The following is a 56898-nucleotide window of genomic DNA, read 5'->3' as shown; positions in this document are numbered from 1 at the left end:
GGCGCTGGAGGTCGCCCGTGCGCTCGTTGAGCGCCGTGCGGGCCTGGTCCAGCTGGGCCACCAGGGCCACGTCCTGTCCCGTGTCCCCGGCCGGGGCCGCCCCCTCCTCGGAGGAGGAGGCGGCCTTCGGCTCGGCGTCATCGGAGGTGGCGCCGGAAGGGACGTCGGGCTGCTGCTCGTCGAAGCCCGGGGTCTCCTCCGTCACGCGGCACCGTCCTTCCGGTCCTCGTCGACGATCTCGGCGTCGACGACGTCGTCGTCTGCCTTGGCGTCACCGGCACCGGCCGCGCCGGCTCCGGCGGAGGCGCCGTCGGCCTGCGCGGCGTTCGCGTCGGCGTACATGGCCGAGCCGAGCTTCTGCGAGACGGCCGCGACCTTCTCGGTGGCGGTGCGGATCTCGGCCGAGTCCTCGCCCTTGAGCTTCTCCTTCAGCTCGGTGACGGCTTCCTCGACCTCGGTCTTGATCTCGCCCGGGACCTTGTCCTCGTTGTCCTTGAGGAACTTCTCGGTCTGGTAGACGAGCTGCTCGCCCTGGTTGCGGGACTCGGCGGCCTCGCGGCGCTTGTGGTCCTCCTCCGCGTACTGCTCGGCCTCCTGGCGCATGCGGTCGACCTCGTCCTTCGGCAGCGAGGAGCCGCCGGTGACGGTCATCTTCTGCTCCTTGCCGGTGCCGAGGTCCTTCGCCGTGACGTGCATGATGCCGTTGGCGTCGATGTCGAAGGACACCTCGATCTGCGGGACACCGCGGGGCGCCGGGGGCAGACCGGTCAGCTCGAACATCCCGAGCTTCTTGTTGTACGCCGCGATCTCGCGCTCGCCCTGGTAGACCTGGATCTGCACGGAGGGCTGGTTGTCCTCGGCGGTGGTGAAGATCTCGGACCGCTTGGTCGGGATCGTCGTGTTCCGCTCGATGAGCTTGGTCATGATGCCGCCCTTGGTCTCGATACCGAGGGACAGCGGGGTGACGTCGAGGAGCAGGACGTCCTTGACCTCGCCCTTGAGGACACCGGCCTGCAGGGCGGCGCCGATGGCGACGACCTCGTCCGGGTTGACGCCCTTGTTGGCGTCCTTGCCACCGGTCAGGTCCTTGACCAGCTCGGCGACCGCGGGCATACGCGTGGAGCCACCGACGAGAACGACGTGGTCGATCTCGGAGAGGTTGATCCCGGCGTCCTTGATGACGTTGTGGAACGGCGTCTTGCAGCGCTCCAGCAGGTCCGCGGTCAGCTGCTGGAACTGGGCGCGGGTGAGCTTCTCGTCGAGGTGCAGGGGGCCCTCGGCGGAGGCGGTGATGTAGGGCAGGTTGATCGAGGTCTCGGTGGACGAGGACAGCTCGATCTTCGCCTTCTCGGCGGCCTCGCGCAGACGCTGCAGGGCCATCTTGTCCTTGCCCAGGTCCACGCCGTGGCCGGACTGGAACTGCTGGACCAGGTAGTCGACGATGCGCTGGTCCCAGTCGTCACCACCGAGGTGGTTGTCACCGTTGGTGGCCTTCACCTCGACGACGCCGTCGCCGATCTCCAGCAGCGAGACGTCGAACGTACCGCCACCGAGGTCGAAGACCAGGATGGTCTGGTCGTCCTTGTCGAGGCCGTACGCCAGAGCGGCCGCGGTGGGCTCGTTGACGATGCGCAGGACGTTGAGGCCCGCGATCTCGCCGGCCTCCTTGGTGGCCTGGCGCTCGGAGTCGTTGAAGTACGCCGGGACGGTGATGACCGCGTCGGTCACCTTCTCGCCCAGGTAGGACTCGGCGTCCCGCTTCAGCTTCTGGAGCACGAAGGCGCTGATCTGCTGCGGGTTGAAGGGCTTCCCGTCGAGCTCGATCTTCCAGTCCGTGCCCATGTGGCGCTTGACGGAGCGGATGGTCCGGTCCACGTTCGTGACCGCCTGGCGCTTGGCCACCTCTCCGACGAGCACTTCACCGTTCTTGGCGAAGGCGACGACGGACGGCGTGGTCCTGGCGCCCTCGGCGTTGGTGATGACGGTGGGCTCGCCGCCCTCCAGAACGCTGACGACGGAGTTAGTCGTGCCCAGGTCGATGCCGACCGCACGTGCCATGGTTGATTCCTCCAGCTGACTTGAGTGGAACGGACTCAAGTGTGCACGACCGCCCCCGACCGGTCAACAGAGGTGAGTCGACCGGACTCAACTCTTATCCGTTCCTTACACGCAACGGGGCTCTGACCTGCGGCGACATCTCACGCCGCGGAGCCTTGGGCCCTCGGGAGGGGTACACCGAGACGCGTGACACAGCGAAAACGACGACGAGCGCCGCCCCCGCCACCCACCACAGCGCGTCGTCGCCGACCCAGCCGGCGTGCGCGAGTACCCCGACGGCCACCCCGGACAACGCCGCGGCACCCAGCAGCAGACTCGCCCCCGGCGCGGTCAGTCCGAGCCGCCGCAGCCGGTGCGCGAGATGGTCGGGACCGCCGCGCAGAACAGGCCGCCCGGCCAGCCGCCGCGACAGCAGCACCAGTCCGGCGTCGCCGCACACCAGGGCGGTCAGCGCGAACAGCACCCCCGCGCTCTCCCCGATCCCGGACCCGGCCCGCGCATAGACGGCCCCCAGGGCGATCACGAACCCCGCGGGCATGGCCCCGCACGCCCCGAGGCCGACCCGGGCCGGATGCCAGTTGTGCATGAGGAACCCGGTCAGCGCGGCGGCCAGCACGCTCATGAGTACGGCGATCCCGTCCATCACCTCGACCGCGGCGCAGACCCCCACCCCGAAGGCGGTCACGACCCCCACGGTCCCGGCGAGCCCGTCGGCGTGATCGACCCCCCGGAACCCGAGGGCCATCCCCGCGACCCACACGACGGCCAGCAGCCCGGTCCCCACCCCCGTCTCCCCGTACGGCACGACGCACGCCGCCGCCGCGGCCGTACCGGCGAAGAGCACCCGCCGCCGCAGCCGCCACACGTCGTCGACCAGCCCGAGCAGGGCCACCACGCCCCCGGCGACGAGCAGTTCGCGCACCTCGCCCCCGGTCGGCACGCCCTCCACCCAGCCGTAGCCGCACACCACCACCCCGGTGACCACCACGACGGCCACACCACCGGACAGCGGCACCTCACGCTGCCGCCGCCGGTCCACCAGCCGCGACCACCGGGCGGGCGCCCGGAGGAGGGCCGCGAGCAGGGCGGTGAGCAGAAGGGCGATGGCGGCGGCACTGATCCCGTAGAGCACGGATCCAAAATAGGGGTTATTGGGGTGATTAGACCGGAATAACACGATCATCCTGGGAGCCTCGGCCCGCCGCCTCCCACTCGGCCCGCCGCCGCCTCCCGCCCGACCGCCGCCTCCCGCTCGACGCGCCGCTCCGAGGCGCCGCCCCACTCAGGCAACCCTCAGCGACGCAGATCACCGCCGGGCTGGCTACAGTGCGACAGAGGATAGGGGTAGTCTCAAACGGACTGCATAAGTTACCGCTTAGTAATTTCGGGAACCCTGAAGACCAGCGGGTCTTCCCGACGAAACCCCTCGCAGGCCCGAGGAGCCCCCATGCAACTCGCCGCGATCATCGTGTCGCTGGTTCTGACCGTGGTCGGCGTCGCGCTGCTCGCACGCGCGATCGGCCAGTTCGTCCGGTACTTCAAGCTGGGCCAGCCGGTCCCGGCCGGTACCAGGACCGACAACCCCTACCAGCGCAGCGTGACCCTGGTGAAGGAGTTCCTCGGGCACACGCGCATGAACCGGTGGGGCATCGTCGGTGTCGCCCACTGGTTCGTCGCCGTCGGCTTCCTGACCCTCCCGCCGACCCTCGCCCAGGCCTTCGGCCAGCTCTTCAAGGCCGACTGGGTGCTGCCGGTCATCGGCACCTTCCTGCCGTTCGAGCTGTACATCGAGTTCATCGGCGTGATGACGATCCTGGGCATCGCGGTGCTCATCGCGATCCGCCTGCTGAACCTGCCCAGCCGCCCCGGCCGCAAGTCCCGCTTCGCCGGTTCCAAGGCCGGCCAGGCGTACTTCGTCGAGTACGTCATCCTCACCATCGGCCTGGCGATCTACGTGCTGCGGGGCCTGGAGGGCGCGCTCCACCACGTGGAGGGGTATGAGGCGTCGTACTTCGCGTCGTACCCGCTGGTGCTGGCCTTCAAGGGCCTGAGCGTGAGCGCGCTCCAGAACCTGGTCTACTTCGTCGCGATGATCAAGATCGGCACGTCGTTCGTGTGGATGATCGTCGTCTCGCTCAACACCAACATGGGTGTCGCCTGGCACCGCTTCCTCGCGTTCCCGAACATCTGGTTCAAGCGCGAGGCGAGCGGCGGCACGGCCCTCGGTGCCCTGCAGCCGATGACGTCCGGCGGCAAGCCGATCGACTTCACCGACCCCGGCGACGACGACGTCTTCGGCGTCTCCCAGGTCGAGCAGTACTCGTGGAAGGGCCTGCTGGACTTCTCCACCTGCACCGAGTGCGGCCGCTGCCAGTCGCAGTGCCCCGCCTGGAACACGGGCAAGCCCCTCTCCCCCAAGCTGCTGATCATGTCCCTGCGGGACCACGCGCACGCCAAGGCGCCGTACCTGCTGGCCGGCGGCGGCAAGACCATGGAGGGCGAGGAGAAGGCGTCCGAGGAGCAGCTCGCCGATGTGCCCGCCGCGGCGCTCGCGGAGGCCGAGCGCCCGCTGATCGGCACCGCCGAGGAGAACGGCGTCATCGACCCGGACGTCCTGTGGTCCTGCACCACCTGCGGCGCCTGTGTCGAGCAGTGCCCGGTGGACATCGAGCACGTCGACCACATCGTCGACATGCGCCGCTACCAGGTGATGATCGAGAGCTCGTTCCCGTCCGAGGCGGGCACGATGCTCAAGAACCTGGAGAAGAAGGGCAACCCCTGGGGCCTGGCGAAGAAGCAGCGCCTGGAGTGGCTGAAGGAGCTCGACTTCGAGGTCCCGGTCGTCGGCAAGGACATCGAGGACCTGTCCGAGGTCGAGTACCTGTACTGGGTCGGCTGCGCGGGCGCCCTCGAGGACCGCGCCAAGAAGACCACCAAGGCCTTCGCCGAGCTGCTGAACATGGCGGGCGTCAAGTTCGCCATCATGGGCGGCGACGAGAAGTGCACGGGTGACTCCGCCCGCCGCCTGGGCAACGAGCCGCTGTTCCAGGAACTCGGCATGGAGAACGTCATGTCCCTCAACGCCGCCTTCGGCGAGGAGATGGACGACGAGGGCAAGGTGACGCCCGAGTCGGCGAAGCCCAAGTCCGCGAAGAAGATCGTCGCGACCTGCCCGCACTGCCTCAACACGCTCGGCAACGAGTACCCGCAGCTCGGCGGCGACTACGAGGTCATCCACCACACCCAGCTGCTCCAGCACCTCGTCGACGAGGGCAAGCTGGTCCCGGTCACGCCGGTCGAGGGCATCATCACCTACCACGACCCGTGCTACCTGGGCCGCCACAACAAGATCTACACGCCCCCGCGCGAGATCATCGCCAGCGTCCCGGGCATCCGCAACGAGGAGATGCACCGCCACAAGGAGCGGGGCTTCTGCTGCGGCGCCGGTGGCGCCCGGATGTGGATGGAAGAGCGCATCGGCAAGCGCATCAACAACGAGCGCGTCGACGAGGCCCTGTCGGTCAACCCCGACATCGTCTCCACGGCCTGCCCGTTCTGCCTCGTCATGCTCACGGACTCGGTCAACGGCAAGAAGAACGACGGCAAGGCCAAGGAGTCCATCACCGTGGTGGACGTGGCCCAGCTCCTGCTGGACTCCGTCAAGACCCCGGTCCCGGCGGAGAGCGCCGACGGCGACGACGATGACGAGGACGGCGGCGAGCCGCCGGCGGGCACGTCGGACTCGGAGAACGCGCCGGAGCCGGAGCCGGTGAAGTAGCGCGTCGTCACGGCTGTCTCCGACGCCCCCTGCCCCCGAACGGGCAGGGGGCGTCGTTGTTCTACGGCCGTTGTTCTACGGCCGTTGTTCTACGGCTGGGGCCCCGTGACACGGGCATCCGCAGCGGCGCTGGAGCAGGATGCCGAGCGCGGTCGGCAGCGGCAGGTCGTGGGTCTGGCGGCAGTCGGCGTGCAGGTCCTGGTAGCCGGGGCGAGCGGCGAGGGTGCACTCGGGTGATGCGGGCGATCGGTCTGCGGTGGCGGGCCTCACGGACTGAACCGATCCGAGGAACCGTCGGCCCTCCGCCCACGGCTCTCGGCGACCCGGAGGATGTCGCGCAGGGCCTCGGTCAGGCGCTCGGCGAGGAAACGGAGCTGCGTCTCCGTGGCGGTCGGGAGCATGTCGTCCGCGTGGGCGAGCAGTTGACCGCCCATGTCGAGCTGGACCTCTTCCGCGATGTCGGCCCTGCGGGACACGGGCCCTCCATCGTCATCGGTGATCACGAAGCACGGCTTGGCTTCCGGGCTGGTCCAGGGCAGGAGGCGGAGGGTGCGGCGTGAACTTGCCCTCATCAGGCCGCCTCCACGCTGTGGGGCCAGTAGGGCCCGGCCGTAGGAAACTCCACCGTGGCCAGAGCTGATTCGCTGCGCTGCCGTCGCTGTTGCTGCTGCTCGTGAGCGACGAGATACGGGCGTACGGCCAGGGTGGAGGATCCGTCGATGAGGGCGTCGGCGCGGTAGGGGCTGCGGTGGGTGGGCAGGGAGAGGAGCCACAGTGGCGGAGCAGCGGTCGCGGGTTGCGGTTCGCGTAACGAGTGGCGGTACGCCCGGCGGGGCTTGCGCGCGAGGCCCGCCCAGGCAACGAGACGACGAAGCAGGTCGGTCATGCCATCGGTTCCGATCAGGTTCGACGGACTACCGGAGTTGCGCAACGATCAGGACCTTATCGCCTTTCACGAAATACGGCAAGGCAGACAGGATGGACCTTCGAGTCGGCCACCCTGAACCCCTGGCCACTGAGTCGCTTACCGTGTAAAGCGGCAAGGTCGGACACGCCAGTCGCGGGAGGACATCGTGAGCGCGAGTAGGTGGACCAGCACGTCGATGCCGTACCTGAAGCCGCGCCCGCAGGGCCGGGGCGATGCCTGGAGCGCGGACGCGGCCGCCCAGGGCCGACGTGGATCCCAGCGCATCGTCCACGCGGGGGAGGTCCATGCGCCGTCTGAGGTTGCGAGGCAGTTCGGGGTTCCCGACGGGGAACTGGTCGTCGTACGACGCCGCCTGATCCTCCTGGACGACGAGCCGAACGAACTGACCGACACCTACTACCCCGTCGCCATCGCCCGGGGCACCCCGCTGGCCGGAACTGCCAAGATCCGCGGCGGGGCCGTCACCCTGCTCGCCGAGCTGGGCCATGTCGGCGCGCTGGTGAGGGAGGACGTGACGGCCGGCCTGCCCGAGGAAGAGGAGCAGCGGGCCCTGCGGCTCGCGCCGGCTGAGCCAGTCCTGCGCCTCACCAGGCTCACCCTGGACCGTGACGACCAGCCGCTCCAGGTGGATCGCATGGTGATGCCCGCCCAGCGCCAGCAGTTGCGCTACGAGATCAGGATCGGATGAACCGCGGTGCCCAAGGCCGAATCGGAAGCCCACGACCGCCGCTCGCTGCACGAACGGATCGCGGCCGACCTGCGCGACGACATCATGAGCGGCGAGTTGCCGCCGGACGCGAACCTGCCCTCCACCGCCCAACTCCGAACCCGCTTCGGCGCGTCCAACGCCACAGTCCAGAAGGCCCTGCAACTCCTCAAGGACGAACGTCTGGTGGTGGGGCGCGCAGGCGCGGCGGTGACAGTCCGTGAGCACCGGCAGCGCACGATCCGACCTGCCGCCTCCCTCGCACAGGCCTCAGCAGACGAGACCCACCCATGGCTCACCGAGGCAGCCAAGCACGGCACAGAAGCCCGGATCGCGCTCCTCGACGTGACGGAGACGAGCCCGCCGGCGGATATCCGAACCGCTCTGGGGCTCTCCGACGAGGGCACGGCGGTTCTCCGCAGCCAGCTCCTACTGATCGACGAGGAACCGGCCGAACTCGTCAAGTCCTACTACCCGTTGCACATCGCCGACGGCACACCGCTGATGGAACGGAGCCGGCTCAGAGGCGGAACCCCCACCCTCCTGAGGCAACTCGGGCATACACCCCACCACTGCGTGGACCGTGTCTCGGCCCGAGTCCCCACACAGGAACAGTTCGAAGCCCTGCGCCTTCCCGGCAGTCTGCCCGTTCTGTGCACGCTGAGGGTCGTATACGCGGCCGACGGAGGTCCGATCGAGGCGACGTCCATGGTGAAGGCGGGGCATCTTTACGAGTTGCAGTACGAGTTCGTGCCGCAGTGACACCGCGTCACCCGCCGAACGGCAGCGGATCCGGAGAAGGTGGCGCAGCGGCAGATCGAACGGAGCGGTCGAACTGCTTGACCGCTGCCGTGGCCCAGTCGATGTCTCCGCACAGCCGAGCGTTTACCGGGCGCCCCCAGTCGATGTAGCGTCCACTCCGGCGACAGGAAGTGCCCGAAGAGGCGCGCGGAGCTTGGAAGGAGAGGCGGCTGTGTGGGTTGCGATGTCGCTGCTGGCTGGTCTCACCGTCCTCGGGTTCGGTACCCGCGAGGCCATGTTCCAGCACCGCCTCCGACGTGAGGGGATCCGCGTCAGGGGCCTGGTGGTCCGCCACCGCGTGGAGAGTTCCGCGAAGGACGGCACTTTCTACTTCGCGGTGGTCGAATTCGTCGATGCGCAGGGTGGTCGGCACACGATCGAGTCCAGGTCGTCCGGAGTCAAAGGTCTGCCCGTGGGCGGTGGGGTCCCGGTGCGCTACCTTCCCGGCGGCCCGGAGGATGCGCGAATCGACCTCACCGGCAGGCGGATCGGGGAGATCGGGTCTCTCTTCGCGGTCGGCGCGCTCTTCACGGCCATCGGGATCTGGATGCTCGCCACCGGCCGTTGAGCCGCTTCCCGATCCCAGCGGAGACGCGGGCGAAGGTGTCCCACGCGCCGCCTCACCGAGTACGACTCGGTGTCGCGACGAAAGACACCGAACAGGAAATTGAATCATTCGATCACAATCGATCGACGGGAATTCCTGTCGAGACGCCTCCGCCAGATCTCCCGATGACAACATTGTTATGTGTTTTCACAGCGGCCCCGTGGGAATGAAGAACGCGTTGAATCGGCCACTCTGCAGGCCGGTTCGCGCGTACGAGGGTGGGGACCGGAGAGCGCGAGTCTTCTTGTCCCCTGCCCGCATCCGGTCTGAGGGGGAGGGCTGGGTTGAGCCATTCACCGTCCGTCGGCGCGTTCGTGCCCAAGGTCGTCGCAGCCATCGACTTCGGAACACATGGCTCCGGATTCGCCTGGGCGACTGTTTCGAATCTGCAGAACGTGATCAACAACCGCTACATCGTCTATCAGGACTTCGTGCCCCACGGTGGCAGCAGTTCCTATCCGAAGGATCTGACGGCCGTCCTGGTGGATCAGTACGGAACGGCCGTGGAGTTCGGATTCGAGGCCCGCAAACGCTGGCAGACCGAACTCAGCCGGGGAAATCCGAGCCGTCTCGGATACGCCACCAGGTTCAAGATGGCGTTGCGGTCCGACGCCCCGCGGGTCGACGTACCGCGCTTCCTCGGCAGCCTTGCCGGGGCCGACCGCCAGACGGTACGGAGGTTGATCGCGGACTGTCTCGGCAAGCTGTACCGGACAGCCCTAAAGGAGATAGAGGCGACCAGCTACCGCGGTATCGGATTCACGGAGAAAGACATCCGCTGGTGCATCACGGTACCCGCGATCTGGACGGACTCCGAGAAACGGGCGATGCGTGACGCCGCGGCACAGGCCGGCATGCCCGCCGACGCGGAACGGCTGCTGCTCGTCAGCGAGCCGGAGGCCGCGGCCGTCTACTGCGCGCTCACCCCCGGCACCCTGCTCGGACCGACGCGGCCCGAAGGCCGTCTCGACGTCGCGACGGCCGGCAGCCGCTTCATGGTGGTCGACTGCGGTGGCGGCACCGTCGACATCACCAGCTACCAGATCCGCCCGGAAGGCGTCGGTTCCAACCGGCTGGCCGAGATCGGCATCGCCGACGGCGGCCCGCTGGGATCGGCCTACATCAACCAGCACTTCGTCGAGCAGGTGCTCGCCGACCGCTTCGGCGTCGAGCAGTTGAAGGAACTGACGGTCTCCCACCCGCGGGAGATCGCCATGCTGGAGGACCGCTGGGAGGAGCAGAAGCTCGGCCTGCACTCCGAGACGGATCCCGACGGCACACCGACCCTCACCAGTTCCTGCGACATCGAAGTACCCGGCCGACTCTGGGAGGCGCTCACGGAGTCCACCAGGGATCGGCTCACGGAGCTGGCCTTCGACGACCCCTATCACCTCGTCCTGACTCCACAGGAGGTCACCGCACTCCACGACTCGGTGGTCGAGCCGGTTCTGGACACGATCGAACGGCAGTGCCGGACCGTCCTCGACGGCGGCCCCGTCAAGGGCGTGGAACAGATCCTCGTCGTCGGCGGATTCGCCCGCTCCACCTATCTGCGGGACCGGATCGCCCACCGGTTCGGCGGCGAGATCAAGGTGGTGATCCCGCAGGATCCCGCGGTCGCCGTCCTCGGCGGGGCCGTGCACTTCGCCTACGACCCGTCCGTCATCTGGGGACGCCGCTCGAAGTACACCTACGGCTTCGGCTGTGCCATGCCCTTCCGTGACGGGGTGGACCCCGTGGACAAGCGCTTCACCGACGATGAAGGGGACGTGATGTGCAAAGGGCGATTCGGCGTCATGGTGCGGCGCGGCGACCTGGTCACCGTCGACCGGGTCGTCGAGGCCAACCTCGGGGTGACGGAACGCGACGCCCGCATCCTCAACATCCCTTTGCTCGCGACCTTCAGCGACGACCCGCAGTTCACCGATGAGGAGGGCTGTGAACGTGTGGGGACGGTCACCGCGGATGTGTCCGGCTCCGTGAACCTGCCGTCGTCCAGACGCAGGCTCGACATCTACTACGCGTTCGGCGGCTCGGAGATCGCCGTGGAGACCCGCGACCGGGTCAGTGGCGCGCGCCGCAAGGCCACGATCACGTTCACGGAACTGTACGGACGGCACGGCAAGGCAGGTGGGTGATTCATGGACCGGAGCACATACGGCTTCGACTCCGAAGACCAAGAGCACGACGAGTTCATGGAATCGGACAACACGCGCGGGTGGGGAGCGGGCAGGAAGGAAAGGAACAAGCGCGACACCGCTGCCTGGTGCCTGTGGCTGCGCGAGCAGGTCGCCGAGGACATCAAGCGGCAGTCCGCGACCCTTACCACGCGGACGGAAGCAAGGACGGAAGCCCTGCAGCGCAGCGTGGACAGCCTCGGCAAGCGGCTCGACGCGGTGGCACGCAACGTCGACTTGCTTCTGGACGCCCTGCGCGACCAGGGAGTGCGCGACGCGATCGACGCGGGCCGCGCCACCTCCGACGTCCATCGCCGGCACCTCGAACTCGCCCAGACGTACCGGACGCTGGTGACGCAGGCCCTGCGCGACCTGGGACGCCTGCTGTGCCCCAAGGTCGGGGACGAAGGACGCACGGAGCTGGCGCGGCGTCGTGCCCAGGCCGTCGCGCACCTCGTCGCGCTCCTGTTCCAGCCGCTCGACCAGCCGATGTCCAGCACTCAGGAAGAGATCGTCGACCGGCTGCGCGCGTTCGGCCTGGCGACCGAAGGAACGCAGGTCCGGGGGCAGTTCGCCGCCGTGTTCCGGAGGGCGGCGGAACTGCGCGAGGGCGTGGCGGGTCTTGCCCTCAGCGCCGAACTCGACTTCGCCGTCGACCTGACGGCCCTGCCGGCGGACCACTACCAGCCCTGGGAAGAGCAGCAGGCCGACGACGCCCAACCGGAGTTCCTGATCGCTCCCGCGTACGTCGTGGGCGGCGACCGGCCCCAGAGCCTCAGCCGGCCGATCGTCTTCGTGACCTCGACGGGCCGCCCGTGAACCGGCCGTTGAACCCGCGCGAAGTCGCCCGAGGCGTCCCGCTGGTGGACGACCGGCTGCTGCTCGAACTGCTCAACGATCTGCACACCGCGGACGACCTCGTGCGGGCCACGGTGCGCCAGGGGTTCTTCGCCAGACTGCTGGGCCAGGTCACCGGGCGCCGGCGCAGACAGGACCTCGCCGTCACCGGCGCCCTGGTCGGCGCTCAACGCGACACCCTGGCCTGGCTGTCCAGCCTCACCGCACGGCTCGCGGTCACCGACCTGGTCGTCGCCGAGGTCACCGACGAGGTGGCCCGGGTCCGCGAGGACGTGAAGGAACTCGACAGCCGCCTGCGATGGGCCGAGGGCGATATCCGCGAGCTCGCCCTCGTGCTGGCGGAACTCGCCGAACAGACCGGGCGTGGGCTGGCCGAGCACGACGAGCGGCTGCGCAAGGTCGAGAGCAGGCTCGCCATCGACGACGCGGTTCGACGCTGGCGCCACCCCCGCCCCGATCCTGGACTGGGCCGCCTCTTCGGAGCCGTACTCCTGGCCCGGGAGGTCGCCGCCGGCCCCGCCGGAGAGTTCTCCGACACCGAACGCGGCGCCCAGGTCGAGCAGGAGCTGGTCGACCGCATGCTTCAGGACCCGCCGACACCGTGGTTCGACGGCGTCAGATCCGTGACCGGCCTGCTGGCCGAGGCCACCCGCCGGTTACCCGGCGACGACCACCGGGCCATGCTGGCCGAACTGCTGGGAGAAGGGCTGCGGGAGGAGCTGACCGGTGCGCGCGGGCCGCTGAGCACCGCACTCAGCACAGCGGCGGCGACCACGGTGCGGGGCGCGGACCCCGACGCCGTGGCGAGAACGGCGCTGCGCGGCGCGGTCCGCAACGGCACCCGCTACGTCGCCGCCAGCCTGACCGCGGAGGAACTGCTGCGGCAACTGGTCGGAGAGCAGTTCGCGGAGGCGGCCGCGCGCCGCTCCCGGCTCCAGAAGGCGAGGAGCACCTCATGAGCGGCTCGGCGGACTTCACCGAACTGGGACGAAGGGCGCTGGAGGTGGCCCGGCGCCCGGTGACCGCGCACCCGGGCCCGGGGACCTCGCACCAGGACCCGTCCCCCGGTCCGGTCGGCCGATCCCGGGTGCCGGACACCCCGCACACCTCCGTGCGCATCGGGCTGGTGCTGGCCGGCGGCGGCGCGAAGGGCGCCTACGAACTCGGAGTTCTGGACTACATGGCGGAGCGGGGCGCCCGCGTGTCAGCGATCGCCGGCACCAGCATCGGTGCCCTCAACGGCGCCGTGCTGGCCAGCGGGGAGTCCTTCTTCCAGGGCGTCGAACGGCTGGCCACCTTCTGGGAACGCTTCTCCGTCCGCATGGGAGTCGCGCCGTCCGAGGCCCGAGGGCTGCCGCTGGACGAGGCCGGAGTCGCCATGGAGAGCACGGCACGCCAAGTACGGCGTCTGGGCCCGCGCCTGCGGGCTCTCAAGCAGCGGACCGCCCTGCTCGAAGAACTGATCGACGAGGCTGTGGACGCCGAACGCATCCGTGCCGGTCTGCCCCTGTGGGTCACCGCCTATCCCCTGACGGGCCACCATGCCGTGCCCCGGCGGCTGCGGCACCTGAGGGAGGTCGGACGGTGGATGGGCGGTGCCCGGGCCACCATCATCCGGCTCAATGACCTGGCCGCACCGCAGGTCCGCGAGGCGGTCCTGGCCAGCGCCGCGCTCCCGTTCGTCTTCCCGACCCGGGTGATCGACGGATGCGCCTACCTCGACGGCGGCCTGGGCCGCGGTGACCGCACCCCCGTGCGCGCGTTCGCCTCGGAAGAGCACTGCGACATCCTCGTCGTCCTGCACCTGCATCCCGACGCCCGGGTGGCGCCGGGCGCTGCGACCGGCCTCGTACGCGTCGACATCCGGCCGAGCCTCCCGGTCGTCCCGCCGGGCCCGCTCGGGCCGGTGACCGGTCTGCTGAACTTCTCGCCCGATCGCGTGGCCTCCCTGCGCGCCCTCGGCTATCGCGACGCGGCCGACCGCTTCGACGAGACCGAGCGGCTCCTGGGACGCCGAGGCGCCCTCGATGAGGGCGAGTCCGCGATGCTGTCCGCCCTGGAGCGGCTGAGGGGCGCGTCACCGACGCCGTGAAGCGCCCGTGCCGAGGAGCCGCCGAGCGCCGAAGGAGCCTCGTTGTCCGACCGCCTGCACGTGCTCACCGCCATCTACCAGTCCGACCGGGCCGACCGCTCCAGCACCCTCACCGTCAGCCTCGCCACCATGGGTGCCGCCGTCACCTACCTCGTGGGCACGATCGCCTTCTACGACAAACTCGATCTGCTGGGCTGGGCCATCAGCCTGCTGCCGTTCCCCCTGATATGCGTCCTGGCCTTCCAGGCCCAGATGGTCAATCTGGCCGCCGTCCGGGCCCGCTCCATCCTCACCCTGGAGAAGGCGCTCCTGGACGCGGTGGAACCTCCGAGCGGTCCCCACTTGGACCGCGCCGTCCTCGGCGTCACCGCCAGCGAACGGGCCTCCAACCCGCACACGGCCGCCCGCCGGCAGCGCGCCGCGACCTTCATCGCCTACCTGGGCGTCGGTCTCATCGACGTGCTCTACATCGTTCTGATGCTGGTCAAAGCCGCTCCGCACCTCTCGGCCTGGGTCGCCGTCCCCGCCATTCTGTACGGTGCGCTCCTCGTCCTCGTGGCCCTGGCCTGGCACCACAGCGTCACCAACCTCGACTTCCACGCGGTCGGCAGCCCCTGACCCACAACCGGTGCCCGGCCCGAGGCAGACCGTGCCGGCCGAGCGCGGCGCAGCCCTCCATCGGGTGACTCATAGAACACCCGCCCGGTGAACCCACGCATCCATATGGCTCATTCGTTCGAGTCGGACCCCTCGAACGAAGTACGCGCAATCGATTCTGCGATGCGTGATCAAAAACCTCAGCCGGGCCGCACTCGCGGCCGCACTCGTCGTCCTTGTTCTTCTGGCACCCACCCCGGCCCAGGCGCACGGCCGGGCCGCCGAACCGCGCACGCTCCCGATGGCGAACGCGGTCGGCGTCCTCCCCCTCGCGGATGAGGTGCGGGAGGGCTACCAGCGCACGAGCTTCCGGCACTGGAACGCGGGCCAGAACCCCACCGACGGCTGCAACACGCGCGCGGAGGTGCTCATCGCCGAGGCGGTCGACCCGCCCGAGGTCCTCGCCGGGTGCAGGCTCTCCGGAGGGCGCTGGTGGTCGTACTACGACGCCCGATGGGTGACCGAGGCCGGCTCCCTGGACATCGACCACATGGTGCCGCTCGCCGAGGCGTGGGATTCCGGGGCGTCGCAGTGGACCGCCCAGCGGCGTGAGGCGTACGCCAACGACCTCGGCGCGCTGACCTCCCTCATCGCCGTCACCGCGGCCTCCAACCGCAGCAAGGCCGACAAGGATCCCGCCGAGTGGCTGCCGCCCGCCGCCGGCGTCACGTGCCGGTACATCTCGGAGTGGGTCGGGACCAAGCTCCGCTGGGGACTCAGCGCCGACGCCGTCGAGTTCGAGGCACTCACCCGGCTCGCGCAGTCCTGCCCCGACACCAGCGTGACGTACGACCCCGCGCCGTAGGACAGAACCTGGTCCCGCCCCGGCGACCTGGCCTCGAGGCTACGGCCCTGCCGCGGGCGGGACATCCTCATGAGGTGCGGTGCGGGAATCTTCATGAGGCGCGGTGCGGGCATCCGGCGGCGTGACACCGCCCGGGGCGCCGAAGGCGGGGCCGGGCTGGGCCCCGTACGGCATGCCGTACGGCGGCGGGTACGAGGCGTACGGCGGGTAGGGCGGGTACGAGGCGTACGGCGGATGCGGAGCGGGCTCGGGCACCGGCGGGGCCAGGCGCTGCGGCTGGTGGCGTCGGGCGAGCCACAGTACGAGTGCCGCGTACAGCAGGGTCGTCGCCACGTCCGCGAGGGCGAGTGGCCAGGGCGAGTCGGCCGCTGTCTCGTCGGAGTTCAGCCCGTCGACGACCGCGGCGAGGGTGCCGAAGGCCACCAGGTTGTTCAGGACATGCAGCGCGACGGCTGCCTCCAGGCCACCGGTACGGATGGTCAGCCAGCCCGCCACCACACCGAAGACCAGCAGGCCGATGAAGCCCCACGTGGTGCCCCAGCCATGGGCGGCGGCGAACAGCACGGCCTGCGGGAGCACCGCGAACCAGGGAGTACGGACGAAGGCGCCGACCGCCTGCGTCAGCCAGCCCCGGAAGACGTACTCCTCGGCCGCGGCCTGCACCGGGACGAAGACGGCCAGCACGCCCAGGGAGGTGAGGAACGACCCCCAGCCCACCCACACCTCGGGCTCACCGGAGCCGCCCTCGCCCTCGTGCAGGAGGAACGCGGTCCCCGTCAGCACGGCCACGGGGAGCACCGCGGCCAGCAGACACCACCCCAGCCAGCGCCACCGCAGCCGTCCGGCGACCGACGACACGGTGCCGACCGGCCGCCGCCCGGGCCACAACACGGCCAGCAGAACCAGCGGCAGGGCGACCGCGATGGAGGTCAGCTCCATCGCCGTGTTGCCGAGCGGCCCCAAGTCCGGTCCGCCGTCGGGGAGATCGGGGGTGCCGGCCAACGCGCCGAAGACGTAGGAGACGGCGACCAGCAGGAGGACGAGTACGAGATAGGCGCCGAAGAACAGCAGAGTGCCGACCAGGGGCCGCCACCAGCGATGACGGCCCGTGAGGTGGCCCAGGCGGTGATAGGGGAGGCCGTCGGGACCCGGCGGTATGGCGGTCGTCATGATCGACAGCTTCCCAAACGGGGCGCGCCCCGGGCGTCCGCCCGCAGCAGGAGGCCTCGCTCGGTCTCAGGGTGGATGCTCCGGAACCACACACACTGTGACCTGGCACTTCTCGACCAAGTCCGCTCAGCCCAACAGCCGGTTCCTGACCGCGGCGAGGACCTCCGTGCGGCTGCGCGGGCCGTTGTCGGCTGCGATCAGGTGGTCGCCGATGCGCAGTGAGAAGGTGATCAGACAGCGGGCCTCGACATCGCCCTCGTCGGGACAGAAGGCCCCGAAGAGCTCACGCAGATAGTCCATGCGCCGGTTGTCGGCCCGGCGGAGGCAACGCGCCACAGCTTCGTCGCGCCGGGCCCAGTCGCGGATCGCGAGTTCGACCCCGGCGCTGGTCACATGCGTCTCGCCCGACCCCACGAAGTCGAAGAGACGCCCGAGCCGCTCGCGGGCGTCGCCCCCGTCGCGTTCGATCCGCTCGATGACGTCCTCGGTGACCCCGCGCTCCCAGGTGTCGAGCATCTCCTCCAGCAGGGCGGCGCGGTTACGGAAGTAGCCGTAGAAGCCGCCCTTGCTGACGCCGAGGGCTTGGGCGAGGACCTCGACCCGGACAGCCTCGGGGCCGCCGGCGGCGAGCGCCCGCAGCCCCTCCTCGATCCACTTGTCCCGCGGCGTACGGATCGCGCCCATACCGTGTCTCCCCCTCACCTGTCCCGGGCCAGTATACGGAGCCGTATAGATGGGTCTATGCTCGATCTATACGCCACCGTATAGACAAGGATCCGCCATGAGCGATCTGCGCCTCCCCTCGACGGACCACACGTCCCGCCCCTGGCGGATCCATGAGATCGCCGGCGACTTCCGGCTCGAGGATGTGTGGGCGCTGCCGACGCCGGGCGGCCCGGACGACCTGCACCATCTGGTCCGGCAGATGGCGGACGGCAAGGACGGTCCGGACGGCGGCAACCCCGTGGGCCGTTTCCTCTTCGCCGTGCGCTGGAAGCTCGGCGCGCTGCTCGGCTGGGACAAGCCGGACTCGGGCGTCGGCGGCAGGGTGGCGACGCTGCGCGACCGGCTGCCGGACGACCTGCGCGAGGGGCCGCGGGGGCCCGACCTCAGCGCGGCGCCCTTCACATCGGTCTTCCAGACACACGACGAGTGGGCCGCCGAGTACGCCAACAGGACCATGCACGGGGTGATGCACATCGGCTGGGTCTCCGACGGGAACGGCGGCTACCGCGGCCAGATGGCCGTCCTGGTGAAGCCCAACGGCCGCCTCGGCGCCCTGTACATGCTCGGCATCAAGCCTTTCCGGTACCTGGGGGTGTACCCGGCCCTGATGCGATCGATCGGCCGGGAGTGGCAGGAGAACACGGCACACCGAACGGCACGCTGACGCCCCCTCCCCGCGACCCGGACTCGGCCCAACCCCTGCTCCTCCACCGGCGGGGCTTGAACGAAGGCGCGAGGGATCGCGGTGAAGCCGCTCCACGCGCCACCCCGCAGCCCGGTCTCGAAGCGACGGGACCGCCATGAACCAGGCGCTGGGACATCGATCGCACCATCGATGCGTGCACAGAGTGAGGCCTGTCGGCGCCGGCCGCGCCCCCATCGCTTCCGCCTGGGCGAACCCTGGGTAACCGGCGACGGTGCGGAGATGTGGAGTGGGGGCGCACCAGGGGGCGCGCGAAATTCGCGAGTGCATCCGAGCGGACGCCGCTCCCTGCACTCACACCGTCCGGGAAATGTGAAGATCCCCTCTCCGCCTCCAGTAGCCCCAGCCACTTGTCGCACCTCATTGCGCCAGCAACAACAGGTCCGGCGAAGAGCCACTTGACCATGCATCACCCCTCAATGACCGGCACCCCCGGCACACTTCACAGATATCGAATCAGTAAAGGGGGTTCCGCCTAGCGAATTTTTGTTGAACCATGAAGGTCCACAGATGAGGGGGATTTGTGAAGATCGTTGGTTGCGCTTCGCGCACGTGCGGGCAAGGGGGCCCGGACAAGCCGGCGATGCGGTGATGGTGCCGTTCCCACACCGCTTCTCACGCAGTACCACGCCACGGCCGCCTGCTTCAGGAACAGGCGGCCGTACTTCAGGGGTGAGGAAACCACCATGCACATATGTGTGCTGGGGCAGGGCTATGTCGGCCTGCCCCTGGCCGTGAGGGCCGCCGAGGCCGGACATACCGTCACCGGGTACGAGCCCGACGAGCGGCGTTGCGGAGCGCTGGCCGCCGGGTCGTCGTACGTCGAGGACATCGGGTCCGACCGGCTTCAGGCGGTGCTCGCGTCGGGCGGCTACACCGCCAGCTCGGACCCGCAGGACCTCAAGGGGTTCGACGTCGCGGTCATCACCGTGCCCACGCCGCTGACCGACCGGGCCCCGGACCTGAGTTGCGTACGGGACGCCGGTCGGGTGCTCGCGCAGTGGATCGAGCCGGGCGCCACCGTCGTACTCGAGTCGACGACCCATCCCGGCACCACGCGTGACGTGCTCATACCTCTGCTGGAGGAGGGCTCCGGCCTCGTCGCCGGGCGCGACTTCCACGTCGGGTTCAGCCCCGAGCGCATCGACCCGGGCAATCCGGACTGGAGGCTGGAGAACACGCCGAAGATCGTCGCCGGGCTGACGGACGACTGTCTGCGGCAGGTGAAGGCCTTCTACGACTCGGTCACCGACGTCACCGTGCCGGCCTCCGGGCTGGAGGAGGCCGAGCTGGCCAAGGTGTTCGAGAACACCTATCGGCACGTCAACATCGCGCTGGTCAACGAGCTTTCGCGGATGGCCCACACGCTGGGTGTGGATGTGTGGCACACCCTGGAGCTGGCGGCGACCAAGCCCTTCGGCTTCACCAAGTTCCTGCCCGGCCCCGGCGTGGGCGGACACTGCCTGCCCATCGACCCGGTCTACCTCAGCCACCACGTCAAGGCCCGGCACGGCCAGACCTTCCGGCTCATCGAACTGGCCCAGGACATCAACGAGTCCCAGCCCGACTACGTCGTACGCCGACTCCAGGACTCCCTGAGCCGCCGCTTCCGCAGGAGCGTGAGCGGGGCGCGGATCCTCGCGCTGGGGGCGGCGTACAAGCCGGGCACGTCGGACGCCCGACAGTCGCCGGCCGTCGAGGTCACCGACCGGCTGCGGGCGATGGGCGCGGACGTCACCGTCGTGGACCCCTATCTGCCGGTGGCGGACGGGGGTTGCCGGGAGATTCCCTTCACCGCGGCGGACGGCGGCGCGCGTCTCTCCGACTACGACGCCGTCGTCCTGCTCACCCCGCACGGCGAGTTCGACCTCGCGCGACTCGCCGCCGAGGCCCCCTACGTCCTCGACACCCGTGGCGTCATGGCCGCCGCACCCCACATCGAACGGCTCTGACCAGAGCCACCCGGAAGACCACAGAGGAAAGAGAGAAAGACATGTACGGACAGAACGGTGTGGGCGCGGCGATCGGTACCGCCACCGGCGGAGCCGCCCTCGCGGCCACGGGCGGGACGGCTCTGGGGTGGATCGTGCTGGGGGCCATGCTCTTCGTGATCGGCGGTGTGGTGGTGTTCCGCACGGCCACCCGCGGCAAGCGAGTGACCGCTTGAGCACCTCGCACATCCGCGCGTCACGGGGCAGATTCACCGCGGTGACCGCCGTGGTGGTGGCGGCTCTGGCCGCTGCCACCGTGGTGGTGCACCTCCAGTCGAAGAGCCCGGTCCTGACGTTCTACTGGTGGCTGGGCATGCTGGTCATCGTGCTCTGCCTGGTCTCGTTCCTGAAGGGCCGGTCCTTCACCCACCTCCCGGTGGCACCGGGCCGGACGGTGGCGATCATCCCGGCCTTCGAGGAGCCCACGGAGAACCTGCACCGCACGGTGCGGTCCCTGCTGGCGCAGACCCACCCCGTCGACGAGATCCACGTCATCGACGACGGCTCGCGGCAGCACCCGGTGGAACCCTTCGACCACCCCCGGGTGTTCTGGCACCGGCAGGAGAACAAGGGCAAGCGCGGGGCCCAGGTCACCGTGCTCCGGCACCTTCAGGAGCAGGGCAGGCACTTCGAGTACGTGCTCACCATCGACTCGGACGGCGAGCCCTTCCCGGACGCGCTCGAACAGCAGCTGCGGGCCATGAGCAACCCGCGGATCCAGGCCACCACCGGCATGATCTACGTCCGCAACTTCGAGGAGACCTGGGTCTCCCGGGCCGCGGACATCGACATCGGCACCTCGTGCGTGATGATGCGCTCCTCGCGCTCCATGCTCGGAGCCCTGGAGACGACCTCGGGCGCCCTGGCTCTCTACCGGGCCGAGCTGCTCTACGACCACCTGGACGCCTACGAGGTGGAGTGCGGCACCGGCGACGACCGCTGGCTGGCGCTGCGGGCACTCATGCGCGGTGAGGTCGTGGCCGTCAACGAGGCCGGGGTGGTCACCGACATGCCGACGACGTTGCGGAAGACCTACCGTCAGCGTCTGCGCTGGGCCCGTTCGTGGTGGTGGATGCTGCCGTTCGTGTTCGCGCGGCTGTCGCCGAAGCAGCTCATATCGCCGACCTTCGGGCTGCTCCAGCTCGTCATCACCCCGGTGATGCTGGCCTGGACCGTGGTGATGACGCTGCTGACCCTGGGCGGCCGGTATCACAACCCGGGCGTGGCCCTGGTGTATCTCGCCGTGTACCTGGTGGTCCGGTACGGCCAGTCCGGGCTGTACGTCCTCATGCGGCCGGACATGACCGCGGGTCAGCGGTGGCGCTCCTGGCTCGTCGGCACCCCGACGGCGGTGTTCATGAACATCGTGCTGCTGTGCCCGACGCGCTACTGGGCCCTGTTCAAGCTCCGCGACAACGCGTGGCAGTCGCGGGGGCTGACGGCGAAGACGTCCCTGCCGAAGGGGCGGCATCGCGCGCCTTCGGAGAAGCTGCTGAACGTGTGAGTGCGCGTCTCTCACGGGTCTCACGGGCCCGGGCGATTCTCCGCCGTACTGTTCGACGCCCCCTGTCCCGAGTCATCGAGCAGGGGGCGTCGGCGTTTTACGACTGCTGCCGTGCGGAGTGGCACGGGCATCCGCAGCGGCGCTGGAGCAGGACGCCGAAGGCGAAGGCCAGGGGGACGTCGCGGGTCTGGCGGCAGTCGGCATGCAGGTCCTGGTCTCGTTGCTTTACGGCTCTTCGAGGCGCATGGCTTCACCAAGCTCGGTCACGGCGCTCCAGTAGTGATCGAGAGCCACATAGAACACCGAGGTATCCGAGACACCCTCAGCGATGTCGCCCAGCGCCATGTAGACCATCCTCGACGCGGCAAAGACGCGATCACAATTCGCCCTGGCCGCGCTGCTCCGGGCATCCACGGCGGCGACCTGACAGCTGTGCCGGAAGGGTCCGAAAACCTCACGTAGGCGTGCTCGGTGCTCTTCGAGGCGTGCCCGGCGCTCCTCATGATCTTCAGTGCTCAGGATGTGCGGAGTCTGACGGTACTCGACACCCATGAGGTGAGCCTGCTCGAGGAAGGCGAGGTACGACACGCGCCGGGCTTCTCGCCGACGTGTCTCGTCTTGTGCTGCCGCTGATACCTCGGCCTGGATTCGTGCGGCCCGCGTATGTCCCCGACTCGTGACCCAGCTCGCGACTACTGCCGTGGCGCCGGTGATCCCTGCAATCCATAGTCCGCTGTCCCCCACGTAAGTGAGTGTGAGGGTCGGCGGTCCGCCGGAACAGCCCTCATGCGGAAGGAGGGAGGGACGGGATCGACGCCAGGTCTCTGGCCAAGGCCTGATTCCGGTGCTGCGGGTCCTGGCCCCTCGGGACAAGCTCGGCCCGCGCCACGTTGTCGATTTCCGATCCCACGGCCCGGCAACCAGCCCGGGACCCAACCGACGCCCACATCGGTGAAGTTGCGCCGTTGCCCGGGCAAGCACGTCACCGAGCCCCTACCGTCTCCCTTCGTGACGACGACAACGCGGGGCGTCGATCAGGGCGCGCTCACCGCGACCACCTTCACCACCGTCTTCGTGCTGGTCATGGACCCCGGTGAGTACGACCTGCTGAACGGGGTCGTCGGCCTCGTCTGTGGGCTCATCCTGCTGGCCTACTACCGGCCGCTGTCCGCACAGACGCCGTTCGACGCGAAGACCAGTGCCTGGGCTTTCGGCGCCGTCGCCGGCCTCCAGGTGGCGAGCGGCGTCTCGTGGCTGATCCAGCTCGCCGTCAACGCGGCAGTCGACGGAGGGCTCCTCGATCTGGGCGAGGGGTGCCGGGACAGAAGCCAGTGCCTGGGCGACAAGGCCGACCTGCCCGTCGTGATCGCCTGGGCCGCGGCCGCCGTGTGGCTGGGTTACCAGCACCACCGGCGCTTCCCTCACGTCCCGCCTTCCGCGTGAGCCGTCGTCCCGATACTTCGCCGGGAGGGCCCGCGGCCCTCTCGCACGCGCCGCCGGGCCGAGGAAGGAGCACCTCGGCGCCGTAGCCACGCGTGGCGGAAGCACCGTGCCCCGCGATGAGTTTCCGGCGCCCTCCCGGTCTACGCATACGGAAGGGCCGCCCCGGCCCCCGGACGCGTGGGAGATGCGATGAGCAGCGTGATCATGCACAACGTCGTGTCCGTGGACGGCTTCATCGCCGACGCGGACGACCAGGTCGGGCCGCTCTTCGACTGGTACGGCAACGGCGACACCCCGCTGAACGAATACGCCAGGGTCTCCAAGGTCTCGGCCGACTATCTGAAGCCGACGCTGGCGCGGATCGGGACGCTGGTGGTCGGGCGGCACGTGTTCGACATGACCAACGGGTGGGAGGGGACGCCGCCGGCGGGCGAGCACCTGGTGGTCGTGTCGCATCGGCCCCGGCCCCAGGGCTGGCACCCGGACGCGCCGTTCCACTTCGTCGACGGGGTGGAGGAGGCGGTCGCCAAGGCGAAGGAGCTGACCGGGGAGGACCGTGACGTCGGTGTGGCGGCGGGTGACGTCGGCGGGCAGGCGTTCGCCCTCGGGCTGGTCGACGAGGTGGCGATGGACGTCGTACCGGTCGTCTTCGGCTCGGGCAAGCGCTACTTCGGGTCGGTCGACGCCCAGCATCTGCTGGAGGACCCGCACACGGTGATCCAGGGCGACCGGGTGCTGCACCTGCGCTACCGGGTCCGTAAGCAGCCGTGACCGTCCAGGGGAGGCCGGCCGACATGGAACCGCAGACCGCCGCGGGCAAGGTGCTCTGGCACTTCACGATGTCCCTCGACGGATTCGTCGCGGGCCCGGACCACACGATGGACTGGATGACGGGCGTGACCTTCCGCCCCGGCCTCGTCCAGGAGTACGCGGAGACGACCGGCGCAGTGCTCGGCGGCCGGGCCGGGTGGGACGCGTACCCCGATCCCACCGGGATCTACGGCGGCGCCTGGCAGGGCCCCGTGTTCGTGCTCACGCACCACCCGGAGGACGCCAAGCCGACGCCCGACGTGACGTTCCTGAGCTGCGATGTCGCCGAGGCGCTGCGCATCGCCCTGGAGGCCGCCGGTGGCAAGAACGTGGAGGTCTTCTCGCCGAGCATCGGCCGCCAACTCCTCGAGCGCGGGCTGCTCGACGAGATCGACCTGCACATCGCGCCCGTGCTGCTCGGCGACGGGATCCGGCTGTTCGACAACCCCGGGGGCGCGCCCGTGCCGCTGGAGCTGCTCGTCGGGGAGGACCGCAAGGCCGCGGTGGACGTGCGGTACCGGCCGGTGCGGGCCGGATGACACGGCGCCTCCGCCTCGGAAGTCCAACCCTCAAGAATTAACCGAACTCACGTACAACCCTTACGTCCCCACACAGGTCTCCTGATCGCCGACCACCCGTGAACGCCCGTACAACTCCCGGCGAACACGGACGGTCCCGGCACTTCATCGACGGTGGATGCCCGCCAGGCATCCCGCGTGCCGCAGGAGACTCCCGCATGGACCAGGACCAGGACCAGCACCGGCGACGACGCCCGCAGAGGCGTCCGCAGCCGCGCCTCGCCCTCGCGACGGCCCTCGCCACCCCGGCAGCCGCGCCGACGGGCGGGGTGCTCAGGCCCGCGACCGCCGGCACGGCCACGCCCACGGCTACGGCCACGCCCACGGCCACCGCCACCGCCACGGCCACGGCCACGGCCACGACCGGCAGGGTGACGCCCCCTTCCCGGACGATCGCGACGCCTCACGCCCCCGTCCACCCCGTCCACCCCGTCCACCCCGCCTGACCTCCCGCGCGCCCCGCGCCCCCGCCCTCCTCCACACCAGGAACGGCCCTGCTCTCAGCCCGGCCCCACCCCACTCCACCCCTCCCCACCCGGAGCCCCGCCTTGCGCACCCGCACTCTCCTCCTGGCCGCCGGCCTCACCACAGGCCTCCTCACCACCGCCCTGCCCGTCGGCACAGCCGCCGCCGCTCCCTCCGGCCTCGCCGGTGACTTCAACGGCGACGGATACCGGGACGTGGCCATCGGCGCCATGAGTGCCGACGTCGGCTCGGTGCAGAACGCCGGTGCCGTCGTCGTGCTGTACGGCTCGTCGTCCGGCGTCTCGGCGGGGAAGAAGACCGTGATCACGCAGAACTCCGCGGGCGTCCCGGGCGCCGCCGAGTACGGCGACCGCTTCGGCAACAGCCTCGCCGCCGCCGACCTGGACAAGGACGGCTACTCCGACCTGGTCGTCGGCGCCCAGTACGAGGCCATCGGCGACCGGGACGGCGTCGGCTCGGCCACCGTCATCTGGGGCGGCAAGAACGGCCTGTCCGGCGGCAAGGGCCTGCCCCAGCCGTCCACCCTCTCGGAAGGCGGCGGCTTCTCCTCCGGCGTCGCGACCGGCGACTTCGACGGTGACGGCGCGACGGACGTGACGATCACCGGCCAGAGCCACACCCGCCTCTACAAGGGCCCCTTCAGCCGTACGACCGGCCCCGCCAGCCACACCGGCCTCAGCGAGTTCGGGTCGACGTACGAGGTGTTCGCGGGTGACATGAGCGGCGACGGCGCGGCCGAGCGCGTGTACCCGTTCCTCGTCACCGGCGACGAGGGCGGCGAGATCAGCTACCACCGCTGGACCGGCACCAAGTACGCCCGCACCTACCTGCCGCAGGCCGACGGCGAGGGGGGCACCATCGCCGACGTCAACGGCGACGGCTACGGCGACCTCGTCCTCGGTGATTACCAGGACCCGCGTGCGGAGAAGCCGGGCGGCCACAAGGGCGGCCAGATCACCGTCTGGTACGGCGGCCCCACCGGCCCCGACCCGGCGCAGAAGCCGACCGTGATCCACCAGGACACCACGGGCGTGCCCGGCGCCGGTGAGCACGGCGATCTCTTCGGTTCGGCGATCAGCGCGGGGGACGTCAACGGCGACGGCTACGCCGACATCGCGGTCGGCGCCTGGGCCGAGGACATCGGCACGGTCGAGGACGCCGGCTCGGTGACCCTCCTGTTCGGCTCGGCCTCCGGCCTGAGCGGCAAGGGCGCCAAGTCCTGGTCCCAGGACACCGCCGGCGTCCCCGGCAGCAACGAGAAGATGGACGCCTTCGGCATGACGGTGCGTCTGGTCGACCTCGACAGGAACGGCAAGGCCGACCTGGTCAGCGGCGCCGGCTACGAGAACGGCTACGGCGCGGTCACCGTCCTGCGCGGCTCCGGCTCCGGCCTGACCACCACCGGGTCCACGTTCCTCTCGGCCCGCGACGCGACCCTCAAGGGCGAGGCCAACTTCGCCTGGGCCATCGCCCAGTGACATCCCGCCAGCTTCCGCATCCGGCAAGGAAACCCATGCGTCTGCGCAGCGCCGCTCTCCTCCTGGCGGCCCTCACCCCCCTCGCCGCCGCCCTCACGGCACCCACCGCCCACGCCGCCACCGCCGCCGCCCCGTACGACTTCAACGGCGACGGCCGCAAGGACCTGGCGATCGGCGCCCCGGGCGCCACGGTCGCCGGGAAGGCGAAGGCGGGCGCCGTGTCCGTCGTCTACGGCAGCACGAGCGGGCCGAAGACCTCCACGCGCACGCTCCTCACCCAGGACACCGCCGGGATGCCGGGTGCCGCCGAGGCGGACGACGCCTTCGGCTCCGCCCTCGCCTCGGCGGACCTCGACACCGACGGCTACGCCGACCTGCTGATCGGCACGCCGGGCGAGGACGGCTACGACACCAACGACGGCACCGTCACCATCGTCTGGGGCTCCAAGTCCGGCCTGTCCGGCGCCCGTTCGCTGATCAACTTCTTCAGCCGCGACGCCGACCGCTACGGCCAGACCCTCGCCGCGGGCGACTTCGACGCCGACGGCGTCCTGGACGTGGCGGCCGGCTCCACCGGCCCGGTCACCCTCTCCCTCGTCTCCGGGCCGATCACCAAGTCCGTCGCGCACGACGGCGGTCTGGGCTCACGCCACGACGCCTGGTCCACCTCGTACGGCATCACCCACGTGTCCGCGGGCAACGTCACCGGCAACGGCCACCCCCAGGCGATCCTGCACAGCCGCGCGAAGGGCACCGACGACGCCGCCACCGCCCTGGCCGACATGGAGATCGGCAACTACAACGACTGGCTGCAGGAACTGCCCGCCGGCTACGTCTCCGCCGTGGCGGACATCGACAAGGACGGCCACGCCGACATCGCCGTCGGCAACGACCGCGAGGTCTCCGCCGACCCGGCCGGCGCCCTCGGCGGCAAGGTCACGGTCGTCTACGGCGGACCGGACGGCCGGGACAAGGGCCGCGCCCCGCTCGTCCTCACCCAGGACACCGCCGGTGTGCCCGGCGCCTCGGAGAAGGGCGACCGCTTCGGCAGCGGCGTCTCGCTCGGCGACATCAACGGCGACGGGTACGCCGACCTGGCGATCGGCACCGCGGGCGAGAACTCCGCCGCCGGTGCCGTCACCGTGCTGTACGGCTCGGCGTCCGGCCTGACCACCAAGGGCGCGACGTCGTACACCCAGAACACCGCGGGCGTGCCCGGCGGCTCCGAGAAGGGCGACCGTTTCGGCGAGCGCGTCACGCTCACCGACCACACCGGCGACCGCCGCGCCGACCTGTCCGTCTCCGCGCCGGGCGAGAACGGCGACGGCGCGGTCTGGTCCCTGCGCGGCACCACGACCGGCCTCACGGCCACCGGCTCGACGAGCTTCGGCCCGGGCACGACGGGCGTCTCGACGGCCGGCGCACCGGCGTACGGCACGGCCCTCAACCCCTGACCATCGGCTCCTGACCCTCAACTCCTGACCATCGGCTCCTGACCACCGACTACGGGGACTCGACACATGCGTAGACGCACCCTCCTCCTGGCCACGGCCCTGACCACCGGCCTGCTCACCGCCCTGCCCGCGACGGCGGCCACCGCCGCCCCCGCCACCGGCCCGACCGCCGACTTCAACGGCGACGGCTACGGCGACATCGCCCTCGCTGCCCCGTACGCCAAGGTCGACGGCAAGGGCATGGCCGGCTACGTCGCCGTCGTCTACGGCGGCGCGGGCGGCCTCGACCCGGCGAAGCGCACCGTCGTCAGCCAGAACACCGCGGGCGTGCCCGGCGAGGCGGAGGCCGAGGACACCTTCGGCGACGCCCTCGCCATGGCCGACCTCAACGGCGACGGCTACACCGACCTCGCGGTCGGCTCCACCGGCGAGGACGTCGGCACCGATGCCGACGGCGGCTCCGTCACCGTCCTGTGGGGCTCGGCGAGCGGCCTGAAGAACGGCACCACCGTGAAGGACCCGGCGGTCTCCGCGCACGACAACTGGGGCAAGCTGCTGACCGCCGGCGACTTCGACGGCGACGGCAAGGCGGACCTGGCCGCGGGCGCCTACGCCGACACGTACGTCATCCGCGGCGGCTTCACCACCACCGGCGCCACCGGCCCCGTCCAGCGGATCGCCACGCCCGAGACGGCGTACAGCGTCGACGCCATGGAGGCGGGTGACACCAACAAGGACGGCAGGTCCGACCTGGTCCTCACCTACCGCGTCCAGCTCGACGAGGGCGAGGTGAACAGCTGGTCCAAGGGCGTCGCCTACCTCGGCACCGCCACCGGCCTGGACACCTCGGTCCCCCGCCCGCTGAACGGCGGCACCTCCCTCGCCCTGGGCGACATCGACGGCGACGGCTACGACGAGATCGCCATCGGCAACGTCTTCTCCAAGGAGGACGACCACAGCGGCTCCCTCGGCGGCGAGGTCGTCGTCATCCGCGGCTCGGAGGGCGGCCCGGTCAACGGCGACGCGCCCATGGCCGAGCTCACCCAGGACTCCGAGGGCGTCCCCGGCGCCGACGAGGAGCGCGACAACTTCGGCGGCTCCGTCTCCATCGGCGACACCAACGGCGACGGCCACGGCGACCTCGCCATCGGCGTCACCTTCGAGGACATCGGCACCACCGAGGACGCCGGCGCCACGATCCTCATGAACGGCTCGGCCTCGGGCGTCTCGCGCACCGGCGCCCGCACCATCACCCAGAACACCGCCGGCGTGCCCGGCACCGCCGAGGCCACGGACTACTTCGGCTCCGAGACCCTGCTGGCCGACGTCACCAAGGACGGCCACGCCGAGTTCACGATCACCGCCGGCTTCGAGGACGAGGGCATCGGCGCCATCACGGCCCTGCGCGGCTCCGCCACCGGCCCCGTCACCGACGGCGCCCGCACCTTCGGCCCCGGCAGCCTCGGCCAGACCCGCTCGTACGGCGCGTTCGGCGCCAACCTCATCGGCTGACCGGCCAGGGAGACAGCACAGTATGCGCAGATCCACCACGGCCGCCTTGGTCGCCACCCTGCTGGCGACCGGGGTCACCCCCGTGTTCCTCACCGCCCCCGCCTCGGCCGCGCCCGCCAAGTACGCCGACGACTTCAACGGCGACGGCTACCGCGACCTCGCCGCCGCCGCGCCCTACACCCCGGTCGGCGGCAAGACCGACGCGGGCGCCGTCGTCATCACCTACGGCTCCGCGAACGGCATCAGCGCCGCCCGCCGCACCGTCCTCACCCAGGACACGGCCGGCATCCCCGGCACCGCCGAGCAGGGCGACCGCTTCGGCAAGGCCCTCGCCTCCGGCGACCTGAACGCCGACGGATACGCCGACCTGGTGATCGGCAGCGTCGGCGAGGACGTCGACTCCGACGTCGACGGCGGCTCCGTCACCGTCGTCTGGGGCGGCAAGAGCGGCCTGTCCGGCGGCAAGGGCGTCTCCGACCCGGCCGTATCGGCCCACGACGAGTACGGCATGTCCCTCGCGGTCGGCGACTTCTCCGGCGACGGCCGCCCGGACCTCGCCGTCGGCAGCAACGGCAGCGACGTCTGGGTCCACCGGAACTTCACCAAGACCTCGGGCTCGACCGCCCGCGACGAACTCGCCACCGGCCTCCGCGGCGGCGCGGGCCTGGCCGGTGCCCAGAGCCTCGCGGCCGGCGACATCAACGGCGACGGCACCGACGACCTGGTCGCCACCGGCAGCGAGGCGTCGACGTACGAGGACGGCGCGATGGTCTTCCTCGGCTCCGCCTCCGGCCTCACCCACCAGGCGTTCCTCAAGAGCGGCGGCTGGGAGCTGGCCACTGTCGGCGACCTCGACGGCGACGGCTACGACGACGTCGTCACGGCGGACTTCGGCGGCGACACCAAGAGCCTCGGCGGCTCGGTCAGCGTCTACTCCGGCAGCGCCGACGGCGCCCGCACCAGCCCCCGCACGACGATCGACCAGGACACCCCCGGCGTCCCCGGCGCGGACGAGGAGGGCGACTGGTTCGGCAACGACCTCTCCGTCGGGGACGTCAACGGCGACGGCTACGGCGACCTGGCGATCGGCACGATCCACGAGGACGTCGGCACCGCGGACATCGCCGGCAGCGTCACGGTCCTGCGCGGCTCGGCCACCGGGCTGACCACCACCGGCGCCCAGTCCTTCACCCAGAACACGGAGGGCGTCCCCGGCACCGCCGAGTCCGCCGACCGCTTCGGCGCGTCCGTACGCCTGTCCGACCTCACCGGCGACGGCAAGGCGGACCTGTCCGTCGGCTCCGACGGCGAGAACCACCCCTCCGGCTCCCTCTACAGCCTGCGCGGCTCGGCCTCGGGCGTGATCACGAAGAACGCGATCAGCTTCGGCCCCGGCTCGCTCGGCATGTCGACGACGGACTACCTGAGGCTGGGCCAGGACATGCTGAGCTGACCCCACGGGCGGAGCCTCGGCGCGGCCCGTACGGCCGAACCCTGACAACCCATCGGCTCCCAAAGGGCCTTACCCCTAAGGGATGTCACAGCTCGGCCGCAAAGCCGGGCCCGGAAGCCCGGGCCCGGCCCGCCACCGCCCGGGACCAGGTACGTTCGAAGACGTGGCTGGATTCAGGATCGGACGCGGCCGGAACAACGGCGCTCCTCAGACGCGACCGCAAGACCCTCAGTACGGGCAGCAGACGCCGCCGGGACCGTCGTACGGCTACCCGCAGGCGCCGCAGCCGTACGGCAACGGCGGCGGCCCCACCTGGCCGCAGGCGAACGCCGGACCCGGCGGCCCCGGCGGCGGCTACGGCGGCGGCCAGGGCGGCCACGGCGAGCCGGAGTACTTCGGCGACGGCGCGTACCCGCCCGGCCCCCAGGGCCCGCCGGACCCGTACGCCGCGAACAACCCGGGCCACACCCAGGCCTTCTCGGTCGGCGAGGACCCCTACAACCAGGGCGACACCTACCGCGCCGGCAGTGCGGCCCCGCCGCCCGGCCCGGTCGGCCCGCGCCTGCACTGGAAGGCCCTGCTCCGGGGGATCGTCCTCTCCCCCAACCAGACCTTCCTCCAGATGCGCGACTACTCGATGTGGGGCCCGGCCCTCATCGTCACGCTCCTCTACGGCCTGCTCGCAGTCTTCGGCTTCGACGGCGCCCGCAAGGACGCGATAAACGCCACACTGTCGAACGCGGTCCCGATCGTCCTGACGACGGCCGTCGCGATGGCGCTCAGCGCGTTCATCCTGGGCGTGGTCACCCACACCCTGGCCCGCCAGCTCGGCGGTGACGGCGCCTGGCAGCCCACGGTCGGCCTGTCCATGCTGATCATGTCCCTCACGGACGCGCCCCGCCTGGTCTTCGCGATGTTCGCCGGCGGCGACGCGACGTTCGTGCAGCTCCTGGGCTGGGCCACCTGGATCGCGGGCGGCGCGCTCCTGACCCTCATGGTCAGCCGCTCCCACGACCTGCCCTGGCCGAAGGCGCTCGGCGCGTCGGCGATCCAGCTGATCGCCCTGCTGTCGATCGTGAAGCTGGGCACGGTCTGAGGACGGACGGGAACGGAAAAGGGGCTCCTGGGAGGAGCCCCTTCTTCATTGCCACGGTCGGACTCAGGCGTCGAGCACCTGCCCGGCCCGCCGCACCACAGGCGGTTCAACACTCCACGGGAAGTTGATCCACTCATCGGTCCGCTTCCACACGTACTCGCACTTCACCAGCGACTGCGACTTCTCGTAGATCACGGCGCTGCGCACCTCGGCCACGGTGTCGAGGCAGAAGTCGCGGACCAGCTTGAGCGTCTTGCCGGTGTCGGCGACGTCGTCGGTGATCAGCACCTTCTTCTCGGAGAAGTCGATCACGTTGGGGACGGGCGCGAGCATGACGGGCATCTCGAGGGTCGTCCCCACGCCCGTGTAGAACTCGACGTTCACCAGGTGGATGTTCTTGCAGTCCAGGGCATAGGCGAGCCCGCCGGCCACGAAGACACCGCCGCGGGCGATGCTGAGCACGACGTCGGGCTCGTACCCGTCGTCGGCGATGACCTGTGCGAGCTCGCGCACGGCGACGCCGAACTGCTCGTAGGTGAGGTTCTCCCTCACCTCCGACCCGCTCATACCTGGGTCCGATGGAAGTTGAGGAAGGACCGGGAGGCGGTCGGCCCACGCTGCCCCTGGTACCGCGACCCGTACCGCTCGCTTCCGTACGGGAAGTCGGCGGGCGAGCTGAGCTTGAACATGCACAGCTGCCCGATCTTCATCCCCGGCCAGAGCTTGATGGGCAGGGTGGCGAGGTTGGAGAGCTCAAGGGTCACATGCCCGCTGAACCCCGGGTCGATGAAGCCGGCCGTGGAATGCGTGACGAGCCCCAGCCGCCCCAGCGAGCTCTTGCCCTCCAGCCGGGAGGCGAGATCGTCGGGCAGCGTGATGACCTCGTACGTACTGGCGAGGACGAACTCCCCCGGGTGCAGGATGAACGGCTCGTCCCCCTCCGGCTCCACGAGCCGGGTCAGATCACTCTGCTCGACGGAGGGGTCGATGTGGGGGTACCGGTGGTTCTCGAACACCCGGAAGTAGCGGTCCAGCCGCACATCGATGCTCGAGGGCTGCACCATCGCGTCGTCAAACGGATCGATACGCACTCGTCCGGCGTCGATCTCGGCCCGGATGTCCTTGTCTGAGAGAAGCACGCCCCGAGGATACGCAAGGCGCGCGGAGCCACCACAACCGGACGACTCCACGCGCCTTATGCCCTTTGGCTATGTCTTTGTCCGCTGCTCGCGCTACTCGCGCTGCTCGCGCTGCTCACTCACGCTCGCTGCCGCCGGCTACCGCTTCTGGTAGCTGACGGGCACGACGCTCCGGAGCCGCGTACACCGCGGGCACCGGAGCAGCCGGCCGGGGCCGAGTCGCTCGGCCTGCTGCATCGGGAACGAAGCGGTGGTGAACACGTGCCCATCGGCACAACGGACGACGGTGCGCTCCATCAAGTCCAAGAGTCCCTTCCCCAAGAGCCGCGTCTGGCTGGTGCTTGCCTGACGACAAAAGCCACAGTACGGGATGAAAGGAACGGCCTTCGAGGCGGCGCTCCGGTCCCGCCCGGACCCTCGCCCACGCCCCCACCGTACGCCCCAACTCCGGTGACCCGCAGCCGCATCCCGCCCCTGAAACGCCCTCAGGCCCCGGCGCATCAACACCCGGGGCCTGACATGAGGTAAAGTGGCGCACGTTCGCACACCGACTCCGTCGGCGTCTTACGCGGGTGTAGTTTAATGGTAGAACATCAGCTTCCCAAGCTGAGAGCGCGAGTTCGATTCTCGTCACCCGCTCCATACGAAACCCCCAGGTCAGAGACCCGGGGGTTGTTTGTTGTCTAGACCGGTGAACCGGTCGCGCACCATAACCGCACCATTAGCCCTCGACGGCCTCCTCACCGTGGTGCGCGGGGTCGCCCTTGTTGCACTTCGCACGCTCGGCACGCACGAGGGCGTCGAGCCCAGCGCCACGTCCCGCTGCCGCTCCTCGTCGCACACGCCATGTGCGCCGCCTGTCGGGATTGGCCAAGTCAACTGGTCAACCAGACTGGCGATAACCGGAGCGTCAGAACAGGAGCGGAGTGAAGCCCTCGCTGGACGGCCACGCGCCGGCCACGTCGCAGGAGACCATCGTCCCACCGAAGCGGCTTGGCCCGGAGTGCCACGACTCGGCGATGGAGTCGACCAGGAGCAGGCCGCGACCGTGGGCGTCGTTGGCGTCTGGCCGCCGCATCTGAACGTTCGCAGGGAAGCCCGGGTTGTGCACCTCGATCCGAAGCGACGTAGCAACGCGAAACCACTCAACGCGCACCACCCAGGACTCATCCGCCCGCCCATAGAGAATCGCGTTGGTCACCAGCTCCGAGATCATCAACGCGCAGTCGTCGATCGAGCAGGCCGGGTTGTACGGGGCGAGGAACTTCCGGAACCAGTACCGAGCCCGAGGTGCGGACTCCGCGACGGGGTGCAAAGTCATGGCACCAAGGCGCGGCCACTCCTCAGAAGGAAAGCGGTCGATCGTGTAGGCCATCCGCGCTCACTCCTTGCCGCTGCCGTCACAGTCGAGGCAGCGCCGTTTCGATGTGACACGGTGGCGGTCGTTGGCCGTGGAGAGCGCCAGAGCCGTACGGGAGCCAACGCGCTTCCAACCGCGCCCACGACAACCCCGGCAAGCTAACCGCACGCCCTCGTCCGACCGCTGACTCGTCACCCGTGCCCCCTTCCGATCCAAGTGGCCTTAGCCACTTCCTGGATAGTGGCATTAGCCACTTCAGATCCGCAACCCGTTCGCCGCAACTGGCGGGCCTCACCGAACCATCAGGTGAGCGGGTAGCCCTGCTCGAACGCCCAGCGATGCGGCGGGTAAGTGGCTTCGGCGAACTCCAACGGCCGGTCCTGGAGGTCGAAGACGACGTGGTGGACGATCAGTACGGCCGCGCCGGGCTCGAGTTGCAGATCCACGGATTCCTCCTCCGTGGCATCCCGCGCGCACATGCGATCTTCCGCGTAACTGCCCTGCCGCCCCGTCATGTTCTCGACGTACATGAGCGTTCCCTCTTGGATGCGATCCGGCTCAAGCAGCTTGGGCGCACGGTGGCCGACATCCGGAGCGAACCACGAGGTGGACAGCGTGATCGGCCCATCCTGGTTGTTGGTCACACGCCGCCGATGCACAGCCCGACGGTCCTTGACCAGGCCCAACCCCTCAGCAACATGAGCCGGCGCCTCCATCCAACCGGTCGAGGTGATCACCGCGTACTCACCGGGCGTGTAGATCTTGCCGGTCTGCCGGGCCCGCCCATACAACTCACGCGCCCGCCGATTGACCTCCAGGCTCCGCACGTACGTGCCCGACCCCTGACGCTTCTCGACGAGCCCTTGATGGCTCAGCGCCTCCAACGACCGTGCAGCCGTGGGCCGGGACACCTTCCAGTCCGCCGCCAACTGCCGCTCGGACGGGACCTCGTCCCCCGGCCGCAGGTCACCCCGAAGAATCTGATCACGGATGTAGTGCGCGATCTGGAGATACTTCGGCTGAGCCTCCTCGATCTGTGGCATCAGTCCTCCTCACCCAACGTGGGCTCCAGGTGAGTAGCCGGGAACCCTGCTACCGGCCTGAGGCCGAATCTCGACACAAGTGGCTATGGCCTCTAGCCACTATAGGGTGAGTGGTCAACCCCGTACCCCGTAGGCTGAACCGCATGACGCGGTTGATCGTCGCAGCAGGAGGAGGGGGCGACGCAGTCGCCGCCGCAATGCTTCACGCCGCCCTTTACGGCGACGAGGACCAGGCGGTGATCCTCACGTACGCGTGGGACCGCCTCCTGATCGACCCAGTGCCAGGCCCCCGAGGACCGGACAACTTCACTGGCCTCCAGCCACTCACCCCAGCAGTTCGGGCAGTGCCGGCCGAGGCCCGCCCCATCGCTCCGGCAGGTTCGACCCTCCCTCGACTCGCGGCAGAGCTCCCGCACACGATCGCGCTGATCGACCCGCGCCACGGAGTCGAGGGCGTCACGCACCAACTCGAAACCATGGTTGACCACTTGTCACCCGAGTCGATCGACCTCCTGGACGTAGGCGGAGACATCCTCGCCCGCGGCGATGAGCCGACGCTGAAGAGCCCACTTGCCGATGCCGTCATGCTCGCCGCGTGCTGCCAAGTGAACGCACCGATCCGCCTCCTGGTGGCCGGACCAGGCCTAGACGGCGAACTGCCTCTCGACGAGCTGCGCAGCATGCTTGGCCCGCTTGTCCACACCTTCACCGCGAAGGACGTCGAGCCGATCAGCTCGGTCCTGGAGTGGCACCCGTCTGAGGCGACCGGGATACTCGCGGCGACAGCCCGCGGCATACGCGGCACATGCGAGATGCGGGATGCCGGACTCCCCGTCCTCCTCACCGACGACGGTCCAACCGTCCACGAGGTCGACCTGGACGAAGCACTGACCCGCAACCAGTTGGCTCGCGCCATCCTGACGACCGCCACCCTGGACGAGGCAGAGGCACACAGCCGCGAGGTCTGCGGCTACTCGGAGATCGACTACGAGCGCAACAAGGCCGCATGGCTCAAGGACCAGCCGCCAGTGCAGCTCGACCCTGAGGCCGTACTGTCCCAGCTCGACGATTTCGAAGCCGAGGCCCGAAACCGCGGAGTCACCCACACGACGTTCCGCCGCATCACCGAGGCCCTGAACCTCAACGGCTCCCTACGCGAGGACCTGCGCCAACTGCTCATCAACAGCCGCCCGGAGCAGTACGACGCGCCCCTGTGGCGCATCACATCCACTCCTGAGTAACAACCTTCTTCACGGGTTCAAGGCGGCTCGCTCCGCTCACCGCACGCGGCCCGGCCCCCGGCCGGGCCTGCGCTCCTGTCTCCGCCCCGCTCCAGCCCGGCCGGCGCCCGTGCCACGCACAGCAATCAGCCACCTGATGCCAGAGAAGGGGTACGTCGTGGCTGGGGCGGTCGGCTCCACGGCTTTAGGCAGCCACTTTGGCGCGAGCCTCGAAGATCATGGCCCCAACGTCGTGCTTTACCAGGCAGGTCCACAGACTGCCCGACGCGCCGGAAGCTTACGGGGCCATGATCACTCGCGCCAAAGCAGCTCCAGCCCAAAGCCGCTACGCCGACCTGCGTATTCGGCTAACCCTTTAGCTGATATCAGGCACCGCGAACGACAACATGGCAATTAGATCCCTGGCGATAGCGAGATCATTTTCAGATTCACATCTATCAAATACCGCGCACGCCTTTTCCAGATTCTCAATCGCTTTCACAGGAAGCTTATTGATGGCGTAAAGCCTTCCGAGATTGGCATAGGCGTATCCAGTATCAATCAACCTGTCGAAACCAGATAGGCTACTCAACGACTCGTGAAAGTCAGCGGAGGCTCGATCAAACTCTTCAAGGTCTGCATAAATAAGACCACGTTGATTGAGTGCCCGGCCCTTACCGAGGACATCACCAAAGGATTCGAAAATGTCCAACGCCTCATTGATCGAATCTAGAGACCCATTCAAATCACCGCTGGCTCGCAGAGCGTTGGACAAATTGATCATGGTATGTCCAGCGACACCGATTAGGTTCAGCGTTCTCAGCAGTCCAGAAGCCCGCCTTTGGGCTACTACAGCCTCCTCATATCGCCCTAGTTGCAGGAGTGTGCTGCCCATATGCGAGAGAGTGCGAGCCTCGCTCTCAACTATGTCAGCCTCCTTAAAAAGACGGATTGCTTCTTGGTGTAGCTCAACGGCCTCCTCCGGGCGACCCAACTCACGAAGCGCGCTAGCAGAATTATCCGAAGCTCTGGCGAAACCTAGGCGGTCCTGCAATTCGCTAAATAGTGATGCCGCTTCTGAATGCGCCTCCAAAGCGCCCTGAAAATCCCTTCCCCGAAAAAGCGCGTTACCCGTGTTGTTGAGGTACCGGGCAAGTATATCCTTGTCTCCAATCTTGCGGGCTACACCTACAGCCTCGCGATGGAATGAAACAGAATCAGAAATTTGATGGAGTTCTCGACACACCATTCCTAGGCTATCCAGGGCGTTGGCCTCAAATTCTACATCCCCGGCTCCTCTGAGGATGTTGAGCGACGCCTCCATGACCTCTTTCCAGTCATTGAACATCCGTCGCATATCCAGGTACCTTGCGAGCCTATGGGGAATCTCGGCAGCGTAGCCTAAAAGACCGGGTTGATCGACGCTTACATGCACGGTGGCAATTAGGTTTTGGCATTCCGCGTCAAACCACTCAAGAGCGGCTTCGCGGGATGCGAATAGATTTTCTTCTCCTCCCTCGCTCCCCAGCATTTCGGCGGCCGCTCGCGAATATTCCGTATAGAAATCAAATAGTCGTAAAACGGCATCCTCTTGCCCTGGAAGTTCTGCCACCTTTTCGAGGGCGTACAGCCTGACAAGGTCATGCAGTCGCCAGCGTCCCCAAATGGTTCCATGCTCAAGAAGATGGGCCCGACTAAGGCTCAAAAGGAGCTCTTCGGCATCTCTATCTGATACGTCTACCAAACGGGCTGCTGCCGCTGTCGAGATATCCACACCCGGGCTGAAAGAGATGAACCCGATAACCTGCCTCTCTCGTTCGGCGAGAAGCCCATACGACAAGTCGAATGCGGCTCGCACAGCCTTTTCTTCTCTCCGCAATGCGTCTAGTCGACTGTGGGCGTTCCTCAGCGAGTCCACGAGTGAGGCAGTAGGGCGAATCGGAGAGTCGGCAAGGATAGCGGCGCATATCTGAAGAGCTAGTGGCAAATAGCCACAGAGTCGGGACAGCTCATACGAGTTATCGATATCCTGATCGATTCGCGCATCTGCCTCGCCCCTCGCGACTCTCAGGGCATTTCGGAGCAACTCGACCGAGGAATCAGGATCGAGTACTTGCAGTTCCTGGATGCGACCGCCGATGCTCAGGGTGTGTCGAGATGTAACAATAGCGACATTCGCACTGTCAGAAGGCAGTAGAGCTTCCACCTGATCGACGGATGAGGCATTGTCGACCAGAACCAGAATACGGGATTCCTGTTCAGCGTAGGCTGCCAAAATTGATCGATAGAGTCTAATTCTGCTCTGAAGATCTTCCGGGATGTTCTCTTCTGGCACACCTATAGCCTGAAGAAGACTTACCAGGGCACGTTCCGGAGTAAGGCAACGCTGATCGTCATACCCGAATAGGTCTACGAATAGCACACCACCAGGAAACCAGCCTCTACGCAGAACCTCGTACGCAACCTGGCTAATGAGCTCTGTCTTCCCAACACCACCCAGTCCCGCTACCAGATGGACGTCGCTTCTGACATCTCGGTCGCTGGCGGAATCCATCCCACGCAACAGCGCATCAAAATGCTCTTCCCTGCCGGTGAATACAGAAGACCTAGTAGGCAAACCAGCAAGTGCAGGTTTTAGCTCTTTAGGCAATTGCAGGGTGATGTCTCTACCTTGAATTACCGTATGGAGAAATAGCCCGTCTCGGATTTCGTTAGATACTCCGCCATGCCGCGAATCCCCTATATTCATCTCTAGGCTCTTCGTTGATATCTAGTGGTTTTGGCTTGGTCCATTGAAGTTGATTCCAGAGAAATCGCGCCCCTGCAAGACGGGACCACTCTGGGTTCCGCCGCTAATGGTGTTGTGTGTTTCTCCGTCTCCTGTGCGCAATGCTTGCGCTTGTTGATGCCACTGTGTCAGACCAGCTCGGAATACCTCGTCGTGCTCAGCACGTCGTGCCAGAGCCTCACTGAAGACTCGTGCCCGATCCAAGTCAGCTGGCGACTCGGTCAAGAGTGCAAGCTCAGATTCTCCAGGTTCTGAGGAGCGGGTCTCGAGTTCAGTCGTCTCATCTCCGGCCCCTCTTCGCACCAGTCTCGTCAAGCTTCCCCACAGTTCCTTTCCTGCTTCTCCTGCCGCCCCGGTCGCGATTGCTACGAGGAGCGCCGCTGAGATCGGATCCATGTCCGTGCCTCCTTGCGTCACGTCTGAAATGTGATGATCCCAGAAGATCCGGATTGCTGGAGGGAAATCTCAGAACTTGGCCACGTGAAGCGCGCCGACTAGGTGGTGGCGGTCAGTCGGGAGGCTTCGCAGGAGAAGGATGAGGGGACTCAGCAACGGGTTGATGTCGAACAGCGGTCGGTGACGTCCGAGAGCCGAGCCACCCGATCACCATCAACGCCCACGGTCACGTGGACGACGCAGAGGGCTTCGATCACCCTTCTCACCTTGGGAAGAGTCGCTGGTGGCTATCGGGCTCGTGGCCGTCGCTGTCTTCGGCGTGGGCATCTTCGCGGCTCTCGTGGAAGCCTTCAGCGGATGACACTCGCTGCGGTACAGCAGCGAGGTACAGCAACCGGCAGCGCCCCACGCCGCCCCTCATAGCCTTCCCGGCAGCCTGTATGGCCCTCAATGACCGATCTCTGTAGAGCTACGGATCAGAAAGTCACAGCAAGTGGACCGTCCGGCTCCCGCCGGACGTTCTCTCGGCCTGAGTCGCTCCCCTTCCTCTGCAGTACGAGGCGGACGCGGCTGTCTCGGCTGCTACCGGCCCGGCTTCCAGTCCGCATCGAGGATGGCAGCATGCACGGCGGCAACGATCATCGTGATGGCAAGGACGCCACCCACCCAGTTCTTCGGGTTTCCGAGAACCGACCCCAGAACAGCGGACCCGTAGATGATCACCGCGTACACAGCTGGCACGGCCATGCTGACGACACGCTTCTTGGCAGCGATGAAAAACAGGGGCGGGGCGAGAAGGCCGGCCGACGCCACGACCACAACCACCCAGATCACCTTGTGCAGTGTGTTCGCGTACATGCGAGCTTGGATGGGCGCGTTGATGTGCGGGCTGCTCATGGTTCCCCCCTTGGCTTAACCGGGCACCCAGTGTGACCTACAGCACCCACAGCATGTGGCCTTTCGAAGGATGCGCTGAACGGGCTTCAGCGTTCGCCTAGTTCGGTCCCGTCTCAGTTTCCGTCTCATTCAGCGCCGTTCACTGTCGTTCAACGGGGACGGAAACCGGTAGCCGCTCCTACAACCGGTCGTCTATGAACGCAGGTGATCGGCCCCAGACTCGGCCCACCACCCAACCAACACAGTTGGAAAGCGTGCGCCTCGGTGCCTGAGTACGGGATGCTTGGGTATGGCCCCTGAACCCAGCGCTGCTCCGCCGACTACCACACATGTGAGTGCGGTAACCGATGGAACCACCAGAATCTTCACGTGGGAGGAAGGCGCACGCATCGAGGTCCGCCGCCACTGAGCCACCCCTGCTCAATCTCTGGCCAGTTGAAGACTTCATCGTCAGCGTTCATTGCTCCACTTCTACAGAGAGCTGATGTTGGCGCAATCGCCTATCTCCACCTCTCCTACTGGGTTATTCCATCCTAGAGAAGATTTCGGAGACGGGCAGATAGCAGTGACCAGTCTGGCTGGCGTGCTTCCTCTTGTGAGTCATCAGGTCGTCCAGGCGGATGCGTTGGTCCAGCACAGCCATGAAGTCGCCGCCGTCCATCGTGATGAACGGCGTGCTAAGGCTGTAGACCGCCAGGGCATCGGAGGTGAAGCCGCTCATGCTGACATACAAGCCGAGGGTGTTCTTGCCCTTGCGCTCGATGTTGGTTTTAAAGACGTCCAGCTCCCGCCGGCCGATGCGCTCCTTCCACCACTTTGCCTCAAGAACGTAGTAGTCAGTGTCGAAGGAGAACGCGCCATCTATCTGCTCGTACTTCATGATGTAGGCCGCCCGCGGCTCCAAGTCGTACAGGGCGAACAGCTCGTTGATGAAGCCCTCGAAGTCCGTCCCCCGCTGGTGCTTGTCGGTTGCCGCGAGCATCACGATGAACCGTTGCTTCAGATCGTCATGAGTTTGGGCGAAGACCCGGCCGTCCTGGTCCTTCTTCGCACTCTCGGCTATGGCCGCCGCGTGCTCCTCGTGTTCCTTGATGATGTCCTGCTGCTTGCCAGTCCAGCGCCGCAGTTCCGCGACGGCCGCCGTGGCCTTGGCCACCATGACGTCACCATCGACCTGTCGTTCGAGGTTCGGAAACCGATCCATGGCGGCGATGTCGAGCATGAGCGCCACGGTCACGTCCAGGTACCGGGTCTCATTGGCCCGCAGCAGCTTGACCAACTGGCCGGAGACTTCGCGCTTGGTGGCCTGGAAGTTGAGCTGCGGCAGGAGCTCGCTGTGGTCCTTCAGCATCCCGCGGACGTACAGCTCAAAGGGATCTTTATTCCAGTAGATCAACCAGAGTGCGTCGGCCAGTGCGTTGTACGCGCTGGGGTTGATCGTCTTCTTGCGGGCATCAGGCTGCTGCACCTGCCCCCTCCTCCACACGCACTGTCACCGACCTATCACGGTACCGCGCGATCAGTCGATGACCAGCCTGTACGACAAGGCTTGATCCAAGGGATCGTGATGACCCGTCATCCAGGGGGCGCGCAGGCGGGCCAATGACACAAGCGGATGGCGAGTGACAGAGGCGGCTTGTCCTGGCTGTCATCGAGACGGACTGACGAGCCTCAGGCCCGGAACTGGGCCGCCACGTCGTCGAGCATGTCCAGGTAGTCGCCCGCACCAACAGTGCCCCCAGCCGCCTTGGAGCCGTGCAGCGCCGATGTCAGGACAATGCCGCGCAACTCTGCTGGCTGCCTCGGTTCCGCGTTCTGAAAGTGCCAACGATTGCCGTGCGCACAGGCATTGCGGAAGTGCCGCACGAACTGAAGCAACGGGCTTGTCCCGTCACTCAGCCCCGCGCGCTGGATGGCATCGCCCAGGCGGGCTGCACCATGCATCGTCGCGAAGTTCAGCAGGTCCTCACCGAGTCCAGCACCCGCAGTTGAGCTGGCTTTAGCGAAGATGTCTGTCAGCCGGTCCGCAGAGTGCGGCGTACCGTCATTGCGGTAGATGACCAGTGGTGAAGCAGCGGTTTGCTCGTACAGGTCGCGGTAGATGGCCATGAGCGGCTGACGGGGGTCAGCTAGCGGAAGTATGGCCAGGCTGAGACCGCAGAACCCAATCTTGAGTTCGTCAGCCAGCTGCGCGATGCGTTCCGCCTCGATGCCCATGGCCCGGCATGTTAGGGCTCTCCTGCTCCCCTGCCCAGTGACCGCTTGATCTCCAGCTCCTCGGCTTGCCGGTCAAAAGCCGACGCCCAACAGGTGCCGGCCGCAATCGCCCTCGCCAAAAGTGTGACGGCCTGCCTCGCAATCCCGACACCCAGGAGCGGGCTGCATTGAGTCGCGCATTCCCGCAACATCGACGCACATGTCGTCGGAACGACTCTGTCCGTCGACCCTCGTGTCACGTCATGGCTGAATGAGCAGCGGCGCAACCCAGCTGATAGCTCCCGTGGGCCCCTCGTTTGCTTGTGGACTATCTGCGGACTCAGCTCGCCAGATCTGCCACGACCGAGGCCCTGACGTGCTGCGTTATCTTGGCCTCAAGGAGCCTCCGGAGCCTTGTGATCAGGTTCGAATGCGCGTCTCATCCAGTCAGACGGTCAGCCACAGTCGCTGACTGAGCCCAGCGGTGACAGAATTGAACTGTGTCGTCGGACTGTTTCTCTCATACTGAGAGGTGATGACACCGTGGAAGCCCTGTTCGCCTTCGGGCTCTGCCTCTACGTGGCAACTGTCATGGGCCTCGCCGCATGGTGGGTTAACCCGTGGATCCTGCTATGGCTGGTCCTCCCACTGGTGCCCTTCCTCCTTCTCGTCGCCGTAATCGCATGGGTCTTCGGCGCCACTGCTACTGCGGCCCTCAAGCAGGAGACAGGCTGGGGGGCTGACGGTTCCAGGGCCTACCCCTATTGGGTTCGGATTCGGAGGGGGTGAATCACCGTAGGTGCCCCCGGCCTGGAAGCTCGGGGGTATCGCAGTCTCCCTTCGGGCAGGGGTCATCTCGCAGATGATGAGGCTCTGCGGACCGCGGACGGCCAGCTCGGCGGGCGCCAGCCGCCTGTCCCGAGCACAGGCAGCCTATGCAGGTGGCGTCTCCGCCCTTTCACAGCGGGAGGGCGATGGTCGGCGGGCCTGCTGGACGCTGTAGAGGTGTACCGGGCGGCATATCTGGTGGCGCTGGGCCGACCGGCCGGACGAACCTTTCGAGGTCTGCCCGGTACCCGAACTGCCGCTGACATCAACAGTCCCAGACGACGGAAACACACAACAGCCAGTCGTGGCACGGGCGCACGAGACAAGCCCTGACCAGATCGAGGGCGGATCGAACTCCTAAAGCGGTGTTTACCAGGCTCGTTCCCACCACGGGCATGCCAAGTAGGGTGCCGCTCATGACCACTTCTCTTGGTCACGTCGACAGCAGAGCAGATCTGGCTGCCTTCGTCCGTGCGCTCCACCACAGCCACATCGAGGAGGGTCATTCATGGGAGAACACAGACCTCACAAGTTTCTTGGAGGCGCTGGCAGCATGAATCGAGGACGCAGACAGCTGGTACAGCAACGCCGGCCGCAGTCTGCCCGCTGGCGGTGACTGGCGGTTCTTCGCACAAGTTCTACAAGCTGCGACCACTTACGAGTAAGCCTGGTCTCACGGTATAAACACAGATCGGACGGCCGCGCCCGTGCCAGAAGCGTGCCAGATCGTACGGGGAACCACAGGGAATGGCGGGAACCAGGTCGCCGGTCAGTCAGGCCCCGCGCTGGCTCCGCCGCAGTTCAGCCAAGCAGGCTCCCACCGAAAACCCAAGCTTCCCAAGCTGAGAGCGCGAGTTCGATTCTCGTCACCCGCTCCATGATGAAACCCCAGGTCAGCGACCTGGGGTTTGTTTGTTGCCTAGACCTATTTGAGGGCCGCGTGCCCTACGCGTGCCCTAAGGCGGGGTCCAATGTGGTGATCGCTCGTTGGGCGGTCCCTGGGGCGGGGTACGTGGAGTTGGATCGTTCCGGACGGGCTGTGGGAGATCGCCGAGCCGCTGATCCCACCATCGAAAGTGCGGCCACAGGGCGGCGGAACGCAGGACACGCCTGATGAGACGCTGTTCGCGGCGATCATCTACGTACTGGTCAGCGGTTGCGCCTGGCGGGCTCTGCCGCCGTGTTTCGGGATATCGAAGTCGCTCCGCGCACCGCCGGTTCCTGATCTGGTCGCGGGCCGGGGTGTGGGGCCGACTGCACGAGGCGGTGCTGCACCGACTCGATGACGCCGGCCTCATCGACGTCTCGCGTGTGGTCCTCGACTCCGCCCACGTGCGGGCCAAAAAGGGGGCGAACTCACAGGTCCAAGCCCCGTGGACCGGGGCAAGCCGGGTTCCAAGATGCACATCCTGTCGGACGCGAACGGACTACCCCTGCTCGTCGGCGTCTCGGCCGCCAACACCCACGACAGCGAAGCATTGAAGCCCATGGTCGAGGGTCACCGAACAAGACACGACCCCCACCGCGGCCGCCACTTCAAGCCTCAGCGCCTGCGCGCCGACAAGGCGTATGACATCCACCACCTGCGTAAACGGTTACGAGGCAAGCGCATCGGAGTCAGGATCACCCGCAAAGGCACGGAGTCCAGCGAACGGCTGGGCCGCCGCAGGTGGGTCATCGAGCGGACCTTCTCCTGGCTGTCCGGCTACCGCCGACTCAGCCCCCGCCACGAACGCCACCCCCGCAACTACCTTGCCTTTCTCGGCCTCGCCGCAGCCCTGTGCTGCTACAAGCGACTGGTCTGCCTCACCACATAGGGCACCGTCTAAGCAGGAGGGGGGAGCGAGTTGAGGCCGTCGATCGCGATATCGATGGCCCGATGAACGGCTTTGTATGTCTGTTCGGGCCGGTCGCCCCGCTTCTGACAGGCGGCCACAACGATCTTGATAGCGCCCACCAGCGAGCCCACCGCCGCAGCGGCCTCGGCCAAGTCCAGTTCGGGGCAGGCGCGGTGAAGTGCGTGGGTCAGCTGCAGCTGGATGTCGAACAGCACGTGCAGCTCCCGAGCCTGCAATGTCGGCACCGACGCGATCAGCCGGGTCCGGACCGGGCCGACCTTCCGCGCCAGCTCCGAGTCCGTGTCTCGGAAGACGCTTTGGTCGATGACGCGCCGAAGCAGGTCGGCCACTGGTTCGCCGGGCTGCCGATCCTCGATGATCTCGACCGCGCGCTCCAGCCGCGACCTGTCGTCGAAGAAGACGATGTCGTCCTTGCTGTCGAAGTAGCTGAAGAAGGTCCGTGTCGCGATGTCTGCGGTGGCCGCGATCTCCGCCACGGTTGTCTGGTCGTACCCCTTCTCGGTGAACAATCGCAGGGCGCCTTCGATGAGCGCTTGCCTCGTGCGCATCTTCTTCCGCTGGCGCAGCCCTGGGTCGTTGGTCACGATGGCACCTTATCGCACGCGATGCATTTTTGCGTTCATTGACGTTTTGCATCGAGTGATGTTTTATCGATGCGTCGAACCGATCCGAGGAGCGGCCGATGGACAGCGCGTCCCCGGCGGTGGTCATGCCCACGGCCCGCCAGCACCCGTTCGATCCGCCCGAGGAACTGCGCGGCTTGCAGGCGCCTGGCCCCATCCACCGGATGACCTACGCCGACGGTGGCCAGGGGTGGCTGGTGACCGGGTACGCCACGGCGCAGGCGATCCTGGAAGATCCCCGATTCAGCGTCCACCCGGGCCACATGCACTCGCCGATCGCCCAGCCGACCGCAGTGTCCGCACTGCCGGGGTTCTTCCTTCCCATGGACCCGCCCGAGCACGACCGCTATCGGCGACTGCTCACCGGCGTCTTCACGGTGCGCCGGATGAAACTCCTCGAAACGGAGATCGAGGCAATCGTCGCTGACCATCTGGACGAGATGGAGCTCGCTGAGGGCCCGACCGACTTGGTACAGGCATTCACGCTGCCGGTCCCGTCACAGGTGATCGGCGAACTGCTTGGCGTGCCCTATTCCGACAGGGAGTGGTTCAAACGCAACGCCGCCACACTGCTGGATGTCGCCCTCACCCCGGAACAGCGGCAACCGGCGGTCGGGGAACTCATGACATACCTGCGGGCTCTGCTGCGCTACAAGCGGTCCTGGCCGGAGGAGGATGTGCTCAGCGGGCTCGCCGAACACGAGGAACTGACTGCGGACGAGCAGGCGGGACTGGCGATCCTGCTCCTGATCGCCGGGCATGAGACGACGGCGAACATGCTCGCGCTGGGCGCCTTCGCTCTGCTGGCCAACCCTCCACGGTTGGCGGAGGTCCGCGACAAGGAGGAAGGTGCCGCGGCAGCGGTCGACGAGCTGCTGCGTTATCTCACGATCGTCCAGCACGTGATCCGCGTTGCGCTCGAGGACGTCGAGCGCAACGGGTGCCTGATCAGGGCCGGTGAGTCCGTCACTGTCTCACTTTCCGCGGCAAATCGGGACGCCAGCCGTTTCGCCGACCCGGACGAGCTTGACCTCACCCGGTCCACGGCTGGACACCTCGCGTTCGGTTACGGCGTCCACCGGTGCCTCGGGCAGCAACTGGCCCGCGCCGAAATGCGGATCGCCCTGCCTGCACTGCTCCGCCGCTTCCCTGCATTACGTCTCGCTGTTGCGCCCAAGGACGTGCCGCTGAGATCCGACATGACGATCTCCGGCGTGCATGAACTGCCGGTCACCTGGCAGGCAGATCAACCGAACCCAGCGGCGTCGTGACCTGAGTGCCTGCTCCGGTTTGATGTCGGCTCGACGGAGGAACCGCCGATGGGCAGTGGACTGCGAGATGCCGAAGCAGGGCGGCAGCACCGGCCAGGCGCAGCCGCTGACCGACACGTAGATGATGGCCGCGAACAGCGTCTCATCAGGGGTGTTGGCTGTTCCACCGCCCTGCGGCCGTGTTCGTTGGTGACCTGCGCCACCACTGGGTGCCACGCCTGTGAAGTCGTTTACGCGAAGCAGCAGTTCACAGACCTGATGCCGTCACGAGCTGGGTGCCACGCCGAGGTCGGCGAGCAGGCCGCGGACTCGGGCCCCGATTTCGTCGCGGATGGGGCGTACGGCGCTGACGCCCTGCCCGGCCGGGTCGTCCAACTTCCAGTCCAGGTACGTCTTGCCTGGGAAGACTGGGCACGTGTCGCCGCATCCCATGGTGATCACGACGTCGGACACCTGGACGGCTTCGACGGTAAGGATCTTCGGGGTTTCGGCGGAGATATCGATGCCTGCCTCGTTCATTGCCTCGACGACAGCGGGGTTGACCGCGTCGGCGGGGGCCGAGCCGGCCGAGCGGACCTCCACGGCTTCTCCGGCGAGACGGGTGAGGAAGGCAGCGGCCATTTGGGAGCGGCCGGCGTTGTGGACGCAGACGAAGAGGACGGACGGGCGGTCGGCGGCGGAGGTGCTGCTCATGGTGGCCCCTTTCTGGGCAGCGGGTCAGGGGACGGCGGGGGCCGCGAGTTCAGACTCGGCTTGCTCAGGTGAGGTTTCGTCCTGCGGCGGAGCCTCGGGCCCGAAAAGCGCTGCCATGAGTGCCAGTCCGAGTACCGCACCGACCGCCTGTGCGGCTACGAACGGGGCGACTGAGGCAGGCGCGATGCCGGCGAAGGTGCCCGTGAAGGCCCGGCCGATCGTCACAGCCGGGTTGGCGAACGAGGTCGAGGACGTGAACCAATACGCCGCCCCGATGTACGACGCCACCGCGACCGGGGCGAGGTGGGTGCGGCCGACTCGAGCCAGGCCGAAGATCAGGAGGATCAGGCCGGAGGTGGCGACGATCTCGCCCAGCAACAGGTGACCGGCCGAGCGGTCGCGCGTGGACCACTGGACCAGAGGCTTGCCGAACATGGCGTCGGCCAGGACGGCACCGGCTATCGCTCCCGAGATCTGGGCGGGGACGTATGCGGCCACGTCCCGCAGGGGGAAACCCTCGTCGGCACGGCGGCCCTTGAACCAGGCGGCGAGGGTGACGAGGGGGTTGAAGTGGGCGCCGGAAACAGGCCCGAGCAGCGCAATGAGCACGCCGAGGCCGAAGACGGTGGCCAGCGAGTTGGCGAGCAGCTGAACGCCGACATCGCGCGACAGTTCGGTTGCCTGGATGCCCGAACCGACCACCACCGCGACCAGCGCCACCGATCCCACCGCCTCGGCCAGGGCGCGTCGGCACAACGAGGCGCTCACGCGACTGCCTCAACGGCCGCGGGTGGCTTGAGGAACCCGGCGAGCTGGTTCAGAGCCGCAGGCAGCACCCAGTAGTAGACCCATGTGCCACGTCGCTCGCAGTCGATGAGACCGGCCTGACGCAGGAGCTTGAGGTGATGGGAGATCGTCGGCTGGGACAGTTCGAAGGCCGGGGTCAGCTCGCAGACGCACACCTCGCCGCCCTCGCCGCGCGAGGCGATCATCGACAGCAGGCGCAGCCGGACCGGATCGCCCAGGGCCTTGAAGACCTTGGCCAGCTCCACCGCCCGCTGCTCGTCGAGGGGAGCGGCAGACACTCCAGGGCAGCAGGCGGCGTCGGTGTCCTGGCCGAGCACCTCGAGCTCTTGTTTCGACATACCTCTATGTTGACGTCTTTCAATTCAAGGCGCAAGCTTGCATCAAAGAACGTCAATACAGGCCGTTCGGGGTACACCACGCGCCCCGGCTCTTCCAGGAGTGACGCCATGAGCAAGCAGCGCACCGACCTGCGGGAAAGCGTCCGGCGGCAGTACGCCGCCGCAGCCGTGAAGGTCACCGAGGGCGGCACCGCCTGTTGCGGGCCACAGGCCGTTGAGGTCGACGAGAACTTCGGCTCCACGCTGTACGCCGCCGAAGAGCGCGCCGCCCTCCCCGTCGAGGCCGTCGCCGCGTCGCTCGGCTGTGGCAACCCGACCGCCGTCGCCGAACTCCGCGAGGGCGAACGCGTCCTGGACCTCGGCTCCGGCGGCGGCATCGACGTCCTGCTCTCCGCCCGCCGCGTCGGGCCGACCGGCACGGCCTACGGGCTGGACATGACCGACGAGATGCTCGCCCTCGCCCTCGCCAACGCCGAGAAGGCCGGCGCGAGGAACGTGGAATTCCTCAAGGGAACCATCGAGGCCATCCCGCTGCCCGCCGGCACCATCGACGTCGTGATCTCCAACTGCGTGATCAACCTGTCCGTCGACAAGCCCGCCGTCTTCGCCGAAACCTTCCGGGTGCTGAAGCCCGGCGGCCGTATCGGCATCTCGGACGTGATCGCCGAAGACACCCTCACCCCCGAGCTGCGCGCCGAGCGCGGCGACTACGTCGGCTGCATCGCCGGCGCCCTGTCCTTCGCCGAGTACCGAGCGGGCTTGGAGACCGCCGGCTTCACGGAGGTCGAGATCACCCCGACCCACCCCGTCGCCGACGGCATGCACTCGGCCGTCGTCCGCGCGGCCAAGCCCGCCCACGCCGGAACGGCATTCGTACCGACTGCCGCGAAGGGCGCGTGCTGCGGGGTCTCCGCGTGCTGCACGACGGACGAACGGGTCACCGATCCGTCCACGACGGTCGCCGATGCCAAGGCTGCCTCCGAATGCGGGTGCCAGGGCTGATCAGCATCTGCCGTTTGGCGCGAGGAGTGAGTAGGCGGGCCTCTGTGGGAGACATGAGCGGGCCCCGCTCGCGTGGAGTGAGCGGGGCCAGGTGCCTGATCCGTGAGGAGGGTCAGGCGGTGTTCTCGTTCGTCGTGTCAGGGACTGTGTCACCCTTTGGGTCCGGCCATCCAGCCGCCGTCCACGGTGATGTCCGCTCCGCTCGTGTAGGAGGACGCGTCGGAGATCAGGAAGGACACTGCTTCCGCGATCTCCTGAGGGGCGCCGATCCGGCCGAGCGGGGCCATGGGGAAGTTGCCTTCCCCGGTCGGCACCTGACCCTCGTTCATGGGGGTGAGGGTGGCACCGGGGTTGACCGCGTTCACCCTGATCCGGTGGGTGCCGAACTCCGAGGCCGCGATCTTGGTGAGGCCGCGGACGCCCCACTTGGACGCCCCGTAGCCCGAGACTCCAGGGAAGCCGCTCAGCCCGGTGACGGAGGCGACGTTGACGATCGAGCCGCCGCCGGCCGCCTTCATCGGGCCGACCACCGCCCTGAGGCCGAGGAACACGCCGCTCAGGTTGACCTTGAGCGAGCGCTCGAACGACTCCAGCGTCTCGTCCTCGATCGGCGTGCCCGGTGCTCCGGTGGCTATGCCGGCGTTGTTGACCAGGCCGTCGACGCGGCCGTAGCGCTCGATGACGGTGTCCACCACGCGCTGCCAGTCGTCCTCGCTGGTCACGTCGTGGTGGAGGAACAGGCCGCCGATGTCGGCAGCGGTCTTGGCACCCGGTTCGTCGAGCAGGTCGGTGATCACGACCTTCGCGCCGTCATCGGCCATACGGGCGGCCGCGGCCGCGCCGATCCCGCGGGCACCGCCCGTGACGATCACTACCTTGTCCTGGGGACCAGACATGGTCATCCTCCTGTTGCTTCCATCGTGTGGGTGGGTTGAAGGCAAGAGAGAGGCGAGGGCAGTCAGGCGTTCCAGACGCCGGTGGCCGCGGTCTCGCGTACGTATTCGGAGAAGTCCTTGGGCTTGCGGCCGAGGGCTTCCTCGACGCCGTGAGCAAGGCGGGCGGTGTTCTCGCGCAGGCTCGCGATGAACTCCTCAGCCATGTCCTCCGTCATGCCGTCTCCGGGCAGAGCCGTGCGGGCCTGTTCGGCCGTGAGCGGGGTGTAGGTGATGGTGCGGCCGGTGGCCCTGGAGATCTCGGCGGCCGCTTCGGCGAAGCTGAGCAGCCGGGGACCGGACAGCTCGTATGTCTTGCCGGCGTGCCGGTCCTCGGTCAGGGCCGCGACCGCGACGTCGGCGATGTCGTCGGCATCGATGAAGTCCTCAGCGGTGATGAACTCCGGCATGGCGATCTCGCCGGCCAGCACGGCGTCCAGGAGGAAGACCTCGCTGAAGTTCTGGTTGAACCAGCCGGCCCGCGCGATCGTCCACTGGGCGCCGGAGTTCCTCACGCCGTCCTCCACGGCCTGGACTCCGAGGCCGCCCCGGCCGGAGAGCAGCACCAGCCGCTGGACGCCGGCGGTCACGGCCGCCCGGGAGAGGGCTTCGATCTGGCCGGCGGCACTGCGCTGCGTCATGTCGGGGTGCGCGATGTAGACGCGGTCGACGCCGTCGAGGACGGCCTGCCAGGTGGAGGTGTCCTCCCAGTCGAAGGCGGGCGCGCCGCTGCGGGAGCCGACGCGGACCGGGTGGCCGGCGGCGGTGAGCCGTTGGACGACCCGGCGGCCGGTCGTGCCGGTACCGCCGATCACGAGCGTCAAGGGGCGGGTGGTGGGGGGCGTGGACATAACTCTCCTCAGGGCGGGGCGCACGAAAGGTGCTGGTCAAAGCCGCGTGGTGGACGGCATGCAAATACTATACGGCGTGAAGTTTGGATATGGCGAGCAGGAAGTGCCGGGCTGTACAGTTCCAGGCATGACGGGAACCGGGACCACGTCGCGGCGTGTGCGGCTGCGGATCGAGACCACAGCGGAGATCAAGAGCACGGCGATGCGGCTGATGGCGTCGGGCGGCCCCGCGGCGATCACGCTGCGCGCCATCGCGCGGGAGATGGGCATGACGCCCAACGCGATCTACGGCTACTTCGCCACCCGGGACGACCTGGTCACGGCACTGATCGACGACGTGTACACCTCGCTCGCGGACGCCGTCGAGGCATCCGTCGCAGCGCTCCCTGCGACGGATGCCGGTCGGCGCATCCAGGCGTGGGGCCTGGCGTACCGCACCTGGGTGTTCGAGAACACCGAGGGCTTCCGCCTCATCTACGGCGACGCCGTACCCGGCTACGTCCCTCCGTCGGGCGGCGCGGCACCCGAGGCCGAACTGCGGTTCTGCAAGAGCCTGACCGAACTGGCCGCCGCGGCCTGGCCGCACGCCGAGCACCTGTACGCCGACAGCGACTTCGAGTGGTCGGACTTCGACTCCGCGCTCCTGGACGAAGTCCGGCCGTTCCTCCCGGGCCTCCCGCCGGCCTCCGTGGCCCTGGCCCTGCGCATCTGGGCGCACCTGCACGGCCTGGTGACGCTGGAGATCAACGGGCACCTGCGCGGCGGAGTGAAGAGCATGGCCAAGCTCTTCAAGGACGAACTCGCCCAGCTCGTACGGTCCTTGAGTATCCCGGTGAACCCCTGACGGGCCGGCCCGCACCCCTGCGGTCCAGCCCGGGCTGAGCGGCGCCCTCGCGCGCACGCAGCACACGAAAGGGCCGGACCGGGCCGTCCGGCCGACAGGGCACTCCCTGGTCGGAAAGCGACGAGTCTGCTGTGGGCAGCCCTGACGACGGCCCTAGCCCGAAGCGGTTCACCATCGACGCCCATTCACGTGCGTCCGCACTGGGCGACAACCGCCGAGGGGTGCCTCAGACTCAAAGGGAGACTGCCGGTCGAGCGCGCTCGAGAGGCCGGGCCCGTGTATGACGTTCCGTTCTGGTTGTGGGCGGTGTTCGCCGTCACCGTGCTGGTGTCGCTGGCCGTCGATCTGCTGGCGCACCGCCAGGCCCATGTGATCCGTTTCCGTGAGGCCGCCGCGTGGAGCGGGGTGTGGGTGGGGCTGGCGATCGTCTTCGGTGTCCTGGTGTATCTCGTGGTCGGTACGACCGCGGGGGTCGAGTACACCACCGCCTGGCTGCTGGAGAAGAGCCTGTCCGTCGACAACCTCTTCGTCTTCGCGCTGATCTTCGGCTACTTCCAGGTGCCGCGCGCCTACCAGCACCGCGTGCTGTTCCTCGGCGTCCTGGGCGCCCTGGTCTTCCGCGGCGTCTTCCTCGCCGCGGGCGTGGCGGTGGTCAGCCGCTTCACGGCCGTGCTGTTCGTCTTCGCCGCGATCCTCTTCTGGAGCACGTACAAGATCCTCAAGGGCGAGGAGGAGAGCTTCGACCCCGGCAAGAGCCTGGCCGTGCGGCTGCTCCGTAAGGTCGTCCCGGTGCGGGACGAGTACGCCGGGCCGCACTTCTTCGTCAAGGAGGCCGGGCGACGGGTCGCCACCCCGCTCCTGGCCGTCGTCGCCGCGATCGAGGCCGCCGACCTCGTCTTCGCCGTCGACAGCGTGCCCGCCGTGCTGGCCGTCAGCAGCGACGCCTTCATCGTCTACACCAGCAACGCCTTCGCCATCCTCGGCCTGCGCGCCCTGTACTTCATGCTGGCGGGGCTGCTCGACCGGTTCCACTACCTCAGCACGGGCCTGGCGATCATCCTCGCCTTCATCGGCGTCAAGCTCATCCTCCAGGCCACGCACGAGACGATCAGCACCGCCGTTCCCGAAATACCCTCGCCCATCAGCCTCGCCGTCATCGCAACCGTCCTCGCTGCCTCCGTCGCGCTCAGCATGCTGCGACCACCGCCCGCCCAGGCTGACGGCACGCACCCTGCTCAGCCCGCCGAGCCCGCCGAGCCCGCCGAGCCCGCCGAGCCCGGCAAGCCCGAAGGCTCGCCCCAGAGCGGCCCGGACCCGTAGCCCCACAGCGGCTGATTCGGTGCGGGAAGCCATGTCAAAGTGGTTCTAAATTTACGCAAAGTGGTCGTAAAGTATTAACCATGAGTAGTGAGCAGAAACCCCCGGCGACCGCGCCGTCCGCATACGTCTGCCGCTCATGCAAGCAGCCGGTGGATGCCGTGGTGGAACGACACAAGAGCATGGGCGTCTACGTCCCCCACTGGACCGCGGGCCCCTGCCACAACCCGAAATGCGACCACTGTGTACCGGAGCAGATACCGATCAGCTCGGCCCGCAGCAGTGTCTGGAAGGACGTCGCGGGCTGGACCGGCCACTGACCGGCGCCCGCTCTGCGAGGAGACGCACTTTCGGCGAAATGGGTCACATGGCGGGCAATTCGCAGGCAAGTGGCTTACGCGAACAGCCACTTGCTTACAGCGGTTCGGCGGTCTTCCGAGGGTCGTCGGCCGTGATCCGGTCGATGAGGCGCCGGGCCTGTTCCTCGGCCGGAACGTCACTGGTGACGGGCAGGTCGAAGGTGAAGCCGGGGCCATGGGGCGACGCCTCCCGACGACGGCTGAAGTACACCTCCACCCCTTCGGGCTCCTCGCGCCTCGGCTCCACCTGGTCCACGACACAATCCCACCGTTCGAACCAGCCGCTACGCACCAGTTCCTGAGTCACGAACCGGGCGACAGTGTCCACGGGCTCTTCCCATCCGGTGTCCGCTACGGCACGCGTCAGTTCCGCGTCGTACTGAGCCGCATCGAAGTGGACATCTGCGGGGACGGGTACCCGGATGTCGTTCGTGTTCTGCCATGACGACCACACCACCCTGTCACCCCGGCGGTGGATGGTGACGAAGATGCCTCCGCAGCAGCCTGTGTAGCAGTCGTTGTTGGACAACTCGACGCGGCGAGGTTCCTCCAGCGCCGACAGCGGCCACGCCTCGGCCGGCCCGAACCACTCCCTGCGCGAGCAGCTCGACACTCCGCCGGGATGGATCTGTGCCAGCACGTCCCTGCCGTCGATCAGTGGACGCACCTCTGCCCACTGATCGATCGCGAGAGGGTGTGGAATCGCATGCCGCAGAGCGAGCGTGCTGATTCGGGTGGGGGTGTTCATGCCATGAATCATCACCGACGCCGACGTGCGCGAAGAACTCTTATCGGGAGCGCGAAGGCATAGACGTCCACCAGTCCGCCGACATGCGGAGCGGGCCGCATGGCCAACGTCCCTGCCTTGCCCTCCACGCTGCGACGCCCGCCCCGCGGGATGGGGGTTGAGCTTGTACCCCCCATAAACCCGACCTGCCACGCCTGGCGCGGAAGCGGTTCTCTGGGAAGCGCGCTTGGGTCACGACATCACTGACCGTGGCGCCTTTCCTCCACCGATCGGATATGAGGTCCACTTCATGGAACGTCGCAAAGCGCTCGGACTGATCGCCGGCACCGGTGCCGCAACCGCCGCCGCCTTCACGGCTGTGCCCTCCTTCGGTGCGGAGACCGGCCGCGCCGCGGGTCCCGCGGGGCAGGGCAAGGCCGCGGCCAAGGGCGGCTACACCTTCGCGCTGGACAAGAACGTCAAGCGGACCTCGGTGCGGTTCAGCAACCGCTACGGCATCGAGGTCGCCGCGGACCTCTACGTACCGAAGAACGCCCGGGGCAAACTGCCCGCCCTGGTGGTCAGCGGCCCGTTCGGCGCGGTCAAGGAACAGTCCTCGGGGCTCTACGCCAACGAGTTCGCCCGCCGCGGCTACGTCGCCCTCGCCTTCGACCCCTCCTTCACCGGGGAGAGCGGCGGCACGGTGCGCGACGTGGCCTCGCCCGACATCTACACCGAGGACTACAGCGCCGCCGTCGACTTCCTCGGCCTGCGGAAGATCGTCGACCGCGAGCGGATCGGCGCGCAGGCCGTGTGCGGCCTGAGCGGGATGGCGCTCACCGCGGCGGCCGCGGACAGCCGTATCAAGGCGGTCGCCGCGGCCTCGATGTACGACATGTCGCGCAGCATGTCCCGCGGCCACGAGGACTTCTACACACGTGAGCAGCGCCAGAAGGTCGTGGACCACCTCAGCCGGCAGCGCTGGATCGACGCCGAGAACCACTCCTACGCGCGGCTCTCCCACGAGGTCCCCTTCGACGAGGACGGGAACGTCGCCCCCTCGAACCGCGTCCTGCCCAAGACCCTCCCGGCGGACGCCGACCCGATCACGAGGATCTTCTTCGACTACTACCGCACCGAACGCGGCTACCACCCGCGCTCGATCAACTCCACCACCGCGTGGACCGGGACCACGCCGATGTCGTTCTTCGCCTTCCGGCAGATGACGAACATCGACCTGCTGGCGCCCCGCAAGGCGCTCCTGGTGGCCGGCTCGGAAGCGCACTCCCGCTACTACTCCGAGGACGTCCGGGCGATGGCCCCCGACACCGTCGACCTCGTGATCGTCCCGGGCGCGGACCATGTCGATCTGTACGACCGCAAGGACCTCATCCCCTTCGACAGGCTCGACGAGTTCTTCACCAAGCACCTCGTCTGACCGGAAGTGCCCGAAGACCTCCGTGCGGTGCAGTCCTTGACGGCTGCACCGCCCGGGGGGCGTGGCCGGGATCAGGCCAGGTCACCACACCGCTCGGCC

Annotated in this window: 54 protein-coding genes, 1 tRNA gene and 2 pseudogenes (1 of these 57 cut by a window edge); 33 read left to right on the top strand and 24 right to left on the bottom strand. The window is 68.0% G+C overall.

From position 1 onward, the window contains the following. The 3 genes from grpE to ACIBK5_RS39180 all read right to left on the bottom strand — a co-directional run. Positions 1-205: the beginning of a nucleotide exchange factor GrpE gene (gene grpE, locus ACIBK5_RS39190; protein WP_189725661.1), read on the bottom strand. Its footprint begins 449 nt before the window's first position; the window shows 205 of its 654 coding nt (coding positions 1-205); it begins with the start codon at positions 203-205; its stop codon lies off the left edge, out of view. Continuing rightward, positions 202-2058, bottom strand: coding sequence for a molecular chaperone DnaK (gene dnaK, locus ACIBK5_RS39185; RefSeq protein WP_399027538.1), 1857 nt, complete (start codon positions 2056-2058; stop codon positions 202-204). Before dnaK ends, grpE begins: the two co-directional genes overlap by 4 nt. Before the next feature lie 94 nt (positions 2059-2152). Further along, positions 2153-3190: an MraY family glycosyltransferase gene (locus tag ACIBK5_RS39180; protein WP_399027537.1), complete on the bottom strand. Its 1038-nt coding sequence runs from the start codon at positions 3188-3190 to the stop codon at positions 2153-2155. A 315-nt stretch (positions 3191-3505) separates the two neighbouring features. Between ACIBK5_RS39180 and ACIBK5_RS39175 the strand changes: the two genes are divergently transcribed. Then, the gene (locus tag ACIBK5_RS39175; RefSeq protein WP_399027535.1) at positions 3506-5836 is read left to right on the top strand and encodes a (Fe-S)-binding protein; all 2331 of its coding nucleotides are present in this window, start codon (positions 3506-3508) and stop codon (positions 5834-5836) included. A 266-nt stretch (positions 5837-6102) separates the two neighbouring features. Here the strand turns inward: ACIBK5_RS39175 and ACIBK5_RS39170 are convergent, their stop codons facing one another. Continuing rightward, a complete protein-coding gene (locus ACIBK5_RS39170) occupies positions 6103-6312 on the bottom strand; it encodes a hypothetical protein (protein WP_399027533.1) in 210 nt (69 codons plus the stop codon). 95 nt (positions 6313-6407) lie between these two features. Continuing rightward, complete coding sequence (locus tag ACIBK5_RS39165) at positions 6408-6722, bottom strand: hypothetical protein (protein ID WP_399027531.1); 315 nt, start codon at positions 6720-6722, stop codon at positions 6408-6410. A 187-nt stretch (positions 6723-6909) separates the two neighbouring features. On the opposite strand from ACIBK5_RS39165, the gene ACIBK5_RS39160 reads away from it, so the two are divergent. The 9 genes from ACIBK5_RS39160 to ACIBK5_RS39120 all read left to right on the top strand — a co-directional run bounded on the left by ACIBK5_RS39160 (position 6910) and on the right by ACIBK5_RS39120 (position 15467). Then, positions 6910-7452, top strand: a complete 543-nt coding sequence (locus ACIBK5_RS39160; protein ID WP_399027530.1) for a GntR family transcriptional regulator — start codon at positions 6910-6912, stop codon at positions 7450-7452. 6 nt (positions 7453-7458) lie between these two features. Next, on the top strand, positions 7459-8232 hold the full coding sequence (locus ACIBK5_RS39155) for a GntR family transcriptional regulator (protein ID WP_399027528.1): 774 nt from the start codon (positions 7459-7461) through the stop codon (positions 8230-8232). 193 nt (positions 8233-8425) lie between these two features. Further along, positions 8426-8839, top strand: coding sequence for a DUF3592 domain-containing protein (locus ACIBK5_RS39150; protein WP_399027526.1), 414 nt, complete (start codon positions 8426-8428; stop codon positions 8837-8839). A 323-nt stretch (positions 8840-9162) separates the two neighbouring features. Then, on the top strand, positions 9163-11016 hold the full coding sequence (locus ACIBK5_RS39145) for an Hsp70 family protein (RefSeq protein ID WP_399027523.1): 1854 nt from the start codon (positions 9163-9165) through the stop codon (positions 11014-11016). Between the two features lie 3 nt (positions 11017-11019). Then, a complete protein-coding gene (locus ACIBK5_RS39140; protein ID WP_399027521.1) occupies positions 11020-11874 on the top strand; it encodes a hypothetical protein in 855 nt (284 codons plus the stop codon). After that, positions 11871-12872, top strand: coding sequence for a hypothetical protein (locus ACIBK5_RS39135; RefSeq protein WP_399027520.1), 1002 nt, complete (start codon positions 11871-11873; stop codon positions 12870-12872). The genes ACIBK5_RS39140 and ACIBK5_RS39135 overlap by 4 nt, the downstream gene beginning before the upstream one ends. After that, the gene (locus tag ACIBK5_RS39130; protein WP_399027518.1) at positions 12869-14005 is read left to right on the top strand and encodes a patatin-like phospholipase family protein; all 1137 of its coding nucleotides are present in this window, start codon (positions 12869-12871) and stop codon (positions 14003-14005) included. Before ACIBK5_RS39135 ends, ACIBK5_RS39130 begins: the two co-directional genes overlap by 4 nt. A gap of 42 nt (positions 14006-14047) precedes the next feature. Beyond that, a complete protein-coding gene (locus ACIBK5_RS39125; protein ID WP_399027516.1) occupies positions 14048-14623 on the top strand; it encodes a hypothetical protein in 576 nt (191 codons plus the stop codon). A gap of 166 nt (positions 14624-14789) precedes the next feature. Next, positions 14790-15467 carry an HNH endonuclease family protein gene (locus tag ACIBK5_RS39120; RefSeq protein ID WP_399027514.1) on the top strand — a complete coding sequence of 226 codons (678 nt, stop codon included), beginning with the start codon at positions 14790-14792 and terminating at the stop codon, positions 15465-15467. Between the two features lie 39 nt (positions 15468-15506). On the opposite strand, the gene ACIBK5_RS39115 is transcribed toward ACIBK5_RS39120, so the two are convergent. Then, positions 15507-16637 carry a lysostaphin resistance A-like protein gene (locus ACIBK5_RS39115; RefSeq protein WP_399027512.1) on the bottom strand — a complete coding sequence of 377 codons (1131 nt, stop codon included), beginning with the start codon at positions 16635-16637 and terminating at the stop codon, positions 15507-15509. Between the two features lie 126 nt (positions 16638-16763). Continuing rightward, on the bottom strand, positions 16764-17321 hold the full coding sequence (locus tag ACIBK5_RS39110; RefSeq protein ID WP_399027510.1) for a TetR/AcrR family transcriptional regulator: 558 nt from the start codon (positions 17319-17321) through the stop codon (positions 16764-16766). Positions 17322-17418: 97 nt separating this feature from the next. Here ACIBK5_RS39110 and ACIBK5_RS39105 point away from each other — a divergent pair, with 97 nt between their 5' ends. The 4 genes from ACIBK5_RS39105 to ACIBK5_RS39090 all read left to right on the top strand — a co-directional run bounded on the left by ACIBK5_RS39105 (position 17419) and on the right by ACIBK5_RS39090 (position 21561). After that, positions 17419-18027, top strand: a complete 609-nt coding sequence (locus ACIBK5_RS39105; RefSeq protein WP_399027508.1) for a DUF2867 domain-containing protein — start codon at positions 17419-17421, stop codon at positions 18025-18027. 725 nt (positions 18028-18752) lie between these two features. Continuing rightward, positions 18753-20018: a nucleotide sugar dehydrogenase gene (locus ACIBK5_RS39100; protein WP_399027506.1), complete on the top strand. Its 1266-nt coding sequence runs from the start codon at positions 18753-18755 to the stop codon at positions 20016-20018. 41 nt (positions 20019-20059) lie between these two features. After that, complete coding sequence (locus tag ACIBK5_RS39095) at positions 20060-20233, top strand: hypothetical protein (RefSeq protein WP_382585462.1); 174 nt, start codon at positions 20060-20062, stop codon at positions 20231-20233. A gap of 41 nt (positions 20234-20274) precedes the next feature. After that, the gene (locus tag ACIBK5_RS39090; RefSeq protein WP_399027503.1) at positions 20275-21561 is read left to right on the top strand and encodes a glycosyltransferase; all 1287 of its coding nucleotides are present in this window, start codon (positions 20275-20277) and stop codon (positions 21559-21561) included. A 225-nt stretch (positions 21562-21786) separates the two neighbouring features. Here ACIBK5_RS39090 and ACIBK5_RS39085 read toward each other — a convergent pair whose 3' ends face one another. Further along, the gene (locus tag ACIBK5_RS39085; protein ID WP_399027501.1) at positions 21787-22149 is read right to left on the bottom strand and encodes a hypothetical protein; all 363 of its coding nucleotides are present in this window, start codon (positions 22147-22149) and stop codon (positions 21787-21789) included. 420 nt (positions 22150-22569) lie between these two features. Here ACIBK5_RS39085 and ACIBK5_RS39080 point away from each other — a divergent pair, with 420 nt between their 5' ends. The 9 genes from ACIBK5_RS39080 to ACIBK5_RS39040 all read left to right on the top strand — a co-directional run bounded on the left by ACIBK5_RS39080 (position 22570) and on the right by ACIBK5_RS39040 (position 31871). Then, a complete protein-coding gene (locus ACIBK5_RS39080) occupies positions 22570-23004 on the top strand; it encodes a hypothetical protein (RefSeq protein ID WP_399027499.1) in 435 nt (144 codons plus the stop codon). 189 nt (positions 23005-23193) lie between these two features. Further along, positions 23194-23775, top strand: coding sequence for a dihydrofolate reductase family protein (locus ACIBK5_RS39075; protein ID WP_399027497.1), 582 nt, complete (start codon positions 23194-23196; stop codon positions 23773-23775). A gap of 23 nt (positions 23776-23798) precedes the next feature. Beyond that, positions 23799-24353, top strand: a complete 555-nt coding sequence (locus ACIBK5_RS39070; RefSeq protein ID WP_399027496.1) for a dihydrofolate reductase family protein — start codon at positions 23799-23801, stop codon at positions 24351-24353. 197 nt (positions 24354-24550) lie between these two features. Continuing rightward, positions 24551-24838, top strand: a complete 288-nt coding sequence (locus tag ACIBK5_RS39065) for a hypothetical protein (RefSeq protein WP_399027494.1) — start codon at positions 24551-24553, stop codon at positions 24836-24838. Between the two features lie 102 nt (positions 24839-24940). Next, positions 24941-26356, top strand: coding sequence for an FG-GAP-like repeat-containing protein (locus ACIBK5_RS39060; protein WP_399027492.1), 1416 nt, complete (start codon positions 24941-24943; stop codon positions 26354-26356). 35 nt (positions 26357-26391) lie between these two features. Continuing rightward, the gene (locus ACIBK5_RS39055) at positions 26392-27810 is read left to right on the top strand and encodes a hypothetical protein (RefSeq protein WP_399027490.1); all 1419 of its coding nucleotides are present in this window, start codon (positions 26392-26394) and stop codon (positions 27808-27810) included. Positions 27811-27876: 66 nt separating this feature from the next. Further along, a complete protein-coding gene (locus ACIBK5_RS39050; RefSeq protein ID WP_399027488.1) occupies positions 27877-29322 on the top strand; it encodes an FG-GAP-like repeat-containing protein in 1446 nt (481 codons plus the stop codon). Positions 29323-29344: 22 nt separating this feature from the next. Next, positions 29345-30775, top strand: coding sequence for an FG-GAP-like repeat-containing protein (locus ACIBK5_RS39045; RefSeq protein ID WP_399027486.1), 1431 nt, complete (start codon positions 29345-29347; stop codon positions 30773-30775). Between the two features lie 82 nt (positions 30776-30857). Next, the gene (locus ACIBK5_RS39040; protein ID WP_399027484.1) at positions 30858-31871 is read left to right on the top strand and encodes a YIP1 family protein; all 1014 of its coding nucleotides are present in this window, start codon (positions 30858-30860) and stop codon (positions 31869-31871) included. Between the two features lie 63 nt (positions 31872-31934). Here the strand turns inward: ACIBK5_RS39040 and ACIBK5_RS39035 are convergent, their stop codons facing one another. Beyond that, positions 31935-32438, bottom strand: coding sequence for a phosphoribosyltransferase (locus ACIBK5_RS39035; protein WP_399027483.1), 504 nt, complete (start codon positions 32436-32438; stop codon positions 31935-31937). Further along, entirely contained in the window at positions 32435-33010 is a 576-nt protein-coding gene (gene dcd / locus ACIBK5_RS39030; protein ID WP_391101992.1) for a dCTP deaminase, read from the bottom strand. Before dcd ends, ACIBK5_RS39035 begins: the two co-directional genes overlap by 4 nt. Positions 33011-33578: 568 nt before the next feature. On the opposite strand from dcd, the gene ACIBK5_RS39025 reads away from it, so the two are divergent. Then, positions 33579-33652, top strand: a tRNA-Gly gene (locus tag ACIBK5_RS39025). 268 nt (positions 33653-33920) lie between these two features. Here ACIBK5_RS39025 and ACIBK5_RS39020 read toward each other — a convergent pair. Together ACIBK5_RS39020 and ACIBK5_RS39015 are read right to left on the bottom strand one after the other, a co-directional pair. Beyond that, positions 33921-34385: an ATP-binding protein gene (locus tag ACIBK5_RS39020; protein WP_399027480.1), complete on the bottom strand. Its 465-nt coding sequence runs from the start codon at positions 34383-34385 to the stop codon at positions 33921-33923. A 287-nt stretch (positions 34386-34672) separates the two neighbouring features. Beyond that, positions 34673-35413, bottom strand: a complete 741-nt coding sequence (locus tag ACIBK5_RS39015; RefSeq protein WP_399027478.1) for a GntR family transcriptional regulator — start codon at positions 35411-35413, stop codon at positions 34673-34675. Positions 35414-35556: 143 nt separating this feature from the next. On the opposite strand from ACIBK5_RS39015, the gene ACIBK5_RS39010 reads away from it, so the two are divergent. Continuing rightward, positions 35557-36654 (top strand): DUF1152 domain-containing protein, encoded by a 1098-nt coding sequence (locus ACIBK5_RS39010; protein WP_399027476.1) that lies wholly within the window; start codon positions 35557-35559, stop codon positions 36652-36654. Positions 36655-37009: 355 nt separating this feature from the next. On the opposite strand, the gene ACIBK5_RS39005 is transcribed toward ACIBK5_RS39010, so the two are convergent. From ACIBK5_RS39005 to ACIBK5_RS38990, 4 genes are all read right to left on the bottom strand, one after another. Next, on the bottom strand, positions 37010-39382 hold the full coding sequence (locus ACIBK5_RS39005; RefSeq protein ID WP_399027474.1) for an ATP-binding protein: 2373 nt from the start codon (positions 39380-39382) through the stop codon (positions 37010-37012). A gap of 1017 nt (positions 39383-40399) precedes the next feature. Next, positions 40400-40714, bottom strand: a complete 315-nt coding sequence (locus tag ACIBK5_RS39000; RefSeq protein WP_399027472.1) for a hypothetical protein — start codon at positions 40712-40714, stop codon at positions 40400-40402. A 523-nt stretch (positions 40715-41237) separates the two neighbouring features. Beyond that, positions 41238-42182: a restriction endonuclease gene (locus ACIBK5_RS38995; RefSeq protein WP_399027470.1), complete on the bottom strand. Its 945-nt coding sequence runs from the start codon at positions 42180-42182 to the stop codon at positions 41238-41240. Between the two features lie 203 nt (positions 42183-42385). Next, a complete protein-coding gene (locus tag ACIBK5_RS38990; RefSeq protein ID WP_399027468.1) occupies positions 42386-42931 on the bottom strand; it encodes a hypothetical protein in 546 nt (181 codons plus the stop codon). 1223 nt (positions 42932-44154) lie between these two features. On the opposite strand from ACIBK5_RS38990, the gene ACIBK5_RS38985 reads away from it, so the two are divergent. Both ACIBK5_RS38985 and ACIBK5_RS38980 read left to right on the top strand, forming a co-directional pair. Next, positions 44155-44295 carry a hypothetical protein gene (locus tag ACIBK5_RS38985; protein ID WP_399027466.1) on the top strand — a complete coding sequence of 47 codons (141 nt, stop codon included), beginning with the start codon at positions 44155-44157 and terminating at the stop codon, positions 44293-44295. Between the two features lie 441 nt (positions 44296-44736). Beyond that, positions 44737-45555, top strand: a pseudogene (locus ACIBK5_RS38980) (IS5 family transposase). Between the two features lie 8 nt (positions 45556-45563). On the opposite strand, the gene ACIBK5_RS38975 reads toward ACIBK5_RS38980, so the two are convergent. Then, positions 45564-46181, bottom strand: a complete 618-nt coding sequence (locus tag ACIBK5_RS38975; RefSeq protein WP_399027464.1) for a TetR/AcrR family transcriptional regulator — start codon at positions 46179-46181, stop codon at positions 45564-45566. Between the two features lie 98 nt (positions 46182-46279). On the opposite strand from ACIBK5_RS38975, the gene ACIBK5_RS38970 reads away from it, so the two are divergent. After that, entirely contained in the window at positions 46280-47491 is a 1212-nt protein-coding gene (locus tag ACIBK5_RS38970) for a cytochrome P450 (RefSeq protein WP_399027462.1), read from the top strand. 36 nt (positions 47492-47527) lie between these two features. Here the strand turns inward: ACIBK5_RS38970 and ACIBK5_RS38965 are convergent. The 4 genes and pseudogenes from ACIBK5_RS38965 to ACIBK5_RS38950 all read right to left on the bottom strand — a co-directional run. Further along, positions 47528-47677 (bottom strand): annotated as a pseudogene (locus tag ACIBK5_RS38965) (transposase); the annotation flags it as partial. A gap of 78 nt (positions 47678-47755) precedes the next feature. Next, entirely contained in the window at positions 47756-48184 is a 429-nt protein-coding gene (locus ACIBK5_RS38960; RefSeq protein ID WP_399027460.1) for an arsenate reductase ArsC, read from the bottom strand. Positions 48185-48208: 24 nt separating this feature from the next. Next, positions 48209-48952 (bottom strand): aquaporin, encoded by a 744-nt coding sequence (locus tag ACIBK5_RS38955; protein WP_399027458.1) that lies wholly within the window; start codon positions 48950-48952, stop codon positions 48209-48211. Next, positions 48949-49329, bottom strand: a complete 381-nt coding sequence (locus tag ACIBK5_RS38950) for an ArsR/SmtB family transcription factor (protein WP_399027456.1) — start codon at positions 49327-49329, stop codon at positions 48949-48951. Before ACIBK5_RS38950 ends, ACIBK5_RS38955 begins: the two co-directional genes overlap by 4 nt. 108 nt (positions 49330-49437) lie before the next feature. Between ACIBK5_RS38950 and arsM the strand changes: the two genes are divergently transcribed. After that, on the top strand, positions 49438-50331 hold the full coding sequence (arsM, locus tag ACIBK5_RS38945; RefSeq protein WP_399027454.1) for an arsenite methyltransferase: 894 nt from the start codon (positions 49438-49440) through the stop codon (positions 50329-50331). A 149-nt stretch (positions 50332-50480) separates the two neighbouring features. Here arsM and ACIBK5_RS38940 read toward each other — a convergent pair whose 3' ends face one another. Together ACIBK5_RS38940 and ACIBK5_RS38935 are read right to left on the bottom strand one after the other, a co-directional pair. Further along, a complete protein-coding gene (locus ACIBK5_RS38940) occupies positions 50481-51227 on the bottom strand; it encodes a glucose 1-dehydrogenase (RefSeq protein ID WP_399027453.1) in 747 nt (248 codons plus the stop codon). A gap of 62 nt (positions 51228-51289) precedes the next feature. Beyond that, positions 51290-52114: an NmrA family NAD(P)-binding protein gene (locus ACIBK5_RS38935; protein WP_399027451.1), complete on the bottom strand. Its 825-nt coding sequence runs from the start codon at positions 52112-52114 to the stop codon at positions 51290-51292. Between the two features lie 127 nt (positions 52115-52241). On the opposite strand from ACIBK5_RS38935, the gene ACIBK5_RS38930 reads away from it, so the two are divergent. From ACIBK5_RS38930 to ACIBK5_RS38920, 3 genes are all read left to right on the top strand, one after another. Continuing rightward, positions 52242-52958, top strand: coding sequence for a TetR/AcrR family transcriptional regulator (locus ACIBK5_RS38930; protein WP_399027449.1), 717 nt, complete (start codon positions 52242-52244; stop codon positions 52956-52958). A 276-nt stretch (positions 52959-53234) separates the two neighbouring features. Then, a complete protein-coding gene (locus tag ACIBK5_RS38925) occupies positions 53235-54278 on the top strand; it encodes a TerC family protein (protein WP_399027447.1) in 1044 nt (347 codons plus the stop codon). An 80-nt stretch (positions 54279-54358) separates the two neighbouring features. After that, positions 54359-54595: a hypothetical protein gene (locus ACIBK5_RS38920; protein ID WP_399027445.1), complete on the top strand. Its 237-nt coding sequence runs from the start codon at positions 54359-54361 to the stop codon at positions 54593-54595. Positions 54596-54689: 94 nt separating this feature from the next. On the opposite strand, the gene ACIBK5_RS38915 is transcribed toward ACIBK5_RS38920, so the two are convergent. Next, positions 54690-55301, bottom strand: coding sequence for a hypothetical protein (locus ACIBK5_RS38915; RefSeq protein ID WP_399027444.1), 612 nt, complete (start codon positions 55299-55301; stop codon positions 54690-54692). 370 nt (positions 55302-55671) lie between these two features. On the opposite strand from ACIBK5_RS38915, the gene ACIBK5_RS38910 reads away from it, so the two are divergent. Further along, entirely contained in the window at positions 55672-56799 is a 1128-nt protein-coding gene (locus tag ACIBK5_RS38910) for an alpha/beta hydrolase (RefSeq protein WP_399027442.1), read from the top strand. Positions 56800-56898 lie beyond the last annotated feature (99 nt).

Origin of the sequence: Streptomyces sp. NPDC050546, assembly GCF_044457425.1 — a bacterium.
Classification (GTDB): domain Bacteria; phylum Actinomycetota; class Actinomycetes; order Streptomycetales; family Streptomycetaceae; genus Streptomyces.
The sequence above is the reverse complement of the archived record's forward strand: the minus strand, read 5'-3'. Positions and strand labels throughout refer to the sequence as shown.

Coding starts and splice junctions, on each gene's coding strand:
- ACIBK5_RS39095 (WP_382585462.1), top strand. CDS start 20,060: ATGTACGGACAGAACGGTGTGGGCGCGGCGATCGGTACCGCCACCGGC.
- arsM (WP_399027454.1), top strand. CDS start 49,438: ATGAGCAAGCAGCGCACCGACCTGCGGGAAAGCGTCCGGCGGCAGTAC.
- ACIBK5_RS39050 (WP_399027488.1), top strand. CDS start 27,877: ATGCGTAGACGCACCCTCCTCCTGGCCACGGCCCTGACCACCGGCCTG.
- ACIBK5_RS38920 (WP_399027445.1), top strand. CDS start 54,359: ATGAGTAGTGAGCAGAAACCCCCGGCGACCGCGCCGTCCGCATACGTC.
- dnaK (WP_399027538.1), bottom strand. CDS start 2,058: ATGGCACGTGCGGTCGGCATCGACCTGGGCACGACTAACTCCGTCGTC.
- ACIBK5_RS39055 (WP_399027490.1), top strand. CDS start 26,392: ATGCGTCTGCGCAGCGCCGCTCTCCTCCTGGCGGCCCTCACCCCCCTC.
- ACIBK5_RS39115 (WP_399027512.1), bottom strand. CDS start 16,637: ATGACGACCGCCATACCGCCGGGTCCCGACGGCCTCCCCTATCACCGC.
- ACIBK5_RS39000 (WP_399027472.1), bottom strand. CDS start 40,714: ATGAGCAGCCCGCACATCAACGCGCCCATCCAAGCTCGCATGTACGCG.
- ACIBK5_RS39105 (WP_399027508.1), top strand. CDS start 17,419: ATGAGCGATCTGCGCCTCCCCTCGACGGACCACACGTCCCGCCCCTGG.
- ACIBK5_RS39005 (WP_399027474.1), bottom strand. CDS start 39,382: ATGAATATAGGGGATTCGCGGCATGGCGGAGTATCTAACGAAATCCGA.
- ACIBK5_RS38990 (WP_399027468.1), bottom strand. CDS start 42,931: ATGGGCATCGAGGCGGAACGCATCGCGCAGCTGGCTGACGAACTCAAG.
- ACIBK5_RS39110 (WP_399027510.1), bottom strand. CDS start 17,321: ATGGGCGCGATCCGTACGCCGCGGGACAAGTGGATCGAGGAGGGGCTG.
- ACIBK5_RS38935 (WP_399027451.1), bottom strand. CDS start 52,114: ATGTCCACGCCCCCCACCACCCGCCCCTTGACGCTCGTGATCGGCGGT.
- ACIBK5_RS38970 (WP_399027462.1), top strand. CDS start 46,280: ATGGACAGCGCGTCCCCGGCGGTGGTCATGCCCACGGCCCGCCAGCAC.
- ACIBK5_RS39100 (WP_399027506.1), top strand. CDS start 18,753: ATGCACATATGTGTGCTGGGGCAGGGCTATGTCGGCCTGCCCCTGGCC.
- ACIBK5_RS39165 (WP_399027531.1), bottom strand. CDS start 6,722: ATGACCGACCTGCTTCGTCGTCTCGTTGCCTGGGCGGGCCTCGCGCGC.
- ACIBK5_RS38930 (WP_399027449.1), top strand. CDS start 52,242: ATGACGGGAACCGGGACCACGTCGCGGCGTGTGCGGCTGCGGATCGAG.
- ACIBK5_RS39035 (WP_399027483.1), bottom strand. CDS start 32,438: ATGAGCGGGTCGGAGGTGAGGGAGAACCTCACCTACGAGCAGTTCGGC.
- ACIBK5_RS39075 (WP_399027497.1), top strand. CDS start 23,194: ATGAGCAGCGTGATCATGCACAACGTCGTGTCCGTGGACGGCTTCATC.
- ACIBK5_RS39020 (WP_399027480.1), bottom strand. CDS start 34,385: ATGGCCTACACGATCGACCGCTTTCCTTCTGAGGAGTGGCCGCGCCTT.
- ACIBK5_RS39070 (WP_399027496.1), top strand. CDS start 23,799: ATGGAACCGCAGACCGCCGCGGGCAAGGTGCTCTGGCACTTCACGATG.
- ACIBK5_RS39010 (WP_399027476.1), top strand. CDS start 35,557: ATGACGCGGTTGATCGTCGCAGCAGGAGGAGGGGGCGACGCAGTCGCC.
- ACIBK5_RS39140 (WP_399027521.1), top strand. CDS start 11,020: ATGGACCGGAGCACATACGGCTTCGACTCCGAAGACCAAGAGCACGAC.
- ACIBK5_RS38940 (WP_399027453.1), bottom strand. CDS start 51,227: ATGTCTGGTCCCCAGGACAAGGTAGTGATCGTCACGGGCGGTGCCCGC.
- ACIBK5_RS38950 (WP_399027456.1), bottom strand. CDS start 49,329: ATGTCGAAACAAGAGCTCGAGGTGCTCGGCCAGGACACCGACGCCGCC.
- ACIBK5_RS39130 (WP_399027518.1), top strand. CDS start 12,869: ATGAGCGGCTCGGCGGACTTCACCGAACTGGGACGAAGGGCGCTGGAG.
- ACIBK5_RS39065 (WP_399027494.1), top strand. CDS start 24,551: ATGGACCAGGACCAGGACCAGCACCGGCGACGACGCCCGCAGAGGCGT.
- ACIBK5_RS39040 (WP_399027484.1), top strand. CDS start 30,858: ATGTCACAGCTCGGCCGCAAAGCCGGGCCCGGAAGCCCGGGCCCGGCC.
- ACIBK5_RS38960 (WP_399027460.1), bottom strand. CDS start 48,184: ATGAGCAGCACCTCCGCCGCCGACCGCCCGTCCGTCCTCTTCGTCTGC.
- ACIBK5_RS38910 (WP_399027442.1), top strand. CDS start 55,672: ATGGAACGTCGCAAAGCGCTCGGACTGATCGCCGGCACCGGTGCCGCA.
- ACIBK5_RS39175 (WP_399027535.1), top strand. CDS start 3,506: ATGCAACTCGCCGCGATCATCGTGTCGCTGGTTCTGACCGTGGTCGGC.
- ACIBK5_RS39045 (WP_399027486.1), top strand. CDS start 29,345: ATGCGCAGATCCACCACGGCCGCCTTGGTCGCCACCCTGCTGGCGACC.
- ACIBK5_RS39015 (WP_399027478.1), bottom strand. CDS start 35,413: ATGCCACAGATCGAGGAGGCTCAGCCGAAGTATCTCCAGATCGCGCAC.
- ACIBK5_RS38985 (WP_399027466.1), top strand. CDS start 44,155: ATGACCACTTCTCTTGGTCACGTCGACAGCAGAGCAGATCTGGCTGCC.